Origin of the sequence: Bellilinea caldifistulae (genome assembly GCF_001306055.1) — a bacterium.
In the GTDB taxonomy this organism is placed as follows: domain Bacteria; phylum Chloroflexota; class Anaerolineae; order Anaerolineales; family Anaerolineaceae; genus Bellilinea; species Bellilinea caldifistulae.
In genome coordinates, this window is the sequence record NZ_LGHJ01000014.1 from 1 (window position 1) to 57,671 (window position 57,671).

Consider the following 57,671-nt stretch of genomic DNA (forward strand, 5'->3'; position numbering starts at 1 on the left):
ATGATCCTTTGCCGGTTTCTTCGAAACGCTGCTTTTCCATCCCGCTGATCTCCAAAGTGGTTTGGTTCGATTGTATTAAGGTTTTCCCCTTTTCGTCAATCCCAGTTGTTTGTTTTTCAACAATCTCTGGATTGAAAGTTTGGGTTGTTTTCTGCTTTAATAGAGCAATTGAAGAACCCGAATCTTACGCTTTACATATAAGCCGGTATAATTCGGTTATGATGGAAGAGCGTCGGACTAATCAGGAATGGCTGGCAAATTTACGTGCCTCCGGAGAGATTCAGGCGACGGCAATTCAGGATCTGAGCGAAATCATTCGCAAAGGATTGTTGAGTGGTTTGAGCAGATATCTGGCCAATGATCCAGCCCGCATTGAAAGTTTGATCGAGGAAGTAACCCAGGAAGCTGTTTTGCGGGTTTTGAAATATCTGGATACCTTTGAGGGACGCAGCCAATTTACGACATGGGTTTATAAGATTGCCATTCGACTGGCTTTTTCAGAATTGAGAAAAGGCCAATGGAAGAATGTTTCCCTTGAAGAGAATCTCGAACCGGATGACGGGGAAATCCGGTCTGTTTCCCCAAAAGAACTGGCTGAACCGTCATTCAGCCCTGAAGTGGTAACCGAACAGCGCGAGGTGATCCGTTTCCTGTGGCAAATCGTTCATCAAGGCCTGACCCGTCATCAACGCCAAGCCTTTGTCGCCGTCATCATCAGGGGAATACCGATGGAAGTGGTGGCTGAAAAAATGGGGATGCAGCGCAATGCCCTGTATAAATTGCTGCACGATGCCAGAAAACATCTCAAGCAACATCTTCTTGACGCCGGTTATTCCGTTGAAGAGATATTTTCAATCTTTGGTTTGGAGCAAAAGTAAGAATCGGTAGTAGAATCTTTCCAATGAGTCAATGATGATGTTAAATTCGATCCTTGGTTTTTTGAAAAAAATTTTCAGGTCACCTGCCGGCAAGACCCGCAAGCAGATGTCTGTTTCACTGACGGAAGCCAAAATGATGGCAGAAATGATCGCCGCCACCCAAGAGGTGGAATTAACCTGTGACGAAGTTTTTGACTTATTGGATCAGTTCACCGAGATGGCCGTGCAGGGGGAGGATGTGGCTCACTTAATGCCGCTGGTGCACCGTCATCTGGAGATGTGCCCGGAGTGCCGCGAGGAGTACGAGACGCTGCGGAGTATACTCGAAGCCAGATTGAATTAGGGCATGGACACGCGGGTATCCGGGCGAAAAGCTGCCCATGAAAACCAGAGGTGATTAATGGAAATGACTGGGGTCAACTGGCTGCCAGCCAGGCCACTCCCACCAACCCCGGCCCGGCGTGAGCGCCGATGACCGGCGTCATTTCGGTGATGTAGAGTTCGGTTGGGTTTAATTTATCTTGCAGGATTTGCGCCATTTGTTCTGCACAGGCCGCATCATCCGCGTGGAAGCAGATCAGCACACTGCCTTTGGCTTTAAGATTTTTTTCCAGCCAGGTCACCATGCGTTCGATTGCCTTTCGGCGGGTACGTTCCATCCCTTCCAGTCGAATCTGGCCATCGCGCAGGGTGAGAATGGGGTACACCCGCAGAGCCGCGTTGAGGAGCGGACGAATGGCATTGACCCGTCCGCTGTGTTCCACGAAGGAGAGGGTATCCAGCACCCCGATCATCCCAACCTGCTGACGGGCTTCGTTAAGCGCGGTTTTAATTTTTTCCAAAGAAGCTCCCTGCCGGGCAAGACGGGCTGCCAAAATCGCCATCAAACCCTGTGCCGGGCCGGCAACCCCGCAGTCAACCACCTCGACTTTCAACTGTTCCGCCAGTTGTTCGGCGGCTAAACGGGCAGAGTTGTAGCATTGAGTCAGGTCGGCAGGCGGAGTCAGCACCAGCGCAGCCGAAGCTTTGCCGTCCAATGCCTGCATGGCGCTGAGAAATTCACCGGGGGAGGGGGCTGCTGTGGTGGGGCGGGTGTGGGTGGTGCGTAGGGTTTGATAGTATGCCCGCCGGTCAATGGTCTCATCATCGGGCAGAGCCTTTCCGTCCAGGATCAAACTCATAGGAATAATGTGGATGCCTTCCCGCTTTGCCAGTTCATCCGGCAGAGAGGCGATGCTGTCGGTAAAAATAGCCGGTGCAGTCTTGGCCAGCGGACGGGGGGAATAAGCCGGGAATAAATCCACCAGAATTTGCCGTTTGTCGCTCAGTTTCAGCCAACGCGGCAGCAAGCGCGGAATGGAACACACCGCCGTGGTGAACGCCATGATCAACGGCGACCAGATGACCAACGGATGCAGGTCGCGCAGGTAGTTCAAGTAGATAAGCAAAGGAAAGGCAACCAGGGTTGCCAGAATACCGCTACCCAGCGTCGCAAAGTAAACCAATCCATAAACCGGTAAGGCGATCAAAGTTGGAGCGGGGGTCAATGCCAGCAGCCCGCCTAATGAAGTGGCCAGCCCGCGCCCGCCTTTGAAACGGAAGTAAACCGGGTAGTTGTGCCCCACAACGGCGGCTACCACACAAAAGACGGCACAACCTTCACCCAGCAGAAGGATGCGGGCGACTACTACCGGCAGGCTTCCTTTGGCAATGTCCAGTAAGGCAACAAATGCAGCGGGAACTAATCCCACTGAACGAGCCACATTGGCTGTACCTGCGTTTCCATCCCCCAGCGAACGGATGTCGGTTCTCTTCCACAATCGGGTGATCAAAACTGCTGAAGAAACCGACCCCAGCAAATAACTGAAAATCATGGCGAGCACACACTGCAACATCGGTCCACCTCCTTCCTGTGTTTTACCTGAGGAGAAGCCGGGCTCAATGCGGTTGCTCGAAATCCTTAATTCGATTGTAACAAATAAATGTTGGACGAAAATTAACGATTGAGAGAAACCCTTTCAGGGCAAGGTTGAATCGAAGCCTTGCGGGTAAACCGGGGCAAAAATGGGATGTACGCTCTCGGCGCGGTAGTTTGCCTGCCGTGAGGATTGGATGGCGGGCAGTGTAGAGGCCGAGGCAGGATAGATCGGCGAAAAAACCAGCACCAGCAGGGTGGTGGTGAGGATGGCTGCAATCATCAGGGTCAGAATTAATTGCAGGGTCAGCCGGACAAATGGGGTGGGGGAAGCCGTCATTATTTTCATTTATAAGGTGACTTCTACCTGAGGGATTTCTCGCGGGGCAGATAGACGATAAACCATCACTCGTTCCAGTTTTCCCTTTACCGAGTGCAGTCCCAGGGGCTCCAGGGTAAAACGCTGCTGATTTTCTTCCAATGCGGTGAAAGTGGCGTGTCCGATGACGGCCCCGGTTCCTTTGATCAACTGGCGGGTGAGGGCTTCAAGCCGCTGGGCGGTGTTGACCGTATCGCCGATGATGGTGTAGTGCAGACGGTCTTTTGCGCCTAAACCGCCGGCGATGACCACTCCCGTGTTAATGCCGATACCAGTAATCAGGGGCGGGTCACCGCGCTGCTCGCGGATGCGGTTGAGTTCGTCAATGGCGGTGGTCATCTCCACGGCTGCCTGACAGGCCGCCAGCGCACTCTTTTTGGGGCTGAGCATACGCGGCAGAATCCCGAAGAATGCCAGCATGGCATCCCCATCAAATTTGTTGACCACCCCGCCGTGCTTGACAATGATTGGCACAATGCGGTCAAAATACTCATTGAGCCAGTTCATCACCCGTGCCGGGTCGGCCTGTTCACTCAGGGTGGTAAACCCGCGAATGTCGCTGATGAGTACGGTGGCAACGGCTTGCTGGCCTTCCAGGCGCACATTTCCGGAGCCGAAGGTCTGGCGCAGCTGCTCGCGCACCTCCGGCGAAACCGTCCGTCCCAGCAGGTCGCGGTAGATGAAACCTTCCTGCAAGCCGGCAATCATCGCGTTGAAGGCGTGCGCCAGAACGGACAACTCATCGTTCCCGTCCACACTGACTTTGACCCCTAAATTTCCCTGAGCGACCTGTGAGGTGGCCCGCACCAGCCGTAACAAGGGGCGAGTGATCAGGTTGGCTAAATAAATCCCCACCAGAATCACCAGCAGGATCGAAATGGTGATCAGCAAAAAGACCTGCAAACGGGTGATCTGGCTGGTGCGCACCAGAAAAGCCTGGGGCAGTGCCACACCCAGCACCCCCAGATCTTCTCCGCTGCGCGCTTCCCACGCCCCAAGCAGCTCGGTGTAGTTGATACCGTTGATGTCCAGCGGCCGCGACTTGCTGGCCTGATCCTGAGTTTGCAGCACTTCTAAAGCCAGTGCCGGATCGAGAGTGGGCTGAAAAGCGGGGAATGTGGAAGCAATCCGGCGTCCGTTGAGGGTGTAGAGGGTGGTGTCGCTGAGGGTGTCCAGTTTCATCTCTCGCACCAGCGAGGCGGCCGACTTCCCGATCAGCACCACTCCCCTCAATTGACCCTCGGTGTCCAAAATCGGCCCGCTGATGTAAAAATAATCCCCCCACGGTGCCTGAACAAAGGCGGCAAACTTGTCGCCGCGGGCATCCTGTTCACGGCGTAAGACCCGCTGGACGAACGGTTGCTGGCTGAAAAATGGGTCATCCCGCGAATAGGTGTATTCACCGCGGGGTGCATCGGGCGGTCGGCGGGCAGAGAAGACCGATACCCCTTGGGTGTCCAAGATTTCGATGGCCTCCTCATTACTATTGAGGGCTAACGGCAGACTGAGCAGGCGCAGTTGTTCGGCATCACCCGCCTGAATGGCTTCGGCAACTCCCTGGGTATTGGCGATCAGGCGCAGAGTAGCCAGCAGGCGGTCTTCTTCGCGCACCATCCAGTCGGTCGTTTGCCGTCCGGCTGCCACCAGTTGATTGAAGAAGCGGTCCTGCACCGATTCGATCACCACCTGCGTAATGATATAAGCCGAGGCCAGCGCAAATAACAATGCAAGGATCAGGTACGGGAGGGTGATTTTGAGCCTAACCGGCACCTTAACCGCCGGCGGTTGCCCTACGGGCAGCGCAACCGCGGCTGGCTGTTGGCGGGGCTGGGTAGGCACATCCACGGATTCGAGACGCCGTAATGCCTGTTCGATCCAGCGCGCCTGAAACGGCTGGCGCAGGAACACGTGAAAACCGTTCGATTTTGCCAGCATCTCGCGCTGGACATCTGGATACTGGTTGGTGAGAATGACTTTGACCTTTGGATCGGTGGCTTGAATGCGGCGCAGAAATTCCAGCCAGCCCTCACCGGGAAAGTGCAGATCCAGCAAAATCAGGTGGGGTTTGATTTGCTTGAAGAGCGCTTCGGCCTGTCCAATTTCCCACGCCTCCCATACTTGATCGCCCCGGCTGCGAAAGTGGCGAGTCAATAACTGAGCTGGCTGAGCTTGCTGTTGAACAATGAGGACTCGCTGGGCAGGCATTGATCCTCAGGAAGATGGGCTTATGACAGGTATTCTCGCAGGTGACGGCTACGGGTGGGGTGGCGGAGTTTGCGAAGCGCTTTGGCTTCAATCTGACGGATGCGTTCGCGGGTTACATTGAAGTAGCGGCTGACTTCTTCAAGGGTGTGATCTTTGCCGTCAATCAAGCCGAAGCGCAGTTCCAGTACCTGTCGTTCACGTTCGGAAAGCGCCCCCAGAGCGTTTTGTACCTGTTCGCGCAGCATCTCGCGGGCGGCAGCGTCCATCGGCTCCATCGCATCGTCGTCTTCGATGAAATCCCCCAATTGGCTGCTGTCCTCGTCCCCAACCGGCCGTTCCAGCGAGACGGGCTCTTCCGCCGATTGCAGAATGCGCTGGACTTTGGCGGCTGCCCAGTTCCAGCGGCGCTGCACTTCGGGGTCAAGCGGGAGATTGGCGGCCTGGGCTTTTTTGATGAGACTGACGTCCTCGTCACTCAGAAAGCCGCCCTCCAACGCCAGTTCTTCGTTGGTCGGTTCGCGCCCCAATTTTTGGACAAGGCTGCGCTGAACGCGCAGCAATCGGGTGATGGCTTCGAAAAGATGGACCGGGATGCGGATGGTGCGGGCCTGTTCGGCAATGTAGCGGCTGATGGACTGGCGTATCCACCAGGTTGCGTAAGTGCTGAACTTGAAACCTCGGGTTGGGTCAAACTTGTTGACCGCCCGCAGCAGCCCTAAATTACCTTCCTGAATCAGGTCAAGGAAGGTGATTCCCCGTCCCAGATAACGTTTGGCAATACTGACCACCAGCCGCAAGTTGGCCCGAATCAGGGTCTGGTTGGCTTCTTCGGCGAGTTCCTGAATGTTCTGGATTTCTTTTTCAAGGTCAACCTTAACCAGCCGGGCTTCAAAGAAGTCAATTCCCGGCAGGTCTTCGCCTTTTTGCAGAATCTCAAAAAGTTCCTGCGCCAGTTCCGCCGGCAGCAGGTAAAGACACAGATACAGGGTGAAGGCGTTGCGCACCAGTCCATCCCAAAGCGAGTCCTTTCCCCATAAACCGTTATCCAGGAAAGAGCGCATGTAGGAAGGCGTATCGGACTGCCAGGACTGGCGCAGGGCCTGCGCTTCCAGCAAAATCAGGCCCAAATCGGGTATCCCTTCGCTGCTCAGGCGGTTGACATCCTGTTTAAAACGTTCCCACGAGGTATACAGGTCTTCAACAACGGCCAGATATAACTGTAAATTGGGGTCCATGGCCGGATTTTTGCCGTCCAGATGGCGGCGCAGGGTTTGCAGGTACTGACGGGCTTCAATACGGGCCGCCAGCCGAAATTCGCTGTCGGCGTCCAGCAGATTGATTTGCCCAATCTCTTTGAGGTACAGGCGAACCGGATCTTCGGAAAGTTCAACCGCTAAAGCCGGATCTTCCAGAATTTCCAGGGGGTCTTCCAGGGGAACTTCGGCTTCGACCCATTCTTCGGCAGGGACGAGCGGCAAGACCTCTTCCATATCATCGTTGAGTACAGCGCTGAGGTCAGCGGTTTCCAAATTACCCGCAGCCGCTAAATTCAGCGGATCCAGTAATTCACCGCTCGATTCGGGAGGGGATGCCTCGCCGCTTTTCCTGGCGGGGCGTTTTTTGCCGGTGGATGGGGAAGGAGGTTGGTTTTTTTTCGGGGTGCGAGCCATGGTTAATAATATACCATAAAAAGAAAAAATCTCTTTTTCTATTCCACTTCGCCAACTTTTGCAAGGGCTTTTTCCAGACGGTTGCGGGCTTGCAGGTAATCTGGGATCAGTTCCAGATAGGGAGAAATGGCCGATGTGCTTTGTTCCTGTAAGTCTTGCTGCAAAAAACGCATTTGCAGCAGATTTTCATTGATGCGGATCAAGCGGAGCATTAAGAAGGTGCGCAATAAATCTTCCGTGGTTTGATTGGCTTTGGGTTCACCGAATGGGAGTGGTTGTTGTAGGTCCTCCAGCAGGGATTTCAGTTCGGGCGGACAAATTTGATTAAGAAAGGTGGTTGGCTCCATTTGATCCTGTGCAAGCGATTGAAGCACAAGCGCAGCCAAACTCTGATGTTCGCCCAATTCAAAATCCAGCGCCGAAAAGCGGCTCAGGCCGTTGGCTTGCAGGTGTCGGTCGAGCGTGTAAAGCGCTTCCGGGTTGCGCACCAGCAGCCGCAGACAGTGCTTTTCCATCTCATGCGCCCGCCGCTCCGGTTGAGTTTCCTGTAATGGAGCGGGTCTTTCGGGGCGGGGCTGACGCGGGCGGGCCGGCGCTTTGCGGGTGACAGACCCGGATGACGGCGAGATGGTCTGCAAGGCGCGTTCGTCAATTTTCAGTAAGCGCGCCAATCGCTGGCGGTAGGCATCGCGCTCAATCGCATCCGGTACATCGTTGATTAAAGTTAACACCTGTCGGGCAATTTCGCTTTTCGCCTTAGGGTCATCCATCTCACGGCTGGCCGCCAGCGATTCCATGACATGAATGACCACCGGCCGGGCGTTGGCGACAATTTGCTCCCATTGGTGAGGGTCATGAAGGACGACATCATCCGGGTCTTTACCGGCGGGTAAAGTGGTGACGCGCAAATCGGCCTGTAAACGGGCTTCGTGGCGCAGTAAACCGCGCGCATCGAAGACGACCTCATCCTGATGATCAAATGCCTGACGGGCAACTTCCAGCCCACGCAAAGTTGCCTTTTCGCCGGCGGCGTCTGCATCCAGCGCCAGCACAATCCGGCGGGTAAAGCGTTTGAGCAGGCGCAGCTGGTCTTCGCTGAGGGCAGTTCCCATTGGCGAAACGGCATTGGTGAATCCGGCCTGATGCAGGGCGATCACGTCCAGATAGCCCTCGACAATCACAGCCTGATCCTGGGCGCGGATGGACTTGCGCGCCAGATGAAGTCCGTAAAGCAGGCGGCCTTTGTCGAAAAGCGGGGTTTGCGGTGAGTTGAGGAATTTGGGCTGATCTTCGGCGCGCAGAACCCGCCCCCCGAAACCGGTGATTTTTCCGCTCATATCGCGGATGGGGAACATGATTCGGTGGCGGAAGCGGTCATAACCGCTACCGTCTTGCCGTTCGGTCAGCAGGCCGGCCTCGCGGATTTCTTCAAAGGTGTATCCTTTACCGCGCAGGTAGTTCAAAGCTGCGTCCCATGAGTCAGGAGCGTACCCCAGTTCGAAAATCTCCGTGGTTTGGGGCTGAATGCCGCGTTGCTGCAAGTAAGCCATCGCCTGATTGCCGGCGGGGGTATTGAGTAATTGATGGCGGTAGTACACCACCGCTTCTTCCAGCAGGCTGCATAACCGGTCGTACTCTTCGGCTTGGGCCTGCTGCTGGGGAGATGGCGTTTCGAGTGTAACACCGGCACGCTCGGCCAGATAGCGGAGCGTTTCGCTGAAATCCCAGCCTTCTTTTTTCATGACAAAGCGGAAAATATCGCCGCCTTCGTTGCATTGACCGAAACAGCGCCATGTCCCTGAATCGGGGAAGACGACAAAAGCGGGGGTGCGGGTATTGGTGTGAAATGGACAAAAGCCAATGTAGTTCTTTCCCGTCCGGCGCAGTTTGACTGTTTCCGAGACCAGTTCCACGATGTCAATTCGGGCTTTGATTTCATCAATCGCGCTCATAATTTGATTTTAACGGTGAATCCCGCTGTGGTTAAGAAAATAACCATAGACATTCCTTGCAAATTGTTAATTCGCTATAAGGTCTTCTTTTATATAATAAAGCTATATCTTTGTCTTTTTTCGCTATTATTCAGGGGAGCAAAAATGAAACGAGAAAACGGAGGTCAGGGGCTGGTTGAGTATGCGTTGATTATGTTGCTGGTTGCGCTGGCGGTGATTGTCATTCTGGCCCTTCTGGGGCCGACGATTGGCAGTTTGTTCAGCAATATCATCCCCCTCATTTGACGCATTGCTCATTCCGTACTCAATTTTTTTTCACCAGCCGGAGGATTATTTCGGAGGGTATTGTTTTAAGGCGAGCTTTAAGCGGTCTGCGCCTTTCCTGAGTGTGTATGACAAAACCGGAAAGGCGCAGGCTCAATCACTGATTTTTGAGAATTTAGAAGCCTTCCAGACGTGAGAAGTCAGCCACGCCGCGTGCCAATCCGGCAATCCGTTGTAACATCCCCAGACGGTTGGCGCGTTGAACAGCATCCTCCGACATCACCAGCACTTCGTCAAAGAAGTGGTTGATCACCGGAATCATGGGCAGGAAGACGTTAAAGAAATCCTCAACCGAGCCGCTGCGGCGCGGGGTGGTTTCGGCTTGCAGCAGGGCGCTGAGCAAGGCCTTTTCGGCGTCCTCAACCAGCGCGTCTGGTTCGATGGAGAAAGTTTCCTGCTGATCGCGGGTGATGCGTACACAACGGGCGTAGGCCGGTAAAATCCGGTTCCAATCCTCGCGCTGCACCCATTGCTGCAGTTGCTGAACAGCGCGGAAAGCGGCCGCCGGATTGTGACCCTGCTCTGCCAGCACGGCGGCAATCACATCGTAGCGATAGCCTTCTTCCAGCAGGTAGCTTTGCAAGCGCCCGATGATGAACTCCAGACAGGTTTGCAGGCTTTCGGGACTGGCGGGGATGGGCAGTCCCTTGGCGGCGGCTTGTAGCCCGGCTCGCAGGTCAAAATCCAGATTCCAGTGAATCAGGTTTTGTACCAATCCCAGGGCAGCCCGACGCTGAGCAAAGGGGTCTTTGGTTCCGGAAGGGGCTAATCCGGCAGCAAACAGTCCGGCGAGCGTGTCCAGCCGGTCGGCCATACCGACCAGCAGGCCAGCCGGCGATTGCGGATAATCGTCCCCGGCGTAGCGCGGTAGGTACGATTCAAAGATGGCCTGGGCAACGGCGGGAGACTCGCCGCTGTGCAGCGCGTAATAGCGTCCCATCAGCCCTTGCAGGCTGGTCATTTCGATGACCATGTTGGTGACCAGGTCGGCTTTGCACAGGTGAGCGGCACGGCGAGCGGCAGCTGCCTGTTCGTCCTTCAATCCGACTGTGGAAATCAATTGCTCCACCAGCCTTTCGATCCGCTGGGTTTTATCCAGCATCGAACCCAGTTTGACTTGAAAAGTGAGGGTGTGCAGGCGGGGCAGGAAGGCTTCCAGCGGTTGTTTCAGGTCTTCCTGAATGAAAAAGGCTGCATCGGCAAAGCGGGCGCGGATGACCTGCTCGTTGCCGTCCACCACCACTTCCTTAAAACGTTCATCCCCATTGCGGATGACGATAAAGTAAGGTAAGAGACTGCCATCCGTTTTGTAAACCGGGAAGTAACGCTGGTACTTCTTCATCACCGAAATCAGCACTTCTGCCGGTAATTGGAGATGGGCTTCGTCGAATGACCCGCGCAATGCGGCAGGCGCTTCCACCAGACCGGTGACTTCGTCCAGCAGGTTTTCATCCAGATGAGCCGGGTCTCCCCCGCATTCGGCAATCAATTGCTCCGCCTGTCGGCGGATGCTGGCGCGCCGTTCCTGCGGGTCGAGCAGGATACCCTGACTGGCGAGGAACTCCAAATAGGCCGAAACGCCGGTGATTTCGGTGGTTTCCGGCTGGCGAAAGCGCAGCCCGCGGGTCTGGTTGCCGCTGGTCAAACCGGCATACTGGAACGGGATGACCTGATCATCCAACAATGCCAGCAGCCAGCGGATGGGGCGGGAAAAACTCACCCCGGATTGGTTCCAGCGCATGGATTTGGTGAAACTGAGTGAGTCAATCAACGGGGGTAGAGCGGGGGCCAGAACTTCAACGGCCGGCTTACCGGCTTCAAAGACGCGCGCAATGGCATATTGACCGCCGTCCATTTCCGCTACCTGCAATTGACTGACATCCAGACCGCGGCTGCGGGCAAACCCGATGGCGGCCGGGGTGGGGTTGCCGTTTTGATCAAAAGCGCGCTGAGCAGGCGGCCCTTTGACCACTGTTTCGCGGTCAGTTTGACGGTCTGCCAGATCCTCCACAATGACGGTTAAACGGCGCGGTGTACCCAGAACATGCACCTTGCCGTGGGTCAGGCGTAATTCTTCCAGCAATTGCGGAACGCGCTGCTGCAATTGGCTCAGGGCATCCTCCAAATCGCCGGCGGGAAGTTCCTCTGTGCCGATTTCCAGCAGGAAGCTGGCCGGCCGGCTGAGAGGACGGGGTGCAGCGGAGGGGGCTGCCGCAATGTCAGCCGAAGAGGGCTGGCTTTTGCCGGTTAGCATGGGGTATCCAAGCCGTTCGCGCTGTTCCAGATAGGCGCGCGCCACTTTGGCCGAAAGGTCACGCATGCGCGCGAACATGGCAGCTCGCTCGGTCACGCCGACCGCCCCGCGGGTATCCAGGATATTGAAGGTGTGGGAGCATTTCAGCACATAATCATGGGCGGGAAGAACCAACCCGTGTTCGAGTGCGTTGAGCGCTTCGGCTTCGAACAGGCTCATCATCTGGCGTGCCCGTTCGACATCGGCGATTTCGAAGTAGTACTTGCTGTGTTCCTGTTCGCCCTGCAGATTCACATCCCCATAAGTGCGTTCCGGGCTCCAGCGAATATCGCGGAAATTACGCACTTTTTGCAGCGCCATGGCAATTCGTTCCAGCCCGTAGGTAATTTCCACCGAAACCGGATCCAGCACAATTCCGCCGGCCTGCTGGAAGTAAGTGAACTGGGTGATTTCCTGCCCATCCAGCCAGACTTCCCAACCCAGCCCCCAGGCGCCCAGCGCCGGGGATTCCCAGTTATCCTCGACGAAGCGGATATCGTGTTGATCGGGATCAATGCCCAGCGCTTGCAGAGATTGGAGGTAAATCTCCTGCGGGTTGCCGGGGTCTGGTTTGAGGATGACCTGGAACTGGTAGTGCTGCTGCAAGCGGTTGGGGTTTTCGCCGTAGCGCCCATCGTCCGGGCGGACGGATGGTTCGACATAGGCTACTTTCCAGGGCTCCGGGCCGAGAACCCGCAGAAAAGTTGCCGGGTTGTAGGTACCGGCACCGACCTGTGTGTAATAGGGTTGCCAGATCAGGCAACCCTGTTCGGCCCAAAAGCGCTGCAAATTCATGATGATGGTTTGGAAATCGAGCGGTTCAGACATGCGCACTCCACAAAACGGGTTGAGATTGCCAACCGATTATACTACGGATGAGAATTGATTTGTCAGCAGCCGAAAATTGCACTACAATCGAAGATGCTATGGCATTTCGAGATCTGGTCATCCAAAGCCAGTTGATCCCGCCGCTGCCGCGCAAAGCCATACTCCCCCGTCCCCGGATTCGTTCGTTGCTGCAACGCGCCCTGCAGCATCCCTTGACCTTGCTGTTGGCCGGTACGGGTTACGGAAAGTCCACCGCCTTGCTCGATTTGAGCCAGGAAGGCCGGCGCATCTTCTGGTACACCGTCAACGAGCCGGAGCGTGATCCACTGTTGTTTCTGGTTCATCTGATCAATGCCTTTGCTCAGCAAAATGAAGAATACGGGCGAGATGCTTTGCGCTACCTGGAAGAACATAACGGCCGGGCGGTGCCTTCGGCATTGACGCCGCTTTTGAACGCTTTGACTGCCCACCTGTTGGAAGATGGCGTGCTGGTGATGGATGATTATCACTGGGTGCACGACGTGCCGGAAATTGCTGCGCTGGTACGTCATCTGATTCAATACCGTCCACCGCGCTTGCAGGTGGTCATCGCAACCCGGACAATGCCGGATAATCTGGACTTGAACCGCTGGCGGGTCAAGGGTGAATTGAGTGTGGTGACGCATAGCGATCTGGCATTTACAGCCGAAGAAATTGAAGCCCTTTTTCGCGAGGGATATGGCTTTCCGATTACCTCTCAGCAGGCTGCCCGCCTTGCACAAGAAACCGAGGGGTGGGCGCTGGTGCTGCAAATGATCTGGCAAAGTGTCCAGCGTCGGCCTTCCGCTTCGTTGGATCAGGTGCTGGAAAATTTGCCGGAAACTCTGGAAAGTTTGTTTGACTATCTGGCGCCGGAGGTGCTTGCCCGCCAGCCGCAGGACATTCAGCAATTTTTGATAGACACCTCCATTTTGCGTCAGCTGGAAGGCGAGATTTGCGATGGATTATTAGGTATCGAAGATAGTGCAGCCCTGTTGCGGCGGTTGTACGAGAGCGGAATGTTCATTGAGGCGGCCGGCGGACAGGTTTACCGTTACCAGCGGCTTTTTCAGGAGTTTTTACAAACCCGCCTGAATCAGCAGCCTGCCGAAGCACGCGCTTTACACCTGCGCGCCGCAACCCTCTACCTGGATCGAAAGCGCTCCGAAGAAGCCATCTACCACCTGCTCAAAGCCGGTGAGGCTGCTTTTGCGGCGGATGTCATTGAACAGATCGGCATGGGGTTGATTCGCAGCGGACGGCTGGAAAGTTTGCAATACTACCTCAGCCGTTTGCCAGCCGAGTTGAAGGCCGAGCGGCCGTTGCTTCAATTGCTGCTGGGAGACCTTCATCGTTTGCGTGCCGATTTTGAACCTTCATTGCTGCATTTCCGCGCTGCCGAGCAACTCTACCGTCAGCAGGGGGATCGCTGGGGCTGCAGCCGGGCATTGCGCGGCCAGGCTCAGGTCTTTCTGGATACTATCCGTCCGTTACAAGCCGATGCCCTGCTGGAAGAAGCCCTACGTTTGCTGGAACCGCAAGAGCACCGCGAAGAAGTTGCTGCCTTGCTGGATCAACTGGCGGAGAACAAACTGAACCTCGGTAAGCCGGATGAGGCCCGCGTGCTGCATCGAGAAGCTCAGTTGCTGCGTGCCGAGACCAGCCCGAACGATGTGTATCTGGAAGGGCGCGCTCTGCTGCGTACCGGCCGACTGATCGAGGCCCGTCAGTTGATGTTGAATCAGGCTGCTGAGGAAAGACGCCATGAGGCACAGCGCGCCCAACGGTTTCACCGTGAAACGCTGCTGCTGCTTTCGTTGATTTGTTCAATGCTGGGCAGCGCAGAAGAAGCCGAGCGTTACGCCCGCGAGGGAATTGCCATCGGCAAGCGTTTGCAATCCGAGTTTGTTGAAGCCGTAGGTTTGATCCGCCTGGGACATGCCTTGCAGGTGGGCCATGTTCAGCCGTGGGGTGAGCCCTCTCTTCGGAAAGCCATTGATTTATATCGGCGAGCCATTGAATTAATGCACCCTTTCAAAGTGGCGCGGGTGGGCGTGGAACCGCTGTGGGGTCTCACCCGGGGGTTGGGTTACGCAGGAGAGCTGGCAGAAGCCGAGGATTGTGCCCGCCGAGCGCTGGCGATTTCTGAAAAGGCCGGCGATGAGTGGATTGGCAATCTGGTGCGCACCAGTATGGGGGCTTCGTTCGCGCTTGACGGGCAATTTCGTACGGCAAGGGAGTGGCTGGAGCGCGCCGCGCAGGGTTTTGAGTCGGTGCGTGACCGCTTTGGTTGGACGGCTGCCAGGTTGTGGCTGGCGTGGATGGACTGGTACGGCGAGGAGCGCGGCCGGGCTTTGATGGAATTGGAGCAGATTTTAGAGCGACAGGAAGGGCCGGATGCTGCGGTGCTGTTTACCAGCCCAACCCTGCTGGGCTGGAAGGACGAACAGACCCTTGTCCCCATTCTGCTGGCAGCCCGTCGTCAGGGAATTGGCGGAGAATACCTGCTTAAAGTGCTGAACAATTTCTCGATAGAAGGTGACTATCACCCGGCTTACACGCTGTATGTGCGAACGCTGAGTGATTTTGGGGTGTGGCGCGGGGATCAAAAAGTCCACTCCGCTGAGTGGCAGCGCGAAAAAGCCCGCCAGTTGTTTCAATTGTTGATTACCAACCGCCAGCGCTGGCTGCTGCGCGATCAGATTGTTGACCTGCTCTGGCCGGAACTGGATGGTGAATCGGCGGTGCGGGACTTCAAAGTGGCCCTGAATGCGCTTAACCGCACCATTGAGCCGCAGCGTCCCCGCGAGACAGCTCCTTTCTTTGTGCGACGCCAGGAGAATATGTACGGAATCAATCCGCAGGCAAAGGTGGTTGTGGATGCAGATGAATTTGAAAGACTGGCTTCCGAAAGTCTGAGTGATGAAGAAAGTCTGCGTCGGGCGCTTGACCTTTATCAGAATGATTATTTGCACGAATGTTGTTACGAGGATTGGAGCAGTATTGAACGCGAGCGGCTGCGTCAGGTTTACTTCACCGCCGTCCAGCGGCTGGGGGAGTTACTGGGCAGTCAGGGCCGTTGGGATGAGGTGATTGCGGTTTGCAATGCCGCTCTGCTACGCGATCGCACCTGGGAGCCGGCTTACCGCTTGATCATGCAGGCCTACGCTGCCAAAGGCAATCAGGCGCAGGTCATTCAGACCTATCAGCGCTGCTGGAAGATCCTTTGGGACGAAGTGGGGGTTGAACCATCTCTGGAAACGCGTGATTTGTTGCGCCGCCTGACCGCCTGAGCCAGGTTGTGTAACCCTTTTGTAACCATTGCGCTGTATCCTATTCAACAGGGGGCGGTTAATTTACCCTGTCGGCTGGCAGGATTCCAACATCTTTTCAGGAGGCGAGGGAAACATGCGGTTAAAGGATAAGGTGTGTCTGATAACGGGAGGCGCAGCCGGAATCGGGAAAGCCACAGCCCAGCGTTTTGCTGAGGAAGGGGCCATTGTGGTGATTTGCGATGTCAACCGTGAAGCCGGCGAAGCCCTGGTAAAGGAGCTTGGGGAACCAGCCTGCTTTTACGCGGTCAATGTCGCCGACCGGGCTGAGGTGCAGGCCTGGGTTGACGACGTGGTGCGTCGTTTTGGGCGGGTAGATGTGCTGGTCAACAATGCCGGTATCACCCGCGATGCGCTCTTCGTCAAGGTCAAAGACGGTGAACTGGTTAAGCAGATGGAAGAAAGCGCCTTTGATCAGGTGATTGACATCAACCTCAAAGGGGTCTTCAATTGCGCCCAGGCAGTTGCTCCGTTCATGATTCGGCAGGGCGGTGGCGTGATCCTCAATGCCTCTTCGGTGGTGGGTCTGTACGGCAACGTCGGTCAGACCAATTATGTTGCCACCAAAGCCGGGGTGATTGGGATGACGAAGGTGTGGGCGCGGGAATTGGGACGGTACAATATCCGTGTCAATGCGGTGGCACCCGGTTTCATTGCCACCGAAATGGTGCAAAAGATGCCCGAAGAGATCTTAGCCGGTATGAAAGCCAAGACCCCGCTTGGCCGGCTGGGAGATCCGCGCGATATTGCCAATGCCTATCTCTGGCTGGCCAGTGATGAGGCCAGTTTTGTGCATGGCGCCACCATCAGTGTGGATGGCGGTATTGTGATGGGTACATAAAGCCCATCCATTCTTTGAAAAGGAGGTTGAAAAAGGATATGTCTCGATTTGCTACCATCATTGGAACGGGTCACTATCTGCCGCCAATTGAACGCCCTAACCGGGAAATGCGCGAGCGTTTCGGCGAAGTGATTGATAAGTTCGAAGCCTCGTCTGGCATTACCACCCGCTGGTACGCCCCGGATGACTGGGTAACCTCGGATCTGGCGGTAGAAGCTGCGCGGGAGGCATTGAAAGACGCCGGCATCCAGGCCGAGGATCTGGACATGATCATTCTGGGCACCGACAGCCCCGACTACATTACCCCGGCCACCTCGGTGGTCGTTCAGCACAAATTGGGGGCCGTCAAGGCCGGCACATTTGATATTGGATGTGCGTGTGCGTCGTTTCCTACCGGCCTGAACATCGCTGCCGGATTGCTGGCAACCTCTTACCAGATGAAATATGTGCTGGTGGTGGGTGCTTATATGATGCACAAATTGTGCGACTGGCAAAATGATGTGATGTCCTTCTTCTACGGCGATGGGGCCGGTGCCGCGGTATTGACCTATTCGGATAAGCCGGGTTTCATCAGCTCAACCTTCTTTGCGGATGGTTCTTACCACAAACATTGGGGAATTTACTCCGGTGGCACCTACGAACCGGCAACGGTGGAAAGTGTGCAGGCCGGCCGAACGCAGGTGCGCTTCATCACTCCCTTCCCGCCGGAGGTCAATAACGAGGGCTGGCCGAAGCGGATGCGCGAACTGGCCGCCAACGGCAATTTTGACCTGCAGGATGTGGACATGGCGCTGTACACTCAGGTGCGCCTGAACAGCATCAAACTGGTGCAGGAAACCCTCGGTCTGCCGCTGGAAAAGACCCACTGGATCATGGATAAATGGGGCTATACCGGTTCGGCTTGCATTCCAATGGTGTTTGATGACGCCCGTAAACAGGGCAAGATCAAATCCGGCGATCTGGTGACCTTTGTCGGTTCGGGGGTGGGCTACAATCAGGCCGGTTCAGCCTTCATTATGCCCTGATGGCAGGAGGAGTATGAATCCCGCTGAAGTCTATAAAAGTAAATTGATCTCCATCCCCGAGGCGGTCAGCCTTGTTCAATCTCACCAGACGATTGGGGTGGCGATTGCTGCTTCGGAGCCGCCAGGATTGTTGAGCGAATTGGGCAATCACAAGGATCGCCTGGAAGATGTGACGGTGTGGGTGTGCCTGCCCTTACGGGCGTATGAATATGCTACCAACCCGGAGATGGCTGGCCACTTCTTTGTGGAAAACTGGTTTTATGGCGCGCCGGATCGCAAAGTTCACCCGCAGGGGCGCATGTCTTACATCCCCAATAATCTGCACCGTGCCTCGACCGATAAATTGCTTGCCAGTGGCGGCAAAGTCAACATCTTTTGGGGAACGGCTACCCCGCCTGACTCGCGCGGCTATCTTTCGCTTTCTCTGGGGCTGGTTATCGAAAAACAATTGATGGAAGCCGCCGATCTGGTCGTTTTGGAAATCAACGAAAACCTGCCGTATACCCTCGGCGATACGCAGGTGCACATTTCGGAAGTGGATTATGTTGTAGAAAACCATGTGCCGTTGTTTGAACTGCCTCCTGCTCCGCCAAGCGAAGCCGAACAGGCGATTGGCGGTTATATTGCCGATTTGATTCAAGACGGTTCCACGCTACAACTGGGCATCGGCGGCATCCCCAATGCCATTACTCCCTTCCTGATGAACCGCCGGGATCTGGGCATTCATACCGAGATGTTTACAGATGGCATGGTGGATTTGTACGAAGCCGGGGTGGTGACTAACCGCCGAAAAACGCTCTGGAAAGGCAAAATGGTGGGGGCATTTGCGCTGGGCACCCGCAAGCTGTATGACTTTGTGGATCGCAATCTGGGGGTGGAGTTTCAGCAGGGCAAAGTGACCAACGATCCGTTTGTGATTGGCCAGAACTACCGCATGATCAGTGTCAATACCGCCTTGCAGGTAGATTTGTTCGGACAGGTCTGCTCGCAAAGCATCGGTTATCGCCATTTCAGCGGAACGGGCGGACAACTGGACACGCACCGCGGCGCACAGCTTTCCCCCGGTGGACGCGGAATCATTGCCCTGCGCTCCACAGCGCGGGATGGACAGATTTCGACGATTGTACCCATCCTCTCGGAAGGCGCCGAAGTGACTGTGCCCAGTCAGGATGTGGATACGATTGTGACCGAGTACGGGGTGGCCGAACTACGCGGGCGCTGTGTGCGCGATCGCATGGAAGCCCTGATACGGATTGCCCACCCCGACTTTCGCGAGTGGCTGCGCGAGGAAGCCCACCGGCTGGGGATTGTCCCCCGCCTGGTTGTGCCGGGGGTGCGCCTTGCTGAACAAGAAGCCAGACCATCATCCGATTCATAAACAGGAGGAAATCATGAACATGCCTCAACCTCTACCGGGTGTAACGTCGCAGATGATTCAAACCCCGCGCCTGAACCTGCACGTTTTGACAAGCGGAGATGCGGCCGGTGTACCGGTGATCTTTCTGCATGGGAATTTTTCGGCTGCTCTTTACTGGGAGGAGACCATGCTGGCTCTGCCGGCCGGTTTTCGGGCAATTGCTCCGGATTTGCGCGGTTACGGCTGGACAGAAGATGTGCTGATCAATTCGACCCGCGGTTACCGGGACTGGTGCGATGACCTCGCGGCTTTGATGGATGTGCTGGGTGTGGAAAAGGCGCATCTGGTGGGCTGGTCAATGGGTGCGGGCATCATTTACCGGTTTATCGGTGATTTTCCTGCCCGCGTACTGAGCGCAACCCTCATTTGTCCGGTTTCACCGTACGGTTTTGGCGGCACCAAGGGAGTAGAAGGTACGCCGTTGTTTGAGGATCATGCCGGCTCCGGCGGTGGAGTGGTCAATCAGGAATTTGTCAAGCGCATTCAGGCACAAGACCGTTCCAGTGATGACCCCAACTCCCCACGAAATATCATCAACGCCTTTTATTATGTGCCGCCCTTCCGCGCCGCACGGGAGGAGGAATTTCTGACCGCATCCTTGATGGAAAAAACCGGCCCAGACCGTTATCCGGGAGATTTCGTTCCCTCGCCCAACTGGCCGTTCGTGGCGCCAGGGGTGCACGGGCCGGTCAATTGCTGGTCATTGAAATATCTCAAGGCGGATGTACCGGACCTGCTGGCTGCTCAGCCAAAACCGCCTGTGCTGTGGGTGCGTGGTAGCCACGACCTGATTGTTTCGGACACCTCGTTTTTCGATATTGCCAATCTAGGCAAACTGGGGTACGTACCCGGCTGGCCGGGTGATGAGGTGGCGCCACCTCAGCCCATGTTGCAGCAAACCCGCGCTGTTCTTGAAAAATACGCGGCTGCCGGGGGGGCCTATGAGGAGCATGTCATCGAAAATACCGCCCACAGCCCGCACATCGAAAAACCGGATGTGTTTAATGCATTGTTCCACGAATTCTTGAAGAAAGCCTGAAGGAGAAATTTTTATGAGCCAACGGAAATTAGGGCGAGGTGTGGCCGTTGTGGGTGCCGGCATGAGCAAGTTCGGCTGTTACAACGGCATGGCCACACGGGATATCTTTGTTGAGGCTTATCGCGAAATGCTGTCCTCGGTTGACCGGGGTTTTGATCCGCATGACATTGAAGCCGTTTACATCGGCAACTACTCCGGCGATCTGTTTGAGGGTCAGGCGCACATGGCTCCACTGATGACCGATTGGGTGGGGCTTGCTCCTCGACCGGCAACCCGGGTCGAGGATGCCTGCGCCAGCGGATCGGCGGCTCTGCGGCAAGGGATGCTGGCGGTGGCTTCCGGTTTGTACGATATGGTGATGGTTGGCGGGGTGGAGAAGATGAGTGAGCTGCCCACCGAGCGGGTAACCGATACGCTGGCAACCGCCTCGGATGTGATTTATGAGGCGGCGGTTGGTTTTACCTTCCCGGCGTTATATGCAGCCATGGCAACTGCTTACCTGCACGAATATGGGGCCGACCCGGAAGTTTTTTTGCAGGTGGGTTACAAGAACCATGAACATGGCGCTCTGAACCCCAAAGCCCAATTCGGGCAGCGTATTCAGGAAATCATGGAAGCGCGCAAAGCCAGTGCAGCCCGCAAAGGTCTGCCCATTCCGGAGTGGAAAGATGAGTTTGAGTTTTTACACGATCCGCGCGCCAATCCTTATATTGCCTGGCCGCTGCGGTTATACGACTGCTCACCAATTTCGGATGGGGCTGCAGTGGTCTTGCTGGTAAGTGAGGATCTTGCCCGCCGGTTCAGCGACGTACCGCTTTACATCATCGGCAGCGGGCAAGCCAGCGATGCCGCTACCCACGATCGGTCAACCCTGACCTCATTGCCGGCCGCCCGCCGGGCCGCCCGGCAGGCTTATGAGATGGCCAGAATCACCCCGCAGGATGTGGATGCGGTGGAAGTGCATGACTGCTTCACGATTGCGGAAATCATCGCCAGCGAGGATCTGGGCTTTTTTGCCCCCGGTGAGGGCTGGAAGGCAGCCGAGGACGGGGTGACTTCGTTGAAGGGAAATCGTCCGATCAACTCTTCCGGTGGATTGAAATCCAAGGGTCATCCGGTCGGGGCTTCGGGTGTGGGGCAGGTAGTGGAGATCTGGCATCAATTGCGCGGCGAAGCGGGTGAGCGGCAGATTCCCGGCAGCCCCGCCATTGGTTTAACCCACAATGTCGGCGGCACCGGCCAGACCTGTGTGGTGAACATCTTTGAACGGAGATGAGTGGATGAGCGAAAACGGAGTGTATACCCATCAATTTTCTGAACATCTGGCGCAGCAGCATTTGACCGGTTCGCGGTGTAAAAAATGCGGGAGGCGGTTTTTCCCGCCGCGCATTTGGTGCCCGGATTGTCAGCAAAACGATCTGGAAGCCAGCGAATTTTCCGGAAGGGGCAAACTGGCTGCATTTACGGTGGTGTACGTTGCCCCAACAGCCATGCTGGCTGCCGGTTATGACCGCAAAAATCCCTATTGTGTGGGGGTGGTAGAGTTAGAAGAAGGGGAACGCATCCCTGCCCAGATATTCGGTGTGGATGTTCATCACCCGGAAACGATCAAAATAGGGGCTCCGCTTAAGGCGGTTTTTGTGGAACGCGGTGATGGAGAAGGAAAAAAAGTCGTGTTAGGTTTTGAGGCGTTGGAGTGAGTGACTCTCGCTGTTCTGCATCATCTTCAAAGGCAGCCAATGGAAACTGACTTGCCGGATCCATCCAATCGCCGTCATCTTCAACCGGAGTGGAGCGTGGGAAAGCGCGCCGCGTTGGTCAAGACAATTCAGCCGGCCGATCTGGAAAATTATGCCCGCCTGATGCGAGCAGATCGCGAGACAATCGAGAAGGTGGAACACTCTGAGAGTGATCAAGAAGAGCGCACCGCAGTGCCCACCATGTTCCTCGGCGGATTAATCGGCGCAGCCATCCAGCAATATTTTTGTGAATCCGGTTCAATGTGCCTGAATCAGTATCTCGAATTCATCGCACCAGCGTACACTGGTGATACTGTGACGGCCGTCCTGGAGGTTGATCACGTGCAGACTGACCGTCCCATCCTTAGGTTGAAAACAGCCTGTACCAATCAAAACGGGCAAGCGTTGGTTACCGGTCAGGCTGTCATTCTCATGCCACAAGGAGGTGAGCCGCGATCGAAAAGTTAACCTGAATTGCGGGCTTCTACCGTTGGGTAGACCAAGTCTAAAAGATTTCCCAATTCAATTCATCCGAAGGAGAAGAAAATGAAAAGGTTGTTGACCATTTTGACTGTGTTGATCCTGGCTTCTTTGGTGCTGGGCGCCTGCGTGCAGCAGGTTACACCCACCGCCGAGCCAACCCAGCCGCCTGCCCCGACTCAGGCACCGCCCCCCACCCAGGCTCCGACCAAGGCTCCAGAACCGGTGCAAACCGAAGAACCAGTGGTGGAGCTCGGCCCGGTGCTGAAGATTGGGCAGATCGGCCAGCTTTCCGGTGCGCTGGCACTGTATGGTTTACAACAAACGCGCGGCTTTGAACTGGGGCTGGAATACGCCTCTGGCGGAAAGACAGATGAAGCCGGCCGCTATATCATTGCTAATCGTCCGGTGGAAGTGCTGGTGCGCGATGATGAAGGCAATCCCGAAAAAGCGGTACAACTGGCACGCGAACTGATCGAAAAAGACGGTGTCGAGATCATTCAGGGACCCTCCAGCTCGGCTTCGGCAGCGGCGCTGACCACGGTTGCACTGGAAAACAAGATCATCCTGATGGTTGACCCGGCTGCCTCGGCTTTCATTACCGGTCAGTACTTCAATCCATATGTCTTCCGCACCTCGCGAACCAACTACGATGATGTGCTGGTGATTGCCAAGTACCTGGTTGAGAATGTTGGTTCAAAATTTGCCCACATTGGCATTGATAACGCATTTGGACGCGGCTCCGGTGCGGCGCTGGCTTACGCGGTGGCGCAATACGGCGGCGAGGTGATTGCCGACATTTACGCTCCACTGGAAACCACCGACTTTACCCCCTACATCCAACAAGCGATGGATTCAGGTGCGGACTGCCTGTTCCTGACCTGGGCTGGCACCGGCTATGTGACCCTCTTCCAGCAGTTAGGTGACCTCGGCGCATTGGATCAGATGCAGGTTGCTACCGGCTTTGGCGATAACGCCTCCTTTGCGGCAGTTTACGGTGCGGCGGTGGGGCAAATCGGGTTGAATGTCTACCACTACACCGCTGCCAATACCGAAATCAACAAGTGGCTGACCGAAAAGCACCTTGAAAAATACAACGAACCGCCCGATTTGTTCACGGCCGGCGGTATGGCTTCGGCACTGGCGCTGGCGGCTGCACTGGAAAAGACCGGCGGTGATGCTTCCGGCGATGCGATGATCCCGGCGCTGGAAGGCTTGAAATTTGAAGGCCCGAAAGGTACTTACTACATTCGGCCAGAAGATCATGTCTGCCTGCAGCCGATGAACATCCTCAAACTGGTGGACATCAACCCGCCGCTGGATGACAAGGGCCGCCCGACCTATAAATTCTTCGAGACGGTTTACGTGACCAAATACGATGAACTGGCAGTGCCCTGCACGCTGACCGGAGAGTACGAATCGCGCTGCGGTGACCTGCCGCGCCCGTAAGTATGATCAAGTGGGATGGCTTGGCTCTCGATGGCTGCCATCCCACCAGATTGACAAGTGGTGGCAGCCGTTGGGTGAAAGGCGGCTGTCACCCCTCCCTGTTGATTAATCTTTTTTGAGAAGCGAAAGGGACCTTCCATGACCGTTGAAGGGGAGATCCTCCTTGAGGCCAGAAGTTTACGGAAAGAATTTGGCGGACTGGTCGCCGTGGATGATGTCAACATCCAGATCCGCGAGCGTACCTTGCACTCGATCATTGGGCCGAACGGCGCCGGTAAAACCACGCTGTTTAATCTGCTTAGCGGGATGATGCGTCCCACCCGCGGGCAGGTATATTATCGCGGACGGGACATTACCAACCTGCCGCCGCATCGGATTGCCCATTTGGGAATTGGACGTTCTTTTCAAATTACCAACATCTTCCCGAATCTGACTGTTTTGGAAAATATCCGGCTGGCAGCCCAGGCACTGGGCAAAGATAATTTCCGTTTGTTCCGTCCGGCGGGTAGTTTTCGGCAATATGAAGAAAAGGCTTATGCTGTCGTCAAGCGGGTTGGCTTGCAAGGACGTGAATTTGACCTTGCCCTCAACCTCCCCCATGGCGATAAACGCAAACTGGAATTGGGCATTATGCTGGCAGGCGAGCCGCAATTGCTGCTGCTGGATGAACCCACCGCCGGTATGTCTTCTGAACAGGTGCCGGCTCTGCTGGAAATCATTCATTCCATCATGGCGGATGGCGATAAAACCATTGTGCTGGTGGAACACCGTATGGACATGGTGATGAGTATTTCGGATCGGATCACCGTCATGCATCAGGGACAGATTCTGGCAGAAGGCACGCCGCAGGAAATTGCCCGCAATCAAACTGTACAGAGCGCTTATCTGGGGGAATTGTACGGGGATTTGGCCGCTGATCTGGAGGACAAAGATGGGCAACGATAATATCCTCGAAGTTGAATCCATCCACACCTTCATCGGTCAGTTTCATATTTTGGAGGGGGTCTCTTTGCAGGTGCCGCGCAGCAGCATTACCGTTTTGCTGGGCCGCAACGGCGCCGGTAAGACGACCACGCTCAAATCCATTTTGGGCCTGACCCCGCCGAGACACGGCGTAGTACGTTTTGATGGGCAGGAGATTCAGGGCAAACCTGCTTACGAAATTGCTGCCATGGGAATCGGCTATGTGCCGGAGCATCGCGCTATCTTCCGCAATTTGAGCGTTGCCGAAAACTTGAAGATCGCCGAGCGGAAAAAGGGCGATCTTGACCGGAAGGCCGACTTCATCTTCAGCCTGTTCCCCGACCTGAAACGCCTTTACCGCTTGCCGGGCAATCACCTTTCGGGCGGCCAGCAGCAAATGCTGGCGGTGGCGCGGGCACTGGTTGCCGATAATCAATTGCTGCTGATTGATGAACCCAGTGAAGGGCTGGCACCGATCCTGATCGAACAAATGATGGAGACAATCCGTAATTTGAGCGCGACAACGACTGTACTGCTGGTGGAACAGAACTTTATCATGGCCAGTCAGTTGGCAGAAAATTATTATATTCTGGACGATGGGAAAACCGTGCATCAGGGGAAGATGGCTGATCTGGTGCAGGACAAGGAATTAATACACCGCATGTTGGGAACGGCCGTGCGCAGCGGAGGTGCGGGATGATGCGGAATAATTTCTTCCGGGATAATGCTGCTCTGCTGGGTGTGGTGGTGATTCTCGCCGTGCTGGGAGTGGTGGGGTACACCAGCATGGGGCAGACCGCCTTTGTCCGCACGACGCTTTCTGGTTTAACGCTTGGCGCCTTGTTTTTCATGGTGGCTGCTGGCCTGACGCTGATTTTTGGACTGATGGATGTGCTGAACTTTGCGCATGGCGCCATGTTCATGCTGGGGGCTTATCTGGGCTGGCAGTTCTTTACCAACCCCACCTTTTTATTTGGGCTGGCGCCGCTGATTCTGGCGCTGCTGGCGCCCCTGTTTGGCTGGTTGTTTGCCAGGCTGGAAATACCGGAAGCGCTCCAAAAATCGGCACCGAGTCTCTTGGGCCTGGCCGGTGTGGTGGTTGTATTTCTGGCTGTTCGCGGGCTGGATATCCTCGATCTGGCTAAGACGGCTATGGTGGCGACCATGACAGCCGCTGACCCGTTGGCCGAGGCGACCCCGCAGGAAGCCTTGAGCATTTTCTGGTTGAGGACTGCCGGAATGTTCATCGCCGGGGCCCTGCTGGCAATGGCAACTTCCCGGCCGGGGGACAAAACCCGCACCGTTCACACCGATCAGGTGCGGCGAGCTTTGATTGGCGCGGGCGTATTGCTCGTTTTCACCATTGTGGCAACGCTTTTTCGCGAGGCTGCACCCCGCGCGGTTTTGCTGTGGGATGCCAACTTGCGCTTCTTTGCGGCGCTGCTGGTTGGGGCATTGCTGGGGGCGGGGATCGGTGGCGCCATTGAAGTGACTCTGATTCGTCCTCTGTACGTGCGCCCGATTTATCAGGTGATTGTCACGCTTGGGTTGGCCTATGTCCTGCGCGAGGTGATTCAACTGCTCTGGCAGCCGCTGGCTTATCAAATGAGCCGACCGCCGCTCTTTTCGCAGCCCGGTAAAGCCGAAAATATCTTTGAGTGGTTTCGCACCAACTCGGTTACCGTGGATGTGCTGGGCGTGACTTTTCCCAGTTATCGGCTGTTCATCATCCTGCTGGGGGTGTTGATGCTGGTGGCGCTGGCCCTGTTGATGAACTACACCCGCCTGGGTATGATCATCCGGGCGGGGGTGCAGGATCGTCAAATGGTCGAAGCGCTGGGAATTAATGTCCAGCGGGTGTTCACGCTGGTATTCATGTTGGGGGCTGGTCTGGCGGCACTCGGCGGCATTGGTGCAGCGCCCTTCATCCCGGTGCAGCCGAATATGGGAGATGCCTTCCAGTTACAGGCCTTTATTGTGGTGGTGATCGGTGGGATGGGCAGTTACGGCGGTGCAGCCATTGGGGCGTTGTTATTGGGACTGGCGCGGGCGTTTGGGGACTATCTGGCGCTCAAATACAGTCTTTCTCCGGCAATTGCGGAAGCCTCGACGGTGATCATCATGGCGATTGTGCTGTTGGTGCGGCCGGCGGGCCTGTTCGGGAGAAAGGAGTGATCCATGGCAACCACCAAAACCGAAACCCAGAACCTCTCTCTCAAACGCGAATCTCCGCTCAACCGCTTGCGAAAGGAATGGGCCGGCGTGTTAATTTTGCTGCTGCTGGCAGCTTTCCCATTTTTGTTCGCGTGGTTCAGCGGCACATCCGTTACCGACGGCCCCAGTCGCTTCTGGCAGGGGCTGATGATCACTTTCTTCATTATGGCGGTGTACGCCATGAGCTACGATTTGTTGATCGGCTACACCGGCATCCTCTCCTTCGGTCACGCCGCCTTTTTTGGCGGAGGCGCTTACACGATGGCGTTGTGGCTGACCCACGCTGTACCGGTCATTTCCAGCCGTTACCGCATCACCCTTCCGGGTGGGGCAAATATTACCGAGGTGGTGCTTTTTGTGGCGGGTATTCTACTGGTAGTGCTGGTGGTGACTCTGCTGGGGCTGTTGTTCAGCGCAGCCTCGGCCCGTGTGCGGGGGGTTTACTTTGCCATGATCTCCCTGGCCATGGCGGAGGCGCTCCACATTCTTTCCAAGGCAACCGATTTTGTGCGCTGGACGGGTGCGGACGAGGGTCTGCATGGTGTTCCTGTGCCAGCGTGGATTAACCCCACCCAAAACCGGTTGCTGTTTTATTTTGTAGCATTGGCGTTTGCCTTGATCATGTATCTGCTGGTGCGTCGGATTGTCGATTCGCCAGCCGGGCGGGTGTTTGTTGCCATTCGTGAGAACGAATCGCGTGTCCGAATGATAGGCTATAATCCGGTGGTTTTTCGCTCCATTGCCTTTGTGACGGCAGCCGTCATCGCCGGGCTGGCGGGGGCGCTGTTTTCTTTGTGGAATATGTCGGCTACCCCGACCATGACCGGAGCGATTATGACCATCAACGCCCTGATCATGACCATTCTTGGCGGTATCGGTACGCTGGTTGGGCCGATCCTTGGCGCGGGCTTGATGCAAATTGTCGGGCAGTTCTTCTATCAGTGGTTTGGTCCGCGCTGGCCGCTGGTGTTTGGCCTGATTTTCATTGCGCTGGTCATTTTCCTGCCGTATGGCGTGATCGGCACATGGCGGCAGAAGCGATATGCATGGAAGCGCGCCATCCAAAAAATGTTTGGTAAAGGCTGAAGCGCTGGAAACGATCAACCCACTCTCTCCCCTTGCCGTTCAGGGCAGGGGGAGAGTTGATTGGTTATTCGGGTAATCCTGGACTGGGTTGAGCCTGCTCGATTAATGCCGGGGTGTCTGCGGAGGCAAAGCTTGAATTTTCCAACGCGTCCAGCCGGTTGAGCAAGAAGTCAGCCACTCGTTCGCCAATCGGGCGGGCGTAAAAGGCCACACTGGCATGCCCGCAGGGAAACCATAACAGGCGGGGTTTTTGCCAGGCCTGCCACAATTTTCGCACATTTTTCGGGGTGATGATCGGGTCATGTTCACCGCCGACCAGTAATATGGCTTCGCGCGGCAGGGCTGGTTTGAAGTTGCCCGGCGCGAGCATATACCACCACTTTTCGAGATCCGCCGGGTACACCCCGGCTTCTTGCAGTTCTTTACGGATCAGCCGGAAGGAAAACCCGGCAAAGATGATGTTCGCCAGCGAAGCCCCGCCTAGCAGGGAAATCAGCCCAAAGGGGCGGTCATCTACCACACCAGCCATTAAGGAGGTGAATGCCCCCAGACTAAGACCGCCAATAGCCACCGGCTTTTTCTGCACCTGAGTAATCCAGGTGATCATTGCGCGCAGGTCTAACACTCCCTGGCGGAAGGATTGCACCGTGCGCTGGACATCCGCGCTTAGCCCATACTGGCCGCTCCAGCTGCCCCGCGGGGCGCGCTGCATGTGATAGGGCAGGGCGAGGTAGTAAACATCCATTCCGGCGCGGGCTGCTGGTTCGGCAAACCATTTGAGCGGTGCAAAGGTGTTCATCTGGTAGCCGTGCAGTAAAATCAGGGCTGCGCTGGATTCCCCCTCGCTTTGCAGGTCGGCCATACCGTGGACAATGTTGTTTTCCGGATGTGGGGATTGGAAGAAACTGGGAAAACGAAAGCGGGCGTGGGTTCTCCCGTCCAGCCAGCGGTGAACCGAGTCGAATTCAATCTCGGGTGGAGTTGGCGGAATCGAATAAAATACGGATGGGTCTTGGGGTTCGGTCGGGCTGATTTCCCAAACATTGCTGTGGAATTGGGGACTGGCAGCCAGCAGGCGCAGCGAACCAAGCGTGACCTCGATGAAATTATCAATCAAATGGGCAAACGTGCGGTTCAAAAGGAATTCCAATCTAAATCGGGTATGATCGGTTTGAGTATATCCTGTTTTTCAGCGGAATGGAATTATTGACCCTTTAAACCCTTTTGTTCCAGAGCGTTTCAAACGGCGTGAAAGTTGCACCGCAGGCATTCACAGAAAAAATGGAAGCACACAAGGAAAGCGTGATGAAATACATCCGGATCATCTGGCTGGGATTGGTCATCGGTTTGGTGGGGCTGCTATATATTAAACCGACACTGGCACAAAGCGGCGGCGGAGAGACCAGCCGCCTGTTCCTGCCTTTAATCAGCCGGATGAGCGAACCGGTCTGGCTTGGGCCGGAAAGCGCCGATGTGGTCAGTATTGCCTATGACCGGCGGGTGGAGGATCGTGTCTATCTCGGCACGTGGGGGGCGGGTGTTTTCGTCAGCGAGGATGGGGGCATTCGCTGGAAACGGCAAAGCAGTGGCCTGGATAATTTGTACATTCAGCGTCTGGCGGTTGATCCGCTGCAAGCAGGAGTAGTTTACGCCGGCACTTATGGAAGCGGTATTTACAAGACGAACGATGGCGGCTGGAACTGGTATCCGGTCAATCAGGGGGTGATGAACGGGGCAATTGTCTATGGTTTGACGGTTGACCCGCAACAACCCCAGCGAGTATATGCTTCGGCGCGGGTGGCGAACCGGAACGAAGAGCCATGGGGCGGGGTGGTTTACCGCAGTCTGGATGGCGGCCTGACCTGGCAGGCGGTGTTGCAAAACATTGGCGGAAGTAATGTTCAGGATTGGGTGTACTCCCTGGCGGTTGACCCGCAGAATCCTCAACGGGTGCTGGCAGCCAGTCATGAGCATGGGATTTACCGAAGCCAGGATTATGGCACTACCTGGCAGGCAGCCAATTCGGGAATCAGCGACCTTTCCGGGCGGGCAGTGGTTTTTGACCCGCGCGGCCGGATTGCTTATCTGGGGGTGTGGCATCGCACCGGCGAGTTCAAAACGCTCAACGGTGGGGATGGCTGGATCTTACAATCCAACGGCCTGACGGGTTCAAAAATTTACGATCTGGTGGTCAACCCCCATAACCCCGAGCAATTGCTGGCGGCTACCTTCATGATGAATTTTTCGGATACCGAGCGCGGGGTGGCGCGCAGTGACAACGGCGGCGAGCTGTGGGTCAAATCCGGCTTACAGCCGTATTTTATCTACACGGTGGCGGTCAATCCGTTCAACGGCAATGAGATGCTGGCCGGTACGGTGGATTACGGTGTTTTCCGCTCGACGGACGGCGGTAAAAACTGGATTGCCCGCAATGAGGGTTTAATCAACGCAACCGTCACGCATCTGACTTTCGATCCGAATTTACCGCAGGTCTGGTATGCTGCCGTGCAGGGACGGGGGGTGTGGCGTTCGCCGGATGGCGGAAACCACTGGCAACCGTTCGGCGAGGGGCTGGAAACCACGAGCGTTTACAGCCTTGCCTGGGAGGGACAAGACTCCCGGCGTATTCTTGCCCTCACGCCGGCTGGCTGGATGGCAGCGGATAGTGACGGAGAAGGGACATGGGAAGCGGTTGAGCCGACTCAAATAGCGGTGGATGAGATGACTTACCGGTCTTTTACGGACTGGCAGGAGTACCAACCGCCAAAGCCGGGGTTTGAATTTGAGGTGCACCCCAGCCGGTCGGTTCAACCTGTCCTGAACGGAATGTCCCTTCCTGGTAACGGTGTCATGAGTGACGCATTGCCGGTTGATGTGAGGATTTACACTTTGCTTCAAGCCCCGTTAGAAGGCTGGCTGGCTGGGACGAGCGATGGGATTTATCAACGAGAGAGCGGGGCTGCCTGGCAACCAGTCGGTTTGCAGGGGCAGACGGTGGTGGGGCTGGCGATTGATCCGCTTCGCAGAGATTGGATTGTGGCTGTTACCCCATCCCAAATCTGGTTGAGCCGGGATGCTGGACGTACCTGGCAGATGCAGGATGCCGGCATGCCCCTGGACGGCATTCAAGGGGTCTGGTTTAACCCGCAGGGACGTTTGTTGGTCAGTCTTGTTCACCGCGGGCTGCTTTGCCTTGACCGGCCATGGTGACCGCTGCGATACGTTATTTGCGCATACGCTGGATTTTTTCTGCCAGTCGTTCGTCGAACCGGCTGCGATCCATCAGAAAGCGCTCGTGTTCACCTTCGGCGATCTTCTCGATTTCATCCCACGCCTCAACCTTGAAACGCAACCGGCGGCCGTCCACTTCCATTAACTCGGCGCAGAATCGCACCTGCATGCCGACCGGTGTGGCGGCCAGATGGCGGATGTTGATGCACGTCCCTACGCTGCCTTGATTTTCTTTGAGGTAAGGCAGAAGAGATTGATGGGCGGTGCGTTCCAGATAACCGACCAGTCGCGGAGTGCTCAAAACGGGGGGAAAGCCCTCGCCGGCAGAAAAACGAGCGGTATCGCTTTCCTGAACGGTGATGGTCAATTCAGCCTTCAAGCCGGGTTGTATACTCATGATTGGCTACTCCTCATCGTTTATTTTGTGCAGGTGAGATCACTGGCTTTATTTTACCGGAATCCGATTGTGCGCGGGATTTTGGCGCTAAAAAAGTCGGAATCACAAAAGTTTTACAAAGTCATAACACAGCCAGACTTTGAAAGGTTTATAATAAATTCAGGTACGTAAAATCCGATTCACAAAGGAGAGGAAAAAATGCTCAGCAAACGTTTACTTGACGAAATGAACACGCAGATCAAGCTGGAGCTGTACTCCGGCTATCTGTACCTGGCAATGTCGGCTCACTTTGACGAGGCCAATTGGGGCGGTTTTGCCAAATGGCTGAAACTGCAGGCCAAAGAAGAGCAAGAACATGCCCTGAAATTCTACGAGTACATTCACGACCGCAACGGCAAAGTGACTCTTCAGGCGATTGATGCACCGCCCAGCCAGTTTGGCACGCCGGTTGAGATCTTCGAAGAAGTCCTCCGCCACGAGCAGTCGGTGACGGCACGCATCAACCTGCTGTACAGCATTGCCGTTGAAGACAAGGACTATGCCAGCCAGGAATTCCTCAACTGGTTCGTCAAAGAACAGGTGGAGGAAGAGAAGAACGCTACCATGGTGCTGGACTGGCTGAAAGCCGCGGGTGACTCGGTCAATGCCATGTTCCAGATCAATGCCATGCTGGGCCAGCGTGAGGACGAGGAAGAAGAGGATTAAGTTAAACCAGAGAGGGCAGGATGAACGCCCAAAATTCTGCAACTGCTAGCGAGCAGTCACCCCAAAAAAAGAACAACACAATCTGGATCATCGTGCTGGTACTTCTAGCACTGATGCTGTGCGCCTGTCTGGCGGTGATTGTGCTGCTGGGGCTATTCGGCCCGGTAGTGGGAAACGTATTTTCCAATATCATTCTGACTGCTGAACCGCTGCCTTAAGTGGAGATGCCATCAGCGGAAAATTTCACGGCGGGGGTCACCCGCCGTGATTGTTTTTTTCGACAAAACCTTGTTTTTAGATGGGGTTTTTAGTAAAATATATGATAAATATCATCTAAATTGGAGGATAATATGGCCGAGTACGCACACCCGGAATTTCTGGTTGAGACCGAATGGGTTGCCCAGCACCTCGATGATCCCAGCGTGCGGATTGTCGAGTCGAATGAGGATGCCCTGCTGTATGATACCGGTCATATCCCCGGCGCGGTGCGGGTGGACTGGTTTACCACACTTCAGCACCCGGTGCGGCGCGACTTTTTGACCAAAGAGGAATTTGAGGCTTTGTGTTCCAGCCTGGGTATTTCCAATGATACGACGGTGGTGTTTTACGGCGATAAGAGCAACTGGTTTGCGGTGTATGCGTTCTGGCTGTTTGAATATTACGGACATGAAAAACGTAAAGTGATGAATGGCGGGCGCGCCCGCTGGATCGCCGAAAACCGTCCGTTGACGACCGAGGTGCCTTCTTACCCGCCCACCACATATCGCGCCAAAGAACCGGACGCCAGCATCCGGGCTTTCCGTGATGATGTCATGCGCCACATTCAAGAGCGTTTGCCGCTGGTAGATGTGCGCTCGCCTAAGGAGTACACCGGTGAACTACTGCACATGCCCGGCTACCCGCAGGAAGGCGCTCAGCGCGGTGGTCACATTCCCGGTGCGGTGAACATTCCCTGGGCGCAGGCCGTAAATGAAGATGGCCGCTTTAAATCACCTGAGGAATTGCGACAACTCTACCAGAGCCGTGGCGTCACCCCGGACAAAGAGATTATTGCCTACTGCCGGATTGGCGAGCGTTCCTCGCACACCTGGTTTGTGTTGAAGTACCTGCTGGGTTATCCCAAAGTCCGTAACTACGATGGCTCGTGGACGGAATGGGGCAACCTGGTGGGTGCCCCGATCGAAAAAGGCGAGGGGAGCCAGGTGTGAACGTCAACCTGCCACCTCGTCTGGCTGAAATCGTCAGCGATTTTGCGGAGTGCGAAGGGCGGGAAAAGCTGGAGTTGCTGCTGGATTATGCGCGCCGCTTCCCCCCGCTTCCTGCCGAATTCAATGCCGATTCGGATGCCGAAGACGTGCCGGAATGTATGACCCCGGTACGGATGAGCGCCAAATTGACCAACGGACGGCTGACCTTCGCCTTCGATGTGCCGGCCGAATCCCCGACGGTACGCGGCTATGCCATGATCATCATGGAAGGACTGAACGAAACAACGCCGGAGGAGATTTTAGCCATTCCGGCGGAGTTTTATTTGCAGATGGGCCTGCAGGATGTGCTGACCGCTCAGCGCCTGAACGGCATGGCTGCCATTCTGGCGCATGTCAAACGACGGGCAGCCGAGGCGTTGGAGAAAACCGACTAAATCACGCCCAGTTTTTTGCCGACTTTTGCAAATGCTTCCAGCCCCTTGTCCAGATCATCCCGGCTATGGGAGGCGGAGATCATCACACGGATGCGGGCTTTGCCGCGCGGTACGGTGGGGAAGCCAATCGCCATGGCAAAGACATTTTCTTCAAACAGTTCGCGGCTGAATTGCTGGGCTAACGGTGCTTCGCCCAGCATGATCGGCGTTATGGGGGTGACGCTTTTACCGGTATCAAAGCCCAGTCGTTTCATCTCGGCTTTGAAATAGCGGGCGTTTTCCCACAGGCGATCAACCAGATCGGTGGATTCTTCGAGTAAATCCACCGCGGCTATGGCGGCGGCCACATCCGGCGGGGTTACAGCGGAGGAAAACAGGAACGGACGTCCGCGCTGGCGCAGCCATTCCACAATCAGTGGGTCGCCGGCAACCACACCACCGACCACCCCAAAGGCTTTGGAGAGCGTGCCGACCTCCACATCCACTTTGCCGTGCAGGTTGAAATGATCCACGATGCCGCGTCCGCCTTTACCCATGACCCCTTCGCCGTGGGCATCATCCACCATCAACATCACCCCGTGCTTGCTGGTTACTTCGTAAATTTGATCCAGCGGGGCAATGTCGCCATCCATGCTGAATACCCCGTCGGTGACGGCCAGGGCGCGGCGGTACTTGCCTTGATTTTCGAGAATCACCCGTTCCAGATCGGTCGGGTCACAGTGGGCGTAGCGGATGATCGGCGCGCCGGAAAGCCGGCAGCCATCAATGATGCTGGCGTGGTTCAATTCGTCGGAAAAAATGACATCTTCTTTGCCGACCAGCGCCGGAATGGTGGCAAGGTTGGCGGTAAAGCCGGACTGAAAGGTGATTGCTGCCGGTACTTTTTTGAAAGCCGCCAGCCTTCTTTCAAGTTCAAGGTGGATTTCCATCGTTCCGGCAATGGTGCGTACCGCTGCCGGTCCAACACCGTACCGGTCGAGAATCTCGCGGGCGGCTTCGATCAGGCGCGGGTGGTTGGCCAGCCCTAAATAATTATTGGAGCAGAAGTTCAGCACCCTTTTACCGTCCACAATCAGCCAGGCGCCTTGCGGCGAGCCAATCGTGCGGATGCGATTGTATAAGCCGTTCTCTTTGAGCCCTTCGATCTCTTGCTGGATCCAGGTTAAACGTTCGGTCATTGCCACCTCTTTTTGGAATTGGGAATGGGGAATTTGCAGGGACACTTTATTTCATTATACCCCTTCCGTATCATCCGCTCCAAGATACCCCAGCCGTGTGAGTTCGGCGAGGATGGCTTTTTTTGCGGATGGCCGGATAAGCACCAGGCGGGGGGAAATTTCTTCGATGATATGGCGATTGAGGCGGCTTTTACGCAAAGCGGCCAGAATAGCGGGGTCTTCTACCCGCAGCAGCATGGCCTGCTGCAGGCGTACCTGAACACCATGCTGCTCCCAGCGCTCCACTGCTTGAAGTAGAGCCGGCGGCAGAGGATCTGCAACGGCTTTACGCAATAAACCGATCAGGTGGGCGCTGCGCAGTCCCTGCTGACGGGCGCGTTCCAGTGAAGAGGGGGTGATCTGATAGCGGTATGTGTCCGAATCGCCCGGAAGCCAGTGACAAAAACGGGCAATTTGATAGCGGAGGCTGCGGGGTGCCCGGCGTTCCACCTGAATGATACCCTCACTGTTGACTCGGGTTGCGCCGGTTTCCTCTGGCAATCCGGCAGGAGGCCGGTTATTGAACAGGGCTTCGGCCCAGGCCGAAAAACGAAAAGCCAGCGGGGGAGTCTGGCTGTCACGGCTTGCCAGATCCATCCACCCCAGCCAGTGCAGCGGCGAAGTAATCAGGTAATTCAACAAAGCGCCGTCCACTTCATCCCAGCATTCAAAGCCGCGCAGGTACTGTCCGTCGCTGTACCGGCGGATGAACCACGAGTCGTAATCACCTGCCGGGCGTTGGAAATCGGGTTGTTCGTGCTTAACAGCCGTGATGAATGCCCGCAGGTCCCACCAAACTTCCGCCGGGAGTGATTGCAGTAAAGCCAACACGCGCTGGCGGGTTTGAAGGGGATCGTTGCGCCATTCCCCTTCAAAAGCCAGACCGGGCAGCATTCGCAAATCGTTATAAGCGGTTGAATTCAGCCAGGCCTGTGCCAGATTCAATAAGGCGGCCGCCCGTTGTGTTTCAAGGAACTGGCGCACCCGTTCAGGCACCGGCTTGTCGTGTTCATCTATCAAACCGGCGGCTACCAGCAAGCCGCGCAAATCGCGCACTGGCAGGTGGATATGAGGCGCAATCTCGGCTTCGTCCATGCCGATTCGCATCCCGGCCAGGAGGGTGCAGGCATCATCCAGTACCCGGTCGCTGACCGGTATCTCAACCGCGTAATCCTGAGGGAAGGCAGCCTGTCCCAGTACCGGTGGGGGAGGTGCATCGGGGTCCGGCAGTAAACGGACAAGATCATCCGGTATGTAGGCAAATTCTTGCGGTTCGGGCGGCAGGTTGAGGAAGGCTTTGCCGATCAGAGCGCGGTACCACAACATTTCGGCAGGAGAAATGGGATTGAGATCGGGCCTTTCGCGGTCGCGGCGGCCAATCCCAAAGGTGCGAATTTCGCCGTATTTGCGGCTGAACAATCCCCAAGGCAGGCGTCCCTGATGCACCCGCAGGTCTTGAAAGGCACGCCGGGCGCTCTCCGGCAGGCTGGCAATGATTTCTTCGATCAGCGGCCGGTCTAGCATGGCTTGAATGAGTTCCGGCAGGGCGTGGTGAACATCGCGGGCTTGGAGTTCCAACCCCCACAATCCGGCTACCATTTTGAGGAAACCGAGGTCATGACCTTGCAGGGTGTGAATCAATTCGGGCATAGAGGGGGATCAATCGGATTTTGGAATATTCATGCGTATAGCCGCAGGGATCGCCTGAACACGGATCTGGCGGATGGTCGAATCCAGTCCGGCGTAGATTTCACCATCGGTATGAATGTACAGCGGATGATCCGAGACCAGTTCCAGATTCTGGAATCGCCCGTGGCAGGCATACGAAAGACGTTGATGGGTGCCCTGCATGACGAATGGAATGGTGTAGAACATTTGCAGGCGGGAAATCTGGCGGATGCCGAGGTAGTCCAGTTTGCCATCGCGCGGGCTGGCCTGGGGGGCAACCCAAAAGGCTCCACCTTCACGCCGTCCGTTGCACAGCACCAGCATCAGCAGACGATCCTGCCAGTGTTTGCCATCTTGAACCGCCTGTAACCCGAGCGGCGTGTGATTAAAGAGAATGGTCTGTAAAGCCGAGAAGAAGTAGATCAAAAATCCACGCACCCAGCGGATGCGGCGCGAGCGGATGTTGACAACGGCATCAAACCCGATGCCCAGTGTATTCGTCCAGTATTCAGTGTGACCGCGGTCATCCTCGATCCGGGCGATGTCCACTTCGCCAACCGTTCCATCCAGCGCCAGTTTGAGGGCTTCCACCGGGTCGGTTGGAATGCTCAGGCTGCCGGCCAGATCGTTGCCGGAGCCGACCGGGATGATGCCCATCACCGGGCGTTGTTCGGGCGGCAGTTGCATTAAGCCGTTCACCACTTCGTGAACGGTGCCATCACCGCCCATGGCAATCAGTTTATGGCAGCCCTGCGTGGCAATTTGGTGGGCCAGTTCAATGGCGTGGCGCGGGTAAGCGGTGAACACCCATTCTAAATGGGACGAAGGCGGGGAAATTTCTTGCAAACGCGCAGCAACGGCGCTGGCTTTGGTTTGATTGGCATGCGGGTTGCACAGAATCACAGTCTTAGAGGACATCATGGCACTCATCTGGATGTGGACGGGATGCGCTTGATTATACTCAATTCACCCAACGATATTGTAAGGTCAAAAGCCATTCTCGGCAGCAGGATTGCGTTGTGAATGAGCGTACATTTGTTATAATTCTTTCAGACTTTCTCGTCTTCCGAGGCTGCACATGGCATTACGGGGCAATCTGCGCGATTTTTCCATCACCCAACTCCTCAATCTGATCAATCTGGCGCATAAAAGCGGTACTCTGGTGATTGAAGGCACCAGCGAAGTTGCTCAGATTACCTTTCGGGAAGGAAAACTGGCCTATGCCCAGATTGGCAGCGAGGAGAACGATCTGGCAGCCATCTTGCAGCGCAGCCGTAAAATCACACCCAATCAGGCGCGGGTCATTCGAGAAAGAACCCGGAAGATGAGCGATAAGGAAGTCGGTCTCTTGTTGATCAATGCCGGTTACCTGACCCAGAAAGATATTTTGGAAAGTGTACAGAATTATTGTGTGGATGTCGTCCGCCGTTTGTTTACGTGGGTGGAGGGTTCGTTTAACTTCAACCCGGATCAATTAACCCCCGATGGTAAGATTCCGGTGCGCATTGACCTGGAGAACCTGATTATCGAGGGTTCACGCCAGTTGCGCGAATGGGAGCAGCTGCAGGAAGAGATCCCCAGTCTGGATATGGCACTCAAATTTACCGAGCGCCCGGGTACCAACATCCGCAACCTGAACCTGAGTTTGGAAGAATGGCGGGTGGTGCGTTACGTCAACCCAAAGAATACCATCCGGCAAATTGCACACGCCACCAAAATGAACGATTTGGAAATCCGCCGGGTGGTATATGCCTTGTTACAAGCCGGGTTAGTGGAACTTGTCCGCCCGGGCGGTGTGCCGTTGGGCGGAATGGTGCGTCCGTTTCAGACCACCAATAAGCAGGAGCAGGTATCTCTGCTCAACCGTTTGATCAACAAGATTCGCTCGATCTAAACCCTGTTTCCTAAGGAAGCACGATGCAGACAGTCAAAATTGTAGTTACCGGGCCATTCAATGCAGGCAAGACCGAATTCATCCAATCCGTCAGCGAGATTGATGTGGTCTCTACCGAACGAAAGATTACCTCGGCCGCCGAAAAGGTGAAGGAAAGCACCACCGTCGCATTGGATTTTGGCCGTATTACGGTTGACGATGATCTGGTGTTGTATTTATTTGGAACGCCCGGACAGAAACGGTTCGATTTCATGTGGGAAATCCTCTCCGAAGGGATGCTCGGGTTTGTGGTCATGGTGGACAGTACCCGCCCGGAAACCTTCCGCGAAGCGCGCACTATTTTGGAAACCTTCCGGGCGTATGCTCCTACCCCTTACGTGGTGGCAGCCAATAAGCAGGATTGCAAAGACGCATGGGACATTGAGGATATGCGGCTGGCGCTGCGACTGGATCCTAAAGTTAAACTGCTCTCGTGCGTTGCCAAAGATAAAGAAAATGTCAAAAAAGTCCTGCTGGAATTGCTCTACAGCATTCTGGAAGAGATGGGGGAGGGTAATTCGTGAGCCAACGGGGGAGTTAAACCAGCGTGTCATCCATTACGACTGATCAGGGCATCCTTCATTACGAAGTCTACGGTCGCGGCAAACCGGTTATTTTGCTCCACGGCTGGCTGGGATCATGGGGGTTGTGGCAGGAAACCATGACCTATCTGGGTCAGTATTACCGCACCTACGCGCTGGATTTTTGGGGTTTTGGTGAATCGGGTAAAAAACTGGATACCTACGAGGTTAGTGAGTTTGTTTCGCTGGTGGACCAGTTTATGGACAAACTGGGTATCATCAGCGCGCCGCTGGTGGGGCACAGCATGGGGGGTACGGTCAGCCTTTCGGTGGCGTTGCGCTATCCTCAGCGGGTTGAAAAGGTCGTGATCATCGGCTCACCGGTGGTTGGTTCTTCGCTGGCGCTGCCGCTCAAACTGGCCGGCTGGCGGGTAGTGGCATTCCTTTTGTTTAGTTTTTTCCCGGTTTTCCGGGCTGCCATGCGGATTGCTTCGCCGACTATTTGTCGTGACCCGCGATTCCCGGATATGATGGATCGCGATCTCTCCCGCACCACTCTCGAATCCTTTTTAACCAGCATTGCCTCACTGCGCCGCACCGACCTGCGCAATGAGATTCACCGGATTCAGGTGCCGGTGATGGGGATGTTTGGCGACCGGGATAACATTGTCAACCCAAACCAGGGCAAAGCCCTGCAAAAGGGTTTGCCCAACGCGCGCATCGAGCGTTATCCCAATGCCGGACATTTCATCATGCTCGATGAACCTCGTCCTTTCATGCTCACCTTGAAAGAATTTCTGGATACGCCCTCGTCCAACCCTGTCCCATGAATCCTTCTCCGCGTTTGAAATACTCCCCTGACCTTAACAGCCTTATTCTGGAAGGTTTGACCGAGTTTCTCGGTGACCAAAAGCTTGAAATGCTGCTGCAAGCCATGCCTGCTGATCGGTTGCGCTTTGACCTGGAAAGCCTGCATGAGGCATTACGGGCCGCTTATGGCAGCCAATCGGCTGCCGGGATTCTGGTGCGGGCTGGCAGAGCAGCCTTTGCGCGGCTGTTGCTGAAATTTGCTGCCGAATTGGGATTTGAAGATCAGGGTTTCCGTCTGCTGGCACCCCGCCGCAAGATGGGGGTGGCTTTGCAGAATCTGGCAGACTGGCTTCAACGGCAGGGGGCTGGTAGATTTGAGGTGCGGCGTGTGACGAACGGCTGGCAGTGGCTCCATCGGGTTGATTTTGAAGGTCAGACCGACAACAGAGCGACAATGGCCTGTCCTTTCCTGCTGGGGATGCTGCAAGAATTATCCTACTGGGTCAGCAGCGGCCGTATTCACCCCATCCGCGAGGAAGCGCATTCCCAAGGCTGCCTGCTGGAAATCGAGTCGAAACCGCTGGATTGAGAGGACCGGATGCTGAAAATCATTTTACAGTGTCCCCGTTACCTGGAACCTTTCAACGAGCGCGCCCGTGATTTGAGAATTTTCAATAAACCATTGTGGCTTCAACAGCGCGATGTGCTGGCGCCTTACACCACCCGCGAACTGGAATTGCCCCCCGAAGCGCGCCTGCCGCAAACCGCTGAGCCGTGTATCGTTTACCGTGATAATTTGTTTTTTGACGAGGGCTTTATGCAGGCCTTCATGCGGGAAGCCCTGCGCCGGCCGTACCCCTCACGGGCGGCGTTGTCCATCCATGACCCTGCTTTCCGGGAACATTGTTTGCCGCTTTCTACTTCCTATACGCCGGCGGGGGATATTTATCTGGCGGATTTGTGGTACTACCCGCGCGGTCCCGAGCCGAGCGCCGAACCACTGGTGGTGGATTTGCAGGCGCGGGAAATCGGCTATTACCATGTTCCGACTTATATGGCGAGTGAATCGGGTGATCTGGTCTATCAGGTGCCGCTGCGCAGTCTGATTGCGATTGATTCCTGGGTGCATATTTTCATCGCCGATACGGTGTTTGGCCTGTTTGGTCGCGGGGCGCGTTTTGAAGATCGTCTCAACCGTGATCCTTTCTTCAAACTCAGCATTCTGGCAACCGCTTTGTATGAGGGTAAGCAGGTGCTGGAATGTTCTAAACTGGTACGGGTGGGACGCAACTGCTCGATTGACCCTACTGCCATCATTCACGGCCCCACCACCATCGGGGATAATGTGACCATCGGGGCCGGGGCGGTGATTGAAAATTGTATCATCGGCGACAATGTCAATGTCTCACAGGGCTGCCAGTTGATGCTTTCAGTGGTGGGGGATGGCACCTTTCTGCCGTTTCGGGCCTCGTTATTCATGACCACCATCATGGATAACAGCATGGTTGCCCAAAACACCTGCTTGCAGATGTGCGTGGTGGGGCGGAATACTTTCATCGGTGCGGGTTCCACCTTTACAGATTACAACCTGATTCCCTCACCCATCCGGGCGCGGGATGCCTACGGCCAATTGCAGCCATCCAACCGCCCGGTGCTGGGGGGATGTGTGGGTCACAATTGCCGGATTGGGGCTGGTATGATCGTCTACCCGGCGCGGATGATCGAATCCGATGTGATTTTGTTCGCTTCCAAAGAACGGCGGGTGATTGACCGGGACATCCGCTATGAGGACAGCGATCACCATCGCTTGAAGGACGGTCATCTGCATCCACGTTTGTACCCGCGCCCCGGTGAGGCAGGCGTCGAAAGCTGGTGAGTCACTCCTTAATCCTTACAACTCCCTAACCAGACCGCCTTTGGACGGGTAATTTTGTTGCCAGAAATGGCGGTTTTGCGTAAGATTAAGTGTTGTACCCGATTTCCACCGTCTGGATCCCCGGCTGGGCGGAATGGGTTACGCAAGATGCTCCGGGGGAAAGCCCATGCCTGATCTCTTGAGGGAGGCACCCATGAGTAAAGCCCGCCTGTTGATTGTGGAAGATGACGTGGATATTTCCAACATGCTGCGCATTTATTTTACCTCGCAGGGCTATGATGTGGATATTGCCCCACGCGGTTCGGATGCGCTGGAAAAGACCCGTCAGGTCATGCCCCATTTGTTGATTCTGGATATCATGCTGCCGGATATTGACGGTTACGAGGTCTGCCGGGTGCTGCGCACCAATACCCGCACCAGCCACATTCCGGTGCTGTTCCTGACCCAGAAGGACGAGCGCAGCGATAAACTCAAAGGTCTGGAACTGGGGGCGGACGACTACATCACCAAACCCTTTGATATCGAAGAGCTGAAACTGCGTGTCCAGAATGCCCTGGCGCGTTCCGAACGGGAAAGCCTGACCGACCCGCAAACCGGCCTCCCCTCCGGCCGGTTGATTGAGGATCAACTGCGCAAATTGATCCGTCAGAACGACTGGGCATTTCTGGATATTCGCATCAATCACTTTGAGCCATTCAAGGATGTTTATGGTTTTATTGCCGGCAATGATGTGCTGCGGTTCACCGCCATGTTGTTGGGCGAAGTGGTGGATGAGCTTGGTACACAAAATGACTTTATCGGCCATGTTGGCGGAGATAACTTTGTCGTTTCCACGACGGCTCAGGCGGGGGCTGCCATCAAGACCCGCCTGAAAGCACGGTTCAAGGAAGAAGTACTCTCGCATTACAATTTTTTGGACCGTCAGCAGGGTTTTGTGCTGGCTCCGGGTAAAGACGGCCAGATGACCCCCACTCCCTTTATGACTTTGGCGGTTGGTTTGGTCTCACCGCTGACCCATCAATTCGCCGATATTCGCGAAATTACCGAGATTGCTGCCGAAGAACGCCGCCGCGATTCAGTTTAGGGATCGGTCAGGGATACCCGCATGGTGTTTGAAAACCCGCTCATTCTGGGTGTTGTACTGGCAGGCAGCGGTTTGCTTTTTTGGCTTGCAGCTGCCGGCCTGATTCGTTGGGTATCCCGTTCCCCAAGACCGCACTCGATCCTCGTCCCGGCTGAAGAAGCGGATAATCCGAACGCCGACCCGATTTTAATTGTGGAAGCCGGTGGAAGGCTGGCGTGGATCAATTCCACGGCCCGGCAGTTGTTTGGCTTGAAGGAAGGCGAATCCGCCAATCTGGAGGGCCTCTCTCGTAAAATCCGCCCGGCAAACGCGTTGTTGAATTTATGTGCCACAGATGGCCAAACCCGCCTGATAGTTGAAGGTAAGGCCATCGAGGCAGCTTCTCAGCGTTTACCGTTTGGTCAGCCGGAATGGAGGTTAATCACCTTTCGCTCTGGAGAAAGCGGCGGGATGATGGGCGCAGCCCAAACCGGTCTACTGCCAGCGCAGACCTTGCAGGTTTTCCTGGACCTGACACAGGCCATGGCTGCCAGTCTGGATGTGGAGCAAACCCTGTTCTCCATCCTTGACAATCTGGATCGTTTGGTGCCGGCCGATTTGCGCGAGATCAACCTGTACGATGAAGAAAGCCAGACTTTCATCCCCTATCGCATGCTGGCGATGGCGGATGGCGAACGCAAACTGCTCCTGGCCAGTGAACGCTACGGCCGGGAGGAGGGTCTTTCGGGGGTCATCGCTGTCTCGCGTCAGCCATTGCTGGTGCCCGATTTGGAAAAAGCCACCGACTTAAGCACAATCCTTGACCGGCGTAAATATCCGGTTCGTTCATTTCTGGGCGTGCCGTTAGCAATCGGCGAGCAGTTCATCGGTACCCTTGAGCTGGCTTCCTTTGCCGCAGATGCCTTTCAGCCGCAGGATCGTGATCTGTTGACTTTGATTTCCGGCCAGGTGGCGGTTGCCATTCATAATGCATTACTTTACCGGCAGGAACAACGCCGAACCGCCGAGCTGAACGGCCTGGCTCAACTGGCGCAGGCGTTCAGTTCGGTGCGCGATACGCGCGGTCTGTTCGAGCGTTTGGTCAGCGCCATTCAACCACTCGTGCGGGTACAAATCCTCGGATTTTTGCTTTATAACGAAGCCAGCCGCACGCTTCAGGCTCAGGTGCCGTTTGCCGGAATTCCCGAACAATTTTTGGAGATGTATCGGATAGCGGTGCAGCCCGGCAGTCCCCTGGAAACCGCTCTGCTGGCTCAGGATGTGCTGATCAGCGACCATGCCGCAGAAGATGAGCGCTGGATCGAACTGGGATTACAGCCCATTGCGGTTGCTGCCGGCCTGCGGGATACGGTGATGATGCCCCTCGCGGTCAGCGGGCGGGTACTGGGCTATTTGCAGGCTGCCAATCATTTGCAGGAAGGCAGCAGTTTTAATCAGGATGAATTACATTTGTTGATGATCGTAGCCAATCAGGTTGCCCCGATCATTGATAATGCGTCTTTGTTGCAACAATCCCGCCTGCGCGCTCAACGCGCCGAAGGTTTGCGGCGGATTGCCAGCCTGTCCAGTTCAGCGGCAACCCTGGATGAGATTCTCAAGTTCTCGCTGCAGGAGCTGGTGCGCCTTTTACAGGCCGACCTGGCTGCTGTATTTCTGCTGGATCAGAACCGGGTTGTCCTGCAATTGCACCGTCCTTCTCAATATGGCGATGCGGGGGAGGTGCCGGAGCGCCTGACCCGCCTGCTGGCGGAGGATGCTCAGTTTCCGTTTACTTCGGCCGGCAGCCAGCACATCATTCAGCTCAATCAAGCGGTAGAGGAAAAACCGATTGTTCCCTTTTACCAGCAGCTGATTCAATCGTGGAGGATTGAATCGCTGATTGTCGTGCCGTTGGTGGTACGAGATGAGGGCATTGGTGAAATCTGGATTGCCAGCCGCCAGCCCAACTTTTTTGACCCGGGTGATGTGCAACTGATGGCAACAGCTGCCGGGCAACTGGCGGGGGTGGTGGAACGCAGTTACCTGCTGATGCAGACGGATGAGACTCTCCGGCGGCGGGTGGAGCAGATGACCTCCCTGACCCGCATCACCCGCGAATTAAGCACCTCGCTGGACTTGAAGCACCTGCTGCAACTGGTGTATGACGAAGCCCTGCGTACCACGCGCGCCGATTGCGGTACCATCCTGTTCTTTGAGCTGGAACAACCACCTGAGGCGACTCCGCAAATTCGCTTTTGGGTGGGCGACCCGCCGCCGTCGCAACTTTCTTCCCTTGAATTGCAGGTGATTGCCAGCGGAATGGGTTATGTGCTGCGCGATGTGCACAACCCGGATTATTACCTGCCCCACGAAGGCGTGCAGTCGGTGCTGCTGGTGCCGATTTACCATCAAGACCGGGCCGGCGGACTGATTTGCCTGCATAGCTCGGAGAGGGAACATTTCGATGAATCGGCGATGGACATTGCCCAATCATTGGCGGCTCAGGCGACGATTGCGCTTTCCAATGCGGTGCATTACGAAGAACAGACCCGCCGTGGTACTTTACTCAAGCGCCAGTTGGATACCCTCGCTGAGTTGTATCAGGTTTCACGCTTTTTACGCCCCAATCAACCGCTGGAAAAAGCCTTGGAAGCCATTGCCGAAGCGATTGTGGATGCCACCCCCTTCCGGGCGGTGTTGATCAGCGTCTATGATCCGGACGGTAATTGTTTGCACCGGGTAGCCCATAAGGGAATTTCGCCTGAGATGTGGGAGGAATTGCGTTCGCGGGTTCAGCCATGGCGCGGCATATTGCAGTTATGCCAGCCGGAATATCGTGTGGGGGATGTGTACTTCATCCCCGCCGACAAGCAGCCGCTGGTGCCGGAGGAAGTTCACACCATTACCGTTTTGCCCGGCAGTGAACAGCAGGGCGAGTATTTATGGAATGCTGATGATTTTCTGCTTGCGCCGTTATATGACTCCAATGGGGAGCCGCTGGGGTTGATCAGCGTGGACGACCCGCGCGATGCCCGGCGCCCGGACCGTCCGACACTGGATGCGCTGGAAATTTTTGCGGTGCAGGCTTCGCTGCTGATTGAAAACCACCGTCATCTGGAAAAAACCCAGACCGAATTACGGCAATTGCTTGAAGAAAATCAACAATTGCGTACCTCGGCAGAGGCAGCCCGCCAGCAAATCCCGCAGTTGCTTCAGCGTCAGGTGGAGGATCTGCTCGAAATTCGCCGCCTGTTTCGGCAGGTGGAACGGGTGCGTGCCGGATTGGAAATTGCCGCACAGGCCAGTTTGCAGCAAAATACCCGGGCTGCGCTGATCAGCATGGGACGTGCCTTGCTGGAACATTTTGCCTTGTCCATGGCGCTGGTTGCCGAGGGGGATGCTTCCGGCGGACGTCTGATCGAGGTAATCGGCGAAATCCCTCCCGGCAGCAATCCCGAAGCGTTGTTCGGTCAGCGCAATCCACTGCGTCAGGCTTTACTGGATGGCCGTCTCATCCTTTCGCCGCAGGTGGAAGAGGATCCTATCTGGCGCGGAACTCCGCTGTTGAACGGCTTGGGCAGTCGCAGTTTTGTGGTCTTCCCGTTTGAAATTTCCTCGGAGCACCGGGCGGCGGTGATGGTTTGCGGCGCAGAACCGATGGAAGCCTTTGAAGCCGAGGACGCTCAGGTTTACGAACAACTGTGCCGGCAGGTGAGTATCAGTCTGCAGAACCTCGAATTGCTTGCTGAAACCCGCCGGCGGTTGGGAGATGTTAATTTACTGCTGGAATTTAGCCGCAAGTTGGGCAGTCTGGATACCGGTAGCATTCTGCAGAGTCTGCTGGAAAGCGCCTTACAAGTGCTGCCATCCGCCGATGCCGGCTGGGTGGGGTTGATCGAGGAAAATGGCGGCAGGATTGTGCCCATGCATGCAAGCGGTTACACGGATGTCGAGGCTTTGCTGCAAATTCGCTACGATCCGGAGCGGACACCACCGCCATTGCCCCTGCGGGTTGTGCAATCGGGTAATCCACTGAGGGTAAATGAGATTCATTTCGCCGCAGATTACAACCTCTCCGCCGAGGATTTGATACGATATCAGAAAGCCAGCCGCGCAAGACTTCCGATCTCGGTACTGGTCTTGCCAATCCGCCTTGGTGAACGCTGTATGGGCGTGCTGGTGTTGGAGAATTTCGATCAGGCCGAGGCTTTCAGCGCCGAGCATGAAAGTCTGGCGCTCTCGCTCGCTCAGCAGGCTGCACTGGCGCTGGAAAATGCCCGTCTGTTCCGCTCCATTCAACAGCGGACGGCTCAGTTACAGGCGTTAACGCAGGTCTCTTCGACGATTACTTCCAGCCTGCAAACCGATGCACTGATCGCCAGCCTGCTGGAGCAATTGCAAAAGGTGGTGCCATTCGATACGGCAACCCTCTGGCTGCGCAAAGGTGATTGGATCGAAGTCGCTGCTGCGCGCGGTTTTGATGACGATCAGGCGCGGATCGGATTGACCGCGCGGGTTGAGGATAGTATCTTGTTTCAGGAAATGAGCCGTTCAGGTCTGGCCATTTCGGTTCCGGATGTCCGCGCTGATGCCCGTTTTACCCGCCTGCTGGTGCCGGATTATCTTTCCTGGCTGGGGATACCCCTGATTGCCAAATCCGAATTGATTGGGGTGATCGCGCTGGAGAAACGCGACCCTGATTTTTATACGGAGGATTACATTCAGGCGGCGATGACCTTTGCCGGGCAGGCAGCGGTAGCCTTAGAAAATGCGCGCCTGTTCGAGGAAAGTCAGCGCCGGGCTGCCGAACTCGATCAACGTTCCAGCCGTCTGGCTTTGCTCAACCGCTTCTCGGCTGATTTAGGCGCATCCCTGGAGGTGCTCCCCATTCTCCAACTGACCTGTGAGCGGCTGGCGGATGCGTTGGATGTTACACGGGTTGGAGCGGTGTTGATTGACGATCAGGAGCGCCTGCTTTTGGTCACGGAAAGTCCACCGGTTGAGGATGCCCTCCCCATAACCCTGCCGGCAATCCCGCTCATCCAGCAATTACGCGATTCGCAGGGCGTGTTCAACACCGAAGATGCGGAAGCAGAAACTGGATTGGCTGAATGGCGGACGGCGTTCCTCGCCAGCCGTAAGGTGCGCGCCCTGGTGATCATCCCCCTGATCAGCGGGCAGGAAATTTCTGGCTGGCTGATGCTGCAATCCGAGCAGAAAAAGCGGTTCACCGCCCAGGAAATTGAATTGGTGCGGACGATCAGCAATCAGGCGGCAATTGCCATGCAAAATGCCCGCCGTTTTGAAGAAATCCGTACCCTCAAAGAGGATTTGGAGCGCCGGGTAGAAGAACGCACGGCGGCGCTGAGTCGGGAGCATCACAAATCCCAGACGATGCTCAAAGTGACCACCGAACTTTCGGCCAGTCTGGATATTCATCAAGTCCTCAGCCGTTCGTTGAGTGTTTTGAATGAAGCCCTGCAAATTGATGAAAGTCTGATCGTCCGCGATGCCGGACGGGTCGTTGTTCGGGCCGGTCAACTTCTGGAAAGTTCGGCCTCACCCGAAGGCCATACCCTCGAACACCAGATTCACCAGTATCTGATGCGGGTCCGAAAACCGCTGTGGATTGAGGATGTCCATCTGGATTCACGCTGGCAAACCGATCCGCATCAACCACCGGCATACCGCAGTGTTGCAGCCATTCCCCTGATTCTGGGCGAAGAATCGCTCGGTACACTTATGCTGCTCCATCGCGAAAAGGGGCATTTTCAAGCGGAGCAGACCGGGTTGTTGGAAGGGATTGCCCGCCAAATTGCCATCACCCTCAATAATGCCGAATTGTTTGGTTTAATCCGCGATCAGGCTGAAAACCTGGGTGCCATGCTGCGTGATCAGCAAATCGAGGCATCCCGCTCGCGCGGTATTCTGGAAGCCGTTGCAGATGGCGTGATTGTCACGGACGTCAATCAGATCATTACGTTGTTCAATGCTTCTGCCGAAGCCATTTTGGAGGTAAACAGCAACAAGGTGATCGGTAAGCCGCTCGAACAGATTGCATCGTCGTTCGAGGGGAGTGGCAGTCAGTGGATGACGGTGATTCAGCGCTGGTCGGAGGGAAGTTATCCCTCGCCGGGCGAAGCCTACGCCGAACAGATCACCCTCAATAACGGGCGGGTGGTCGCGCTGCATCTGGCGCCGGTCATCTGGCGCAATGAATTTCTGGGTACCGTATCCATCCTGCGGGATATGACCCACCAGGTGCAGGTGGAACGTCTGAAATCGGAGTTCATCGCCAATGTCTCCCACGAACTGCGTACCCCCCTGACTTCAATTAAGGGATATACCGATATTTTGTTGATGGGCGCTGGTGGCGAGTTGACCGAAAAACAGGTTCACTTCATTGAAATTTTACGAGAAAACGCAGAGCGCTTGAACATACTGGTTAATGACCTGCTGGATGTCTCCCGCATTCAATCCGGTAAAGTCATGCTTGAGGCTCAGCCGCTGGATTTGCGCCTTCTGGCCGAAGAGATTTTGGGCGAAATGCGTCAGCGTTCGGTGGAAACCGGAAAACCGATGCAGTTTTTACTGGAAGCGCCGCCTTCCTTGCCGCATGCGCGTGGAGACCGCGAACGCACCCTGCAAATTTTACGCAGTCTGGTCAGTAACGGCTTCAATTACACTCCCGAAAACGGTCAGGTGAAGGTACGGATTTCGGCTCGCGAACATGAGGTACAGGTAGATGTCATTGACAATGGGATTGGCATTCCGCCCAAAGACCATTCCCGCATTTTCGACCGTTTTTACCGTGGTGAAAGTCCTCTGGTCATGGCAACCCCCGGCACCGGTTTGGGACTGGCGCTTTCCAAAATTCTGGTCGAAATGCAGGAAGGCCGCATCTGGTTTTCTTCCACCGGGGTACCCGGTGAGGGCAGTGTATTTTCCTTTACTCTGCCAATCTACCCTTTGGAAGGTTGAGTGGAAATGGCGAAAATTTTAGTGGCTGAGGATGAAAAGGATATCCGTGACTTGCTCTCATTTACCTTGCAATTTGCCGGTCACACTGTGATTACCGTGAACAACGGGGAGGAAGCCTGGCAGGCTGCTCCCAGCGTCATGCCGGATTTGATTTTAATGGATGTGCGCATGCCGCGAATGACCGGTTATGAGGCCTGTCAACGCATCAAAGCCGACCCGCAAACCGCTCACATTCCGGTGGTGTTTCTCTCTGCCAAAGGGCAGGAAGCCGAGATTCAACAAGGCCTGCAAGCCGGCGCCAGCGAGTACCTGCTGAAGCCCTTTGCGCCGGATGAGCTGACCCGCCGGGTGGCAGAATTGCTGGAACGCTTTGCCCAAAAGAAGTAACCATGAGCGCAATCCTGATTGAGCAAGATATCATTCACTATGAAGTACTGGGACGCGGCCGCCCGATTCTCTTTTTACATTCGTGGGTCGGTTCGTGGCGCTACTGGATTCCGATGATGCAGGCCGCTTCGGTCGGTTATCGGGCTTACGCGCTGGATTTGTACGGTTTTGGCGATAGCGCCAAGAATCGCCAGTACTCGCTGGAAGCGCAGGCCGGTCTGGTTGAGGCTTTTCTGGAAAAACTGGGGATTGGCAGGGTGGCGATTGTTGGACACGGATTGGGGGCACTGGTTGGCCTGCTGTTTGCGCTGCGCCATCCGGGGGTGGTGGATCGCGTGATGGCAGTCGGTTTTCCGCTGGATGAAACCATGATCAGCGGGCGGCTACGCAATACCTCACCGGTTGATCTGGCAGAAAGCATGCTGGGCAAGACGCCGCTCAGTGAGCCGGTTACTACCGATGCCGCCAAGACCGATCCGGCGGCGATTGTCGGTTCACTCAGTGATGTGGTGCTGCAATATGCAGGTGGTTTATGGGCGAAGTTAAACACGGCCTGTCTGCTGGTGCACGGCAACCGCGATGCACTGGTGCAGCCACCACGGCTGGACCAGATTGAAAAATTGCCGGAACACGCCCACCTGATTCAATTTGAAGAAGGCGGTCATTTTGTCATGCTGGACGACAGCAGTAAATTCAACCGGCTGATGAACGATTTTCTGAGCCTGCCTTCGGGAGAAAGCCCGCAGCAATTGCAGTTGAAGGAAGAATGGAAGCGCCGCGTGCGCTGATGCTTGCAAATTTCCGCCGCGGGGTATCAATGGCAGGGAACGCAAACCCGACTCCGGTTATGTCAGTTGTGGTTTCACCAGTTCCTGAAAAGTTTTCAGACAGCGTTCGCGTTCTCCCTGCGTTTCGGCGTTACAGGAGAAAATCACCACATCCACCCCGGCCTGGCGGTAAGCCTGTAACTGTCCGGCAATTTGCTCCGGCGAACCGCTGAAGGGCTGATCCGGTTGGGGATTGGAGGAAAACTCAAGCCGGGCGCGCATACACACCATAAAAGGGCGGTTGAGCAACAACGGGCGCACCGATTCGAGTGCGGAGCGGATTTGTTCGACTGGCTGAGTGTTGGGATGCCAGCCGTCGGCGTAATACACCGCTCGTTTGAGCGCGGTGGGCGAGTCACCGGCGACCCAGATTGGCGGTCCGCCGGGTTGAACGGGGGGCGGCGAAAGCACAACCTTTTCAAACCGGTAGTAAGTGCCGGAAAAGGAAATTACTTTGCCGCCCCGCCAGAGAGTACGCAACACTTTCAAGGCTTCGTCCATGCGCTTGCCGCGGTTGTGAAAATCGTAACCCAAATTGGCATATTCCCCCTCTGACCAGCCAATGCCGGCGGCCAGAATCACGCGTCCACCGCTGAGTGCGTCCAGCGTGGCAAGCTCTTTGCCGATTTCCAGCGGGTTACGCTGAGGCAGCACCAGCGCCGAAATTCCCAACCGAATCCGTCGCGTGCTGGCAGCCAGATAACTGAGGGTGGTGATGGCTTCGAAGATATGGCCGAATCGCTCGGCATCCGCCTGTGGGAGCGCCAGATGATCGGTGACCCAAATCGAGTCAAAACCCAATTCTTCGGCTGCCAGCGCGGTATCGAGGATGCTCAGACGGGTTGCGTTTTTGCCGTAGGTCGGCAGGACGACGCCAAACTTCATCGCTTAAAAACCGTAAATATCGCGGTATTTGGTGTTGAGGTAACGGATATACGGCTGCGGATCAATTTTCGAACCGGTGACTTTTTCCACCAGTTCCTGCGGTTCGTACTTAGACCCGTGCCGATGGATTTTCTCCCGCAGCCAGCCCAGTAGCGCCGAAAACTCGCCGCGCTCAATCTGTTCTTCCAGATTGGGGATGTCCTGCTGAATTTTTTCCCACAATTGCACCGAAATCAGATTGCCCAGCGCGTAGGTGGGGAAGTAGCCGATCATCCCGCCTGACCAGTGGATGTCCTGCAATACGCCGAGACTGTCGTTCGGAGGGATAATTCCGAGGTATTCTTTCATGCGGGTGTTCCACGCTTCTGGCAGGTGTTTAACCTCCAAACTGCCTTCCATGAGAGCGATTTCCAGTTCAAGGCGCAACATGATGTGCAGGTTGTACGTGGCTTCGTCGGCCTCAACCCGAATGAAAGACGGTTCAACTTTGTTGATGGCCTTGTAAAAAGCCTCCAGGCTGACGTTGCCCAGTTGCTGGGGGAAGTACTCCTGCAGGCGCGGGTAGAAGAAGCGCCAGAAGGCGCGCGAACGCCCGACCAGATTCTCCCACATTCTAGACTGGGACTCGTGAACGGCTAATGAAGCCGCTCCGCCTAACACGCTGCGGCGGTATTTCCAGTCAATCCCCTGCTGGTAAAGGGCGTGGCCGGTCTCGTGCATGGTGCCGAACAGGGCTGAGGGGAGTTGATCTTCAATGACGCGGGTGGTGATGCGTACATCGCGGATACCAAAACTGGTAGTGAAAGGATGTGCGGAACGATCCTGCCGGCCGGCCTGCCAGTCATACCCAAAGCGAGTGGCGACTTCGACTCCAAAATCCCACTGTTTTTTATCGTCATATTTGAGATGCAGGAACGAATCATCTACCTGTGGGCGGGAAGCTATCGCTTGAATCAGTTCAACCTGTTGGGGGCGCAGCCGGGCGAAAATTTGCTGCACTTCGGCGGTTTTCAGGCCCGGCTCAAAATCATCCAGCAGAGGGTCATAAACATGGTCGTAAGGGGCAAAGTAACTGGCGTACTCGCGGCGCAATTCCACAATTCTTTCGAGATGCGGCTGAAAGAGTCCGAAATTCGACTCACTGCGAGCCTGAACCCAGGCGCCCTGTGCCATGGTCGTCACACGGGCGTATTCGGCAACTTTTTCGGCCGGTACGCGGGTTTGTTTATCATATTCGCGTTTGGCCAGTTTGATCAGGCGGGCGTCATCCGAATCGGGGTCGAGGGTCTGGGCATAGGGTACCAGCTCGTCCAGCAATTTGCCCATCTCATCCGAAGTCGCCATCTCATGCACCAGCCGCGAGAGAGTGGCCATCTGTTCACCGCGTTCTTCCGCGCCTTTGGGGGGCATGTAAGTTTGCTGATCCCATCCCATCAGGGCGCCGATCATCGAAAGATCCCAAATGGTGGCCATTTTTTCTTTGAGGAGGTTTAATTTTTCCTGCATGGGTGATCCTTTCTCTATAAAAAATTTGAGCGGGGATTGGATTTGCCCCGCTCCATTCTACCGAAAAATCAGGCAACTTTCCAGCGTAACGGCTCGCCTTTGAGGGCGGCCAGCACCTCGCTGGCAATGTCCTCGGCGGCGCGCCCCTGCGCCTCAACGGTTTGCGCTCCGATGTGCGGCGTGCAGACCACACGGGGGTGTTTGACAAGGGGAGTAATCCCCGGCGGTTCGGCTGCAAATACATCCAGTCCGGCCCCCGCCACCTTGCCGGACTCAAGGGCCGCCAGCAAGGCCTCTTCGTTGACAACCCCGCCGCGGGCTGCACAGATGAAATACACGCCGTCTTTCATTTTGGCGAAGGCATCCGCATTGATCAAATCCCGGGTGGTGTCATTGAGGGGGGTGTGAACGGTGATGATGTCGGACTGTTCTAAAAGCTCATCGAGTGTGGATGAACAACCGCAACGCTGTTCAATTTCCTCGCGTGTACGCAGAGGGTCATAGGCGATGACGTTCATTTCGAAGGCACTGGCGCGCTGGGCCACCGCCGAGCCGATCCGCCCAAAACCAATGATACCGAGGGTTTTGCGCCACAATTCGCCGCCTTCCAGTTCTTTTTTCAGCCATTTCCCTTCTTTCATGCCGGCATCGGCACGCGGAATTTCACGCAAGACCGCCAGCATCAGCCCGATGGTCAATTCGGCAACGGCGATGGTGGTGGCAGTCGGGGAATTGACCACCGTTACCCCTTTGGCTTTGGCGGCATTGAGATCAATGTTATCTACCCCAACACCGGCACGCCCAACCACTTTGAGGTTTTTTCCCGCTTCAAAAACGGCCGGGGTCACCTTGGTGCGTCCGCGTACGATCAGCGCGTCATAATCACCGACAACTTGCAATAATTCCTCCGCCGAAATACCCGAACGGTTATCCACTCTGGCAAATTGCCGCAAGATGGCCTGCCCGTTTTCTTCCAATCCATCGGTCAGCAGCACTTTCCATTCACTCATGACAGATACTCCTTTTTCCGTCGAAGTTGGGATTCTGGGAATGCGGGGATAACCCCCTGACATTGTACCTTAAGAAAACCATTCGATTGTGGAATTGGTATGAAAATCATCCACCAAACCTGACAAAACTCCCCCAGCGGCGGTTAGCGATCCAATTCCTCAACCAGTTTGAGGCAGGCATCATCGGTTGGGTTGGGCTGGTAGGAGGTGTTGAACCAGGCTTGCAGGATTTCACGGGCTACCGCTTCGCTGGTCAGGCGCAGTGAAAGGCAGAGGATATTGGCGTTGTTCCAGAGCCGCGCACCGCGCGCCGTTTCGGCATCCGCACACAGGGCCGCCCGCACACCACGCACTTTGTTGGCTGCCAGGCTGACCCCCGTGCCGGTCCAGCAGAACAAGATGCCTTCGTCAGCATTGCCCGCGGCGACTTCCTCCGCGACGCGCCGGGCGACCACCGGCCAGTAATGCTGCGGTTGACCGGGCGGATCTTCCGGATTGGGGCCGTAGTAAACCGGCGAGTGCCCCATCTTTTCCAATTCCCGGAGCACCACGCCAACGACGTGATGGTACTCATCTGCGGCTACCGCTACCTTCATGGCTGACCTCCTGTGTTAAAATTGCGTCTGATGCACTTTTCCTTGCATTCCCGATTACTCCGTTCCGAGCCGGTGCGCCGCTGCCGGCTGACCGAATGCCGCGCTGCCTGCTGCTTGCACGGCGTTTGGCTGGATTGGGAAGAATGGCAGGAAATCCTCCTGTACGCGCCCTTAATCATACCGCATATGCCGGTTGATTTGAATGATCCACGCGGGTGGGTGGATGGCAGAATTGAGGACGACCCATTTACCCCCAGCCGGCGGGTGATTCATAGCCGGGTGCTACCGGATGCCAGCCATTATGGGGGCACAGCCTGTGTCTTTTTAAGGGATGATTACAAATGTGCCTTGCAGGTGGCGGGTGAGCAGGCCGGCCTGCATCCGTGGCGCTTCAAACCGTTTTACTGCATTCTCCATCCGCTGGATTTGAACGAGGACGGCCGGATTACGCTGGATGAAACGGATGCGCTGTTAAGTGAGCCCGGCAGTTGTCTGCGCCCCTCAAACGAAACCGCGCTGCTGTTGCAAATCTTTAATGAAGAATTGCGTTATCTGTCGGGCGGACGGGGCTGGCAGGCTTTATTCGCGGAGGTCAGCGAAATTGATAAACCAGCACGCCCGGCTGATTCGTCACCAGATACAACCGGTCATCCTGACCAAATGCCATGCCAAAGGCGACACCGGGGACAGGCAGGGTGCGCAGATACTGACCATCCAGATTGAATATCATAATCCCTTTAATGTCGCTGACGTAGATTCTTCCCTGTGAATCCACCTGAATGGCGTTGATGGCACGAAACTGGTTGACGGCATCGCCGCCGCTGCCAAAGCGGTTGAGAAACTTGCCCTCCGGTGAATACTTGAAAACTCCTTCCGTGAAACTGCCCGCCAGGTAAAAATTACCCAGGCCGTCACCGCTCAGATAAGCCGTTAGTTCGCTTTCACCGGCTACGTTTTCAATGGCATGTTTGACCATCCACTCCACCTCGCCGTTGGCGTTCAGCAGGGCTAAGTCATCACCGTTGGCAACAATCCCAATTTTGCCGGTGCTGGTGAGAAAGACCTGCTGGATGGAAGTCCGTTCCAGTTGAATGGGCGGCAACGACGAACCGTCGGCCACATTCCGACGGTAGATGGCGCCATCATGGACGATGTGCAGGATGCCATCGCGACTGACGGCTAGCGAGAAAATTGTCGGTTTGTTTGATGTGCTGGCTTGGGGAGTGCCTTCCTCAATCCAGAGGTTGAGAAAATTACCCTGCGGGTCGAACTGCTGAATCCGCCCGCTGCGGTAATCACTGACATAGATGTTGCCCTGCGGATCAACCGCAATGTGGCGCGGATCGTCGAAAGAGCCGTTACCGATGCCTTCCTTTCCAAAGGAAAGAACAACCCGTTCCCGTCCAAACGGGTTAACGGTCAACCACCAGCTTTCCAGGGGGCCGCCATCCGAGACGAGCGCCCAAAACACAATTCCAACGGTCAACAATGATACAAGGGAAATAATCAGGAAGGTCAGGCAACTGCTGAACGCAAAAATGGATGCAGCGCCTTTGGCAATTCTGGCTGTTTGTTGATTGTTCAATGGGGTGGGTTGCTCCATCAGGCGGGAGGCCAACCGCATGGCGGCTACAGCCCGTTGAGCGTCCTCTGCTCCGGCGCCTGTGATTTGACGATAGAGTTGCAAGGCCTGGTCTTCTTGACCCTTGTTGAGTAATTGCATGATTTGATTGGCGTCTTCACCGCTGAGGGTGAATGTCTGGCTGGAAAAGCGGTTTTCAACCTCACCGATTTGTACAATTTGCCCCTGTTCCATCTGGGCAACCACCCGGCGGGCTTCCGGGCCATCCATGGCAAGTTTCTCCATCAATAGCTGGACGGCTTCTTCCACGCGGCCGGCACGGGTTAATTCGGCGGCTTCCCGCACTGAAACGGCTAACTCCGGCAGATTGAACAGACTCTCCGCCGGGCTGAGTGCCGGTTCAGTGGAAGCAGATCGCCGTAGTTCCGGGGGGACAATTACCGAGGAAAGGCAGTAAGTACAGGAAATGACCCCCTGCTCGCGGTCGGGTTCTTGCAGGGGTGCGCCGCAACTCGGACAGTGAAAGGTTTTACTCATTCTTACCCTCGCTTTATTCCCCCTGTCCCAATGAATAGGCGCGCTGCCCCTCAAAGGTGTAGAGGTTTTCGGTTTTGATGATCTGAAAACCGGCTTCATGCAATCGGTTGAGCAATGCAAGAATCCGGCGGTAATCCACTTCCTGATCGGCGGTGAAGCGACAGCGCCAGTGGTCTGTGCAGAAGGTTTCGGGAAAGCCACCGGGGTACACTTTGACGCCGCGGTTGGTGATCAACCGCAGGGGCAGCTC

The 57,671-nt window shown here is 55.7% G+C and carries 47 protein-coding genes and 1 pseudogene (1 of these 48 running past the window's edge); 31 read left to right on the top strand and 17 right to left on the bottom strand.

Annotation, left to right across the window (positions count from 1 at the left end):
- Positions 1-218: 218 nt before the first annotated feature.
- Together AC812_RS08445 and AC812_RS08450 are read left to right on the top strand one after the other, a co-directional pair.
- Positions 219-878 (top strand): RNA polymerase sigma factor, encoded by a 660-nt coding sequence (locus AC812_RS08445; RefSeq protein ID WP_114676079.1) that lies wholly within the window; start codon positions 219-221, stop codon positions 876-878.
- 34 nt (positions 879-912) lie between these two features.
- On the top strand, positions 913-1,221 hold the full coding sequence (locus AC812_RS08450; protein WP_061913838.1) for an anti-sigma factor: 309 nt from the start codon (positions 913-915) through the stop codon (positions 1,219-1,221).
- A gap of 73 nt (positions 1,222-1,294) precedes the next feature.
- Here AC812_RS08450 and AC812_RS08455 read toward each other — a convergent pair whose 3' ends face one another.
- The 5 genes from AC812_RS08455 to dnaG all read right to left on the bottom strand — a co-directional run bounded on the left by AC812_RS08455 (position 1,295) and on the right by dnaG (position 8,999).
- The gene (locus AC812_RS08455; protein WP_062158864.1) at positions 1,295-2,773 is read right to left on the bottom strand and encodes a glycerol-3-phosphate acyltransferase; all 1,479 of its coding nucleotides are present in this window, start codon (positions 2,771-2,773) and stop codon (positions 1,295-1,297) included.
- 123 nt (positions 2,774-2,896) lie between these two features.
- Entirely contained in the window at positions 2,897-3,142 is a 246-nt protein-coding gene (locus tag AC812_RS08460) for a hypothetical protein (protein ID WP_061913844.1), read from the bottom strand.
- A complete protein-coding gene (locus tag AC812_RS08465; RefSeq protein WP_061913846.1) occupies positions 3,143-5,377 on the bottom strand; it encodes a cache domain-containing protein in 2,235 nt (744 codons plus the stop codon).
- Positions 5,378-5,397: 20 nt separating this feature from the next.
- Positions 5,398-7,047, bottom strand: coding sequence for an RNA polymerase sigma factor RpoD/SigA (locus tag AC812_RS18365; RefSeq protein ID WP_061913847.1), 1,650 nt, complete (start codon positions 7,045-7,047; stop codon positions 5,398-5,400).
- A 38-nt stretch (positions 7,048-7,085) separates the two neighbouring features.
- Positions 7,086-8,999: a DNA primase gene (dnaG, locus tag AC812_RS08475; RefSeq protein ID WP_061913849.1), complete on the bottom strand. Its 1,914-nt coding sequence runs from the start codon at positions 8,997-8,999 to the stop codon at positions 7,086-7,088.
- A gap of 144 nt (positions 9,000-9,143) precedes the next feature.
- Here dnaG and AC812_RS17160 point away from each other — a divergent pair, with 144 nt between their 5' ends.
- The gene (locus AC812_RS17160) at positions 9,144-9,284 is read left to right on the top strand and encodes a Flp family type IVb pilin (RefSeq protein WP_082148938.1); all 141 of its coding nucleotides are present in this window, start codon (positions 9,144-9,146) and stop codon (positions 9,282-9,284) included.
- A 154-nt stretch (positions 9,285-9,438) separates the two neighbouring features.
- Here AC812_RS17160 and glyS read toward each other — a convergent pair whose 3' ends face one another.
- The gene (gene glyS, locus AC812_RS08480) at positions 9,439-12,444 is read right to left on the bottom strand and encodes a glycine--tRNA ligase subunit beta (RefSeq protein ID WP_061913851.1); all 3,006 of its coding nucleotides are present in this window, start codon (positions 12,442-12,444) and stop codon (positions 9,439-9,441) included.
- A gap of 98 nt (positions 12,445-12,542) precedes the next feature.
- Between glyS and AC812_RS08485 the strand changes: the two genes are divergently transcribed.
- The 13 genes from AC812_RS08485 to AC812_RS08545 all read left to right on the top strand — a co-directional run bounded on the left by AC812_RS08485 (position 12,543) and on the right by AC812_RS08545 (position 28,047).
- Positions 12,543-15,755 (top strand): AfsR/SARP family transcriptional regulator, encoded by a 3,213-nt coding sequence (locus AC812_RS08485; RefSeq protein WP_062158866.1) that lies wholly within the window; start codon positions 12,543-12,545, stop codon positions 15,753-15,755.
- A 115-nt stretch (positions 15,756-15,870) separates the two neighbouring features.
- Complete coding sequence (gene fabG / locus AC812_RS08490; RefSeq protein ID WP_061913855.1) at positions 15,871-16,635, top strand: 3-oxoacyl-ACP reductase FabG; 765 nt, start codon at positions 15,871-15,873, stop codon at positions 16,633-16,635.
- A 38-nt stretch (positions 16,636-16,673) separates the two neighbouring features.
- On the top strand, positions 16,674-17,660 hold the full coding sequence (locus tag AC812_RS08495; RefSeq protein ID WP_061913857.1) for a 3-oxoacyl-ACP synthase III family protein: 987 nt from the start codon (positions 16,674-16,676) through the stop codon (positions 17,658-17,660).
- Between the two features lie 13 nt (positions 17,661-17,673).
- The gene (locus AC812_RS08500) at positions 17,674-19,038 is read left to right on the top strand and encodes an acetyl-CoA hydrolase/transferase family protein (RefSeq protein ID WP_082148939.1); all 1,365 of its coding nucleotides are present in this window, start codon (positions 17,674-17,676) and stop codon (positions 19,036-19,038) included.
- Positions 19,039-19,051: 13 nt separating this feature from the next.
- Positions 19,052-20,116 carry an alpha/beta fold hydrolase gene (locus AC812_RS08505; RefSeq protein WP_061913859.1) on the top strand — a complete coding sequence of 355 codons (1,065 nt, stop codon included), beginning with the start codon at positions 19,052-19,054 and terminating at the stop codon, positions 20,114-20,116.
- Between the two features lie 13 nt (positions 20,117-20,129).
- The gene (locus AC812_RS08510; protein ID WP_061913861.1) at positions 20,130-21,392 is read left to right on the top strand and encodes a thiolase C-terminal domain-containing protein; all 1,263 of its coding nucleotides are present in this window, start codon (positions 20,130-20,132) and stop codon (positions 21,390-21,392) included.
- A 4-nt stretch (positions 21,393-21,396) separates the two neighbouring features.
- Entirely contained in the window at positions 21,397-21,816 is a 420-nt protein-coding gene (locus tag AC812_RS08515; protein ID WP_061913863.1) for a Zn-ribbon domain-containing OB-fold protein, read from the top strand.
- A 39-nt stretch (positions 21,817-21,855) separates the two neighbouring features.
- Complete coding sequence (locus tag AC812_RS08520; protein WP_062158868.1) at positions 21,856-22,323, top strand: hotdog family protein; 468 nt, start codon at positions 21,856-21,858, stop codon at positions 22,321-22,323.
- A gap of 78 nt (positions 22,324-22,401) precedes the next feature.
- Positions 22,402-23,784: a substrate-binding domain-containing protein gene (locus tag AC812_RS08525; RefSeq protein WP_061913867.1), complete on the top strand. Its 1,383-nt coding sequence runs from the start codon at positions 22,402-22,404 to the stop codon at positions 23,782-23,784.
- A gap of 138 nt (positions 23,785-23,922) precedes the next feature.
- The gene (locus AC812_RS08530; RefSeq protein ID WP_061913869.1) at positions 23,923-24,729 is read left to right on the top strand and encodes an ABC transporter ATP-binding protein; all 807 of its coding nucleotides are present in this window, start codon (positions 23,923-23,925) and stop codon (positions 24,727-24,729) included.
- Positions 24,716-25,447 (top strand): ABC transporter ATP-binding protein, encoded by a 732-nt coding sequence (locus tag AC812_RS08535; RefSeq protein ID WP_061913871.1) that lies wholly within the window; start codon positions 24,716-24,718, stop codon positions 25,445-25,447. The genes AC812_RS08530 and AC812_RS08535 overlap by 14 nt, the downstream gene beginning before the upstream one ends.
- Positions 25,444-26,922, top strand: coding sequence for a branched-chain amino acid ABC transporter permease (locus tag AC812_RS08540; RefSeq protein WP_061913873.1), 1,479 nt, complete (start codon positions 25,444-25,446; stop codon positions 26,920-26,922). Before AC812_RS08535 ends, AC812_RS08540 begins: the two co-directional genes overlap by 4 nt.
- Before the next feature lie 3 nt (positions 26,923-26,925).
- Positions 26,926-28,047, top strand: a complete 1,122-nt coding sequence (locus AC812_RS08545) for a branched-chain amino acid ABC transporter permease (RefSeq protein ID WP_061913875.1) — start codon at positions 26,926-26,928, stop codon at positions 28,045-28,047.
- A gap of 64 nt (positions 28,048-28,111) precedes the next feature.
- On the opposite strand, the gene AC812_RS08550 is transcribed toward AC812_RS08545, so the two are convergent.
- Positions 28,112-29,185 (bottom strand): alpha/beta hydrolase, encoded by a 1,074-nt coding sequence (locus AC812_RS08550; protein ID WP_145962506.1) that lies wholly within the window; start codon positions 29,183-29,185, stop codon positions 28,112-28,114.
- Positions 29,186-29,352: 167 nt separating this feature from the next.
- Here AC812_RS08550 and AC812_RS08555 point away from each other — a divergent pair, with 167 nt between their 5' ends.
- Complete coding sequence (locus AC812_RS08555) at positions 29,353-31,257, top strand: WD40/YVTN/BNR-like repeat-containing protein (RefSeq protein ID WP_169787279.1); 1,905 nt, start codon at positions 29,353-29,355, stop codon at positions 31,255-31,257.
- 13 nt (positions 31,258-31,270) lie between these two features.
- Here AC812_RS08555 and AC812_RS08560 read toward each other — a convergent pair whose 3' ends face one another.
- A complete protein-coding gene (locus AC812_RS08560) occupies positions 31,271-31,675 on the bottom strand; it encodes a thioesterase family protein (protein WP_061913881.1) in 405 nt (134 codons plus the stop codon).
- Between the two features lie 198 nt (positions 31,676-31,873).
- Here AC812_RS08560 and AC812_RS08565 point away from each other — a divergent pair, with 198 nt between their 5' ends.
- From AC812_RS08565 to AC812_RS08580, 4 genes are all read left to right on the top strand, one after another.
- Complete coding sequence (locus tag AC812_RS08565) at positions 31,874-32,380, top strand: ferritin (RefSeq protein ID WP_061913883.1); 507 nt, start codon at positions 31,874-31,876, stop codon at positions 32,378-32,380.
- A gap of 20 nt (positions 32,381-32,400) precedes the next feature.
- Positions 32,401-32,598 carry a hypothetical protein gene (locus tag AC812_RS08570; RefSeq protein ID WP_061913885.1) on the top strand — a complete coding sequence of 66 codons (198 nt, stop codon included), beginning with the start codon at positions 32,401-32,403 and terminating at the stop codon, positions 32,596-32,598.
- A gap of 132 nt (positions 32,599-32,730) precedes the next feature.
- Positions 32,731-33,588: a sulfurtransferase gene (locus tag AC812_RS08575; RefSeq protein ID WP_061913887.1), complete on the top strand. Its 858-nt coding sequence runs from the start codon at positions 32,731-32,733 to the stop codon at positions 33,586-33,588.
- Positions 33,585-34,022, top strand: coding sequence for a SufE family protein (locus tag AC812_RS08580; RefSeq protein WP_061913889.1), 438 nt, complete (start codon positions 33,585-33,587; stop codon positions 34,020-34,022). Before AC812_RS08575 ends, AC812_RS08580 begins: the two co-directional genes overlap by 4 nt.
- Here AC812_RS08580 and AC812_RS08585 read toward each other — a convergent pair.
- From AC812_RS08585 to AC812_RS08595, 3 genes are read right to left on the bottom strand one after another with little or no spacing between them, the layout of a single operon-like run.
- Positions 34,019-35,200 carry a glycine C-acetyltransferase gene (locus AC812_RS08585; RefSeq protein WP_061913947.1) on the bottom strand — a complete coding sequence of 394 codons (1,182 nt, stop codon included), beginning with the start codon at positions 35,198-35,200 and terminating at the stop codon, positions 34,019-34,021. The genes AC812_RS08580 and AC812_RS08585 overlap by 4 nt on opposite strands.
- Positions 35,201-35,254: 54 nt before the next feature.
- Positions 35,255-36,889 carry a helicase-associated domain-containing protein gene (locus AC812_RS08590; RefSeq protein ID WP_061913891.1) on the bottom strand — a complete coding sequence of 545 codons (1,635 nt, stop codon included), beginning with the start codon at positions 36,887-36,889 and terminating at the stop codon, positions 35,255-35,257.
- A 9-nt stretch (positions 36,890-36,898) separates the two neighbouring features.
- Positions 36,899-37,825 (bottom strand): diacylglycerol/lipid kinase family protein, encoded by a 927-nt coding sequence (locus AC812_RS08595; protein WP_061913893.1) that lies wholly within the window; start codon positions 37,823-37,825, stop codon positions 36,899-36,901.
- A 160-nt stretch (positions 37,826-37,985) separates the two neighbouring features.
- On the opposite strand from AC812_RS08595, the gene AC812_RS08600 reads away from it, so the two are divergent.
- The 9 genes from AC812_RS08600 to AC812_RS08640 all read left to right on the top strand — a co-directional run bounded on the left by AC812_RS08600 (position 37,986) and on the right by AC812_RS08640 (position 51,266).
- Positions 37,986-38,801 (top strand): DUF4388 domain-containing protein, encoded by an 816-nt coding sequence (locus tag AC812_RS08600; protein ID WP_061913895.1) that lies wholly within the window; start codon positions 37,986-37,988, stop codon positions 38,799-38,801.
- 23 nt (positions 38,802-38,824) lie between these two features.
- Positions 38,825-39,364, top strand: coding sequence for a GTP-binding protein (locus tag AC812_RS08605; RefSeq protein WP_061913897.1), 540 nt, complete (start codon positions 38,825-38,827; stop codon positions 39,362-39,364).
- Between the two features lie 23 nt (positions 39,365-39,387).
- Positions 39,388-40,191: an alpha/beta fold hydrolase gene (locus tag AC812_RS08610; protein WP_061913899.1), complete on the top strand. Its 804-nt coding sequence runs from the start codon at positions 39,388-39,390 to the stop codon at positions 40,189-40,191.
- A 56-nt stretch (positions 40,192-40,247) separates the two neighbouring features.
- A complete protein-coding gene (locus AC812_RS08615; protein WP_145962508.1) occupies positions 40,248-40,760 on the top strand; it encodes a type VI secretion system baseplate subunit TssF in 513 nt (170 codons plus the stop codon).
- A 9-nt stretch (positions 40,761-40,769) separates the two neighbouring features.
- Positions 40,770-42,047, top strand: coding sequence for an LbetaH domain-containing protein (locus AC812_RS08620; protein WP_061913903.1), 1,278 nt, complete (start codon positions 40,770-40,772; stop codon positions 42,045-42,047).
- Between the two features lie 193 nt (positions 42,048-42,240).
- A complete protein-coding gene (locus AC812_RS08625; RefSeq protein ID WP_061913905.1) occupies positions 42,241-43,131 on the top strand; it encodes a GGDEF domain-containing response regulator in 891 nt (296 codons plus the stop codon).
- Between the two features lie 21 nt (positions 43,132-43,152).
- Positions 43,153-50,091: a GAF domain-containing protein gene (locus tag AC812_RS08630; protein ID WP_061913907.1), complete on the top strand. Its 6,939-nt coding sequence runs from the start codon at positions 43,153-43,155 to the stop codon at positions 50,089-50,091.
- Between the two features lie 6 nt (positions 50,092-50,097).
- Positions 50,098-50,478 carry a response regulator transcription factor gene (locus tag AC812_RS08635; RefSeq protein ID WP_061913949.1) on the top strand — a complete coding sequence of 127 codons (381 nt, stop codon included), beginning with the start codon at positions 50,098-50,100 and terminating at the stop codon, positions 50,476-50,478.
- Positions 50,479-50,480: 2 nt separating this feature from the next.
- Positions 50,481-51,266 (top strand): alpha/beta fold hydrolase, encoded by a 786-nt coding sequence (locus tag AC812_RS08640; RefSeq protein WP_061913909.1) that lies wholly within the window; start codon positions 50,481-50,483, stop codon positions 51,264-51,266.
- Between the two features lie 57 nt (positions 51,267-51,323).
- Here AC812_RS08640 and AC812_RS08645 read toward each other — a convergent pair whose 3' ends face one another.
- From AC812_RS08645 to AC812_RS08660, 4 genes are all read right to left on the bottom strand, one after another.
- The gene (locus AC812_RS08645; protein WP_061913911.1) at positions 51,324-52,190 is read right to left on the bottom strand and encodes a TIGR03619 family F420-dependent LLM class oxidoreductase; all 867 of its coding nucleotides are present in this window, start codon (positions 52,188-52,190) and stop codon (positions 51,324-51,326) included.
- Between the two features lie 3 nt (positions 52,191-52,193).
- Entirely contained in the window at positions 52,194-53,696 is a 1,503-nt protein-coding gene (locus AC812_RS08650) for a carboxypeptidase M32 (RefSeq protein WP_061913913.1), read from the bottom strand.
- Between the two features lie 68 nt (positions 53,697-53,764).
- Complete coding sequence (locus AC812_RS08655; protein ID WP_061913915.1) at positions 53,765-54,706, bottom strand: hydroxyacid dehydrogenase; 942 nt, start codon at positions 54,704-54,706, stop codon at positions 53,765-53,767.
- Between the two features lie 143 nt (positions 54,707-54,849).
- A complete protein-coding gene (locus AC812_RS08660; RefSeq protein WP_061913916.1) occupies positions 54,850-55,302 on the bottom strand; it encodes an RpiB/LacA/LacB family sugar-phosphate isomerase in 453 nt (150 codons plus the stop codon).
- Between the two features lie 30 nt (positions 55,303-55,332).
- Here AC812_RS08660 and AC812_RS18490 point away from each other — a divergent pair.
- A pseudogene (locus AC812_RS18490) lies at positions 55,333-55,872 on the top strand (DUF3109 family protein); the annotation flags it as partial.
- A gap of 22 nt (positions 55,873-55,894) precedes the next feature.
- Here AC812_RS18490 and AC812_RS08665 read toward each other — a convergent pair.
- Positions 55,895-57,421 carry a tetratricopeptide repeat protein gene (locus AC812_RS08665; protein WP_061913918.1) on the bottom strand — a complete coding sequence of 509 codons (1,527 nt, stop codon included), beginning with the start codon at positions 57,419-57,421 and terminating at the stop codon, positions 55,895-55,897.
- Between the two features lie 13 nt (positions 57,422-57,434).
- Positions 57,435-57,671: the 3' end of an NADP-dependent isocitrate dehydrogenase gene (locus tag AC812_RS08670; protein ID WP_061913920.1), read on the bottom strand. The gene runs 1,206 nt beyond the window's last position; only the last 237 of its 1,443 coding nucleotides appear in the window; its start codon lies beyond the right edge, outside the window; it ends in the stop codon at positions 57,435-57,437.

Coding starts and splice junctions, on each gene's coding strand:
- AC812_RS08445 (WP_114676079.1), top strand. CDS start 219: ATGATGGAAGAGCGTCGGACTAATCAGGAATGGCTGGCAAATTTACGT.
- AC812_RS08450 (WP_061913838.1), top strand. CDS start 913: ATGATGTTAAATTCGATCCTTGGTTTTTTGAAAAAAATTTTCAGGTCA.
- AC812_RS08455 (WP_062158864.1), bottom strand. CDS start 2,773: ATGTTGCAGTGTGTGCTCGCCATGATTTTCAGTTATTTGCTGGGGTCG.
- AC812_RS08460 (WP_061913844.1), bottom strand. CDS start 3,142: ATGAAAATAATGACGGCTTCCCCCACCCCATTTGTCCGGCTGACCCTG.
- AC812_RS08465 (WP_061913846.1), bottom strand. CDS start 5,377: ATGCCTGCCCAGCGAGTCCTCATTGTTCAACAGCAAGCTCAGCCAGCT.
- AC812_RS18365 (WP_061913847.1), bottom strand. CDS start 7,047: ATGGCTCGCACCCCGAAAAAAAACCAACCTCCTTCCCCATCCACCGGC.
- dnaG (WP_061913849.1), bottom strand. CDS start 8,999: ATGAGCGCGATTGATGAAATCAAAGCCCGAATTGACATCGTGGAACTG.
- AC812_RS17160 (WP_082148938.1), top strand. CDS start 9,144: ATGAAACGAGAAAACGGAGGTCAGGGGCTGGTTGAGTATGCGTTGATT.
- glyS (WP_061913851.1), bottom strand. CDS start 12,444: ATGTCTGAACCGCTCGATTTCCAAACCATCATCATGAATTTGCAGCGC.
- AC812_RS08485 (WP_062158866.1), top strand. CDS start 12,543: ATGGCATTTCGAGATCTGGTCATCCAAAGCCAGTTGATCCCGCCGCTG.
- fabG (WP_061913855.1), top strand. CDS start 15,871: ATGCGGTTAAAGGATAAGGTGTGTCTGATAACGGGAGGCGCAGCCGGA.
- AC812_RS08495 (WP_061913857.1), top strand. CDS start 16,674: ATGTCTCGATTTGCTACCATCATTGGAACGGGTCACTATCTGCCGCCA.
- AC812_RS08500 (WP_082148939.1), top strand. CDS start 17,674: ATGAATCCCGCTGAAGTCTATAAAAGTAAATTGATCTCCATCCCCGAG.
- AC812_RS08505 (WP_061913859.1), top strand. CDS start 19,052: ATGAACATGCCTCAACCTCTACCGGGTGTAACGTCGCAGATGATTCAA.
- AC812_RS08510 (WP_061913861.1), top strand. CDS start 20,130: ATGAGCCAACGGAAATTAGGGCGAGGTGTGGCCGTTGTGGGTGCCGGC.
- AC812_RS08515 (WP_061913863.1), top strand. CDS start 21,397: ATGAGCGAAAACGGAGTGTATACCCATCAATTTTCTGAACATCTGGCG.
- AC812_RS08520 (WP_062158868.1), top strand. CDS start 21,856: ATGGAAACTGACTTGCCGGATCCATCCAATCGCCGTCATCTTCAACCG.
- AC812_RS08525 (WP_061913867.1), top strand. CDS start 22,402: ATGAAAAGGTTGTTGACCATTTTGACTGTGTTGATCCTGGCTTCTTTG.
- AC812_RS08530 (WP_061913869.1), top strand. CDS start 23,923: ATGACCGTTGAAGGGGAGATCCTCCTTGAGGCCAGAAGTTTACGGAAA.
- AC812_RS08535 (WP_061913871.1), top strand. CDS start 24,716: ATGGGCAACGATAATATCCTCGAAGTTGAATCCATCCACACCTTCATC.
- AC812_RS08540 (WP_061913873.1), top strand. CDS start 25,444: ATGATGCGGAATAATTTCTTCCGGGATAATGCTGCTCTGCTGGGTGTG.
- AC812_RS08545 (WP_061913875.1), top strand. CDS start 26,926: ATGGCAACCACCAAAACCGAAACCCAGAACCTCTCTCTCAAACGCGAA.
- AC812_RS08555 (WP_169787279.1), top strand. CDS start 29,353: ATGAAATACATCCGGATCATCTGGCTGGGATTGGTCATCGGTTTGGTG.
- AC812_RS08560 (WP_061913881.1), bottom strand. CDS start 31,675: ATGAGTATACAACCCGGCTTGAAGGCTGAATTGACCATCACCGTTCAG.
- AC812_RS08565 (WP_061913883.1), top strand. CDS start 31,874: ATGCTCAGCAAACGTTTACTTGACGAAATGAACACGCAGATCAAGCTG.
- AC812_RS08570 (WP_061913885.1), top strand. CDS start 32,401: ATGAACGCCCAAAATTCTGCAACTGCTAGCGAGCAGTCACCCCAAAAA.
- AC812_RS08575 (WP_061913887.1), top strand. CDS start 32,731: ATGGCCGAGTACGCACACCCGGAATTTCTGGTTGAGACCGAATGGGTT.
- AC812_RS08585 (WP_061913947.1), bottom strand. CDS start 35,200: ATGACCGAACGTTTAACCTGGATCCAGCAAGAGATCGAAGGGCTCAAA.
- AC812_RS08590 (WP_061913891.1), bottom strand. CDS start 36,889: ATGCCCGAATTGATTCACACCCTGCAAGGTCATGACCTCGGTTTCCTC.
- AC812_RS08595 (WP_061913893.1), bottom strand. CDS start 37,825: ATGTCCTCTAAGACTGTGATTCTGTGCAACCCGCATGCCAATCAAACC.
- AC812_RS08600 (WP_061913895.1), top strand. CDS start 37,986: ATGGCATTACGGGGCAATCTGCGCGATTTTTCCATCACCCAACTCCTC.
- AC812_RS08605 (WP_061913897.1), top strand. CDS start 38,825: ATGCAGACAGTCAAAATTGTAGTTACCGGGCCATTCAATGCAGGCAAG.
- AC812_RS08620 (WP_061913903.1), top strand. CDS start 40,770: ATGCTGAAAATCATTTTACAGTGTCCCCGTTACCTGGAACCTTTCAAC.
- AC812_RS08625 (WP_061913905.1), top strand. CDS start 42,241: ATGAGTAAAGCCCGCCTGTTGATTGTGGAAGATGACGTGGATATTTCC.
- AC812_RS08630 (WP_061913907.1), top strand. CDS start 43,153: ATGGTGTTTGAAAACCCGCTCATTCTGGGTGTTGTACTGGCAGGCAGC.
- AC812_RS08635 (WP_061913949.1), top strand. CDS start 50,098: ATGGCGAAAATTTTAGTGGCTGAGGATGAAAAGGATATCCGTGACTTG.
- AC812_RS08640 (WP_061913909.1), top strand. CDS start 50,481: ATGAGCGCAATCCTGATTGAGCAAGATATCATTCACTATGAAGTACTG.
- AC812_RS08645 (WP_061913911.1), bottom strand. CDS start 52,190: ATGAAGTTTGGCGTCGTCCTGCCGACCTACGGCAAAAACGCAACCCGT.
- AC812_RS08650 (WP_061913913.1), bottom strand. CDS start 53,696: ATGCAGGAAAAATTAAACCTCCTCAAAGAAAAAATGGCCACCATTTGG.
- AC812_RS08655 (WP_061913915.1), bottom strand. CDS start 54,706: ATGAGTGAATGGAAAGTGCTGCTGACCGATGGATTGGAAGAAAACGGG.
- AC812_RS08660 (WP_061913916.1), bottom strand. CDS start 55,302: ATGAAGGTAGCGGTAGCCGCAGATGAGTACCATCACGTCGTTGGCGTG.
- AC812_RS08665 (WP_061913918.1), bottom strand. CDS start 57,421: ATGAGTAAAACCTTTCACTGTCCGAGTTGCGGCGCACCCCTGCAAGAA.